This is a genomic window from Vallitalea longa, assembly GCF_027923465.1.
GTDB lineage: Bacteria > Bacillota > Clostridia > Lachnospirales > Vallitaleaceae > Vallitalea > Vallitalea longa.
In genome coordinates, this window is record NZ_BRLB01000009.1 from 115,343 (window position 1) to 173,013 (window position 57,671).

The following is a 57,671-nucleotide window of genomic DNA, read 5'->3' on the forward strand; positions in this document are numbered from 1 at the left end:
GAGGAAGGACAGACGACAATAGCAAAAGAAGGTAAACATATTCCAGGATTCATTAGTTTAGCTACTAATAGCGATATTATAGCTTCCAATGAAATGCTAGCGGTAGAAGGATTAAAAAATGCATTAAATGTAGTAATAAACAGGCCTGTATCTGATAGATATACACAGATTTCCAAAGAAATACAAATGAATGTTCACAAATTCTTATCAGGAGCTCAAGAATTAGATTATACAAAGACAAAGATAGAAAAGTTAATGGAAGATAACGAAGTAATATCAAAAAGATAAGCATAAGCTACCATATATATAATTATTAGTATATATGGTAGCTGTTATATTATATGATCTTGTTAGGTTGCCTAATGGTATATATGAATAAGAATGCTATAATAAATGAAATGGCAGTCAAGAAGAATAATACATTATAGCCTATTAGATCAACAAAAATTCCAAACAGCATTGGTCCACTAATAGCAGCTACGGATGATGAAAAATAATAGAATCCAGTAAATGTACCGACTTTGCTTTCACTAACACCTTCTACTATATAGGGATAAGAATTAATATTGATAAGAGACCAGAATATCCCTGCTACAGCTAATAGAATCATAACTAGGTACTTGTTGAATATTATAATTCCAAGAGGCCCTATTAATCCTAAAAAAATAAAAATAATGATATCAGTAATCAATCCTATGAGGATTGCTCTTTTTTTACCTATCTTCTTTCCTATAAAACCAGCAGGGATAGCAAATAATAAGAAAGCTCCAGCAAAAGCACTCAATATTATTCCCGATTCATGCTTGGGTAAACCTATGTAACGAAACATGTAATTACTAAATGTAGCTTCCATACCTTGGTATCCGATGAACCAAAAAAGTATAGCAAAAAGCAAATGAAAAGTTTTATGATCGTTATTGATGATAATGCCCCGTAGTGTTGCTATAATCTTAACTTTTTCTCTGGTTTCTGTTGATTTTTGAGATGTAACAGGTTCTTTAATGAAGCAAATGATTATTATGAGTGATATGAACATAATGATACCTGTAACAGAAAAAGGTAGTTTTATATCAATTTCATATAAACGAGAACCTCCATATAAAACAAAAACTGCTGCTAGGCCTCCCATAAAATTAATTACTGCATTAGCTTCACTTCTTTGGTGTGGAGGAACCATATCTGGCATAAGTGCAACAGTAGGACCTCTATAGATTGCCATTGAAAAATTAAGTATTGTAATAATAATCAAAAACAATATTAAGTTATTCGAACCTAAAGGTAATATAATGAACATAAGTGCAGAAATAGGAAGACCTATCATAATAAATGGTTTTCTTTTTCCAAATCTAGTATGTGTATTGTCACTTAATGCACTTATATAGGGTATTAAGAAAATTGCTAGGATGTTATCAAGTGTCATAATGCAATTAATTACGAATTGACTGTCAAAAAAATTCAAGAGAAATAGTGGAACATAATTATTATAAAGGGGCCAAACAAGACTAATAGCAAAAAATCCAAATCCTAGAATAAAAGTTTTTTTGTAATCTAATTTTCCAGTTGTTTCTTTAACCATATATTCATCCTCCAATACAGTATTAAATTTTTTATTATAGTTATATTATACAATATAATGATTAAAACTTGTAATAGATTATATAAAACAATATAAATATTGAGGGACTATTAACATAATCTAGTCTAGGACAAAAAAAAATGATATAATGATAATACTGTAAAAATATTTATGATTAAAGTCATGAAAGTTTAAGTATTTTCTTTTGCTTTTAATGATATAATAGTTAAGAGACTTTATTATTGAGTTATATTACTTTTTGGAGTTACATGAGGGTCATGTAATAATGAGAGGATGTATATATGGATATGGACATGGAACTGATTGTTGAGGAATTGACAAAAGAAATAAACAAAGAACATGTACTTAGAAATGAGAAAATGTCAAAACATACTACTTTTAAGGTTGGAGGTAGTGTTGATATATTTATTTCCCCAAGCAATACAAAAGAATTAACCCATGCAATAAAGATTTGTAAGACTTTTGAAATACCGTATTATGTTATTGGCAATGGAAGTAATATACTTGTAAAAGATAATGGATTCAGAGGAGTTATCATACAGATATACAAGAATTTTGATAATGTCACCGTTGATGATGAAACAATAACTGCTCATGCAGGTGTCCTATTGTCAAAATTGTCTAAAATCATTGCTGATGAGAGCTTGGAAGGATTCGAATTCGCTTCTGGTATTCCAGGTACATTAGGCGGTGCAGTATATATGAATGCTGGAGCATACGGTGGAGATATATCTAAAGTGATTGTTTCTGCAGATGTTATCGATGAACAAGGAAATATTGTTACATTATCAAAAGAACAATTAGAATTAGGTTATAGAACCAGCATTATTCAAAAAAATAATTACATAATATTAAGTGCTGTGTTAAAATGCAGAAAGGGAAACAAAGAAAAAATAAGAGAAGTGATAAACGATCTTAATAATAGACGTAAACAAAAACAACCTTTAGAATTTCCTAGTGCAGGAAGTACTTTTAAAAGACCTGAAGGTTATTTTGCAGGTAAGTTAATCATGGATAGCGGATTGAAAGGTTATCAGATAGGTAATGCTCAAGTTTCTGAAAAACACTGTGGTTTTATAATTAATAAAGGGAATGCTACAGCCGAAGATATTATAAATCTTATTGGTCATGTTAGAAAAGTAGTAAATGATAAATATAATGTAAGTTTAGAAACAGAAGTTAGAATTATCGGAGAATAAAATCTAGAAAGGATGAAGCTCATGAGATTTGTAATTGTTACTGGAATGTCTGGTGCAGGGAAAAGTGTATCATTGAAAATGTTAGAAGATATTGGTTTCTTTTGTGTTGATAATCTTCCACCAGTACTTATCAATAAATTTGCACAGATTTGTTTTAGTCCTGATTCAGGAATTGATAAGGTCGCTTTAGGCATTGATATTAGAGGTGGAAATTTATTCACTGAGCTTCTTAATGAAATTAAAATACTGGAAAATGAAGGTTATGAACTGGAAGTCCTTTTCTTAGATGCTAATGATGAAACTTTAGTAAAGAGATTCAAAGAAACAAGAAGGAAACATCCCCTTGTATCAGAGGGAAGAATACAATATGGTATTGATAAAGAAAGAAAAATACTTGAGCAGGCAAAAAAAAGAGCTAACTTTATTATAGATACAAGTAAATTATTGACAAGAGAACTAAAATCAGAATTAGTCAAAATATTTTTGGAAGGTAAAAAATATGAAAATCTAATTATCACAGTATTATCATTTGGATTCAAATATGGTATACCATCAGATGCTGATTTGGTTTTTGATGTCAGATTTATTCCTAATCCATTCTATATACCAGAACTAAAAGAAAAGTCGGGCAACGATATAGAAATCAAAGATTACGTATTGAAATGGGATGTATCCAATAAGTTCATTGATAAATTGGATGATATGATTAATTTCTTGATTCCTAATTATATTCAGGAAGGAAAAAATCAATTAGTTATTGCCATTGGTTGTACAGGTGGAAAACATAGATCTGTTACATTAGCTAATGAACTATATAATAGATTATTGAAACAAGATTACAGTACTAATCTTTATCACAGGGATATAGAAAAAGATTCAAAATTGAAAAATTAAATAATACAAGTAGCATTGAGGAGTGAATTATTTAATATGGACAATATTAATATTGTTGCTATGGGTGGAGGAACGGGATTGTCTACTATGCTAAGAGGTTTAAAGAAATACACAGAGAATCTTACAGCTGTAGTTACCGTTTCTGATAATGGCGGTAGTTCTGGAATACTGAGAAGAGAACTAGATATGTTACCACCAGGTGATATCAGAAATTGTATACTGGCATTAGCTGAAACCGAACCCATAATGGAAAAAGTGTTTCAATATAGATTTACAGAAGGTAGCTTGAGCGGTCAAAACTTTGGTAATTTATTTCTAGCAGCCCTTAATGGAATATTTGGTAGTTTTGAAAAGGCAATAGAAAAAACTAGTGAAGTTTTAGCGGTTAAAGGCAGAGTACTTCCTGTAACAACAGAAAATGTTGAATTGTGTGCACTTTTTGATGATTCATTAATTGTTGAAGGTGAGAGTCAAATCGTTCAAAGATGTAAGAATGACAGAAAAAGCATAAAAGATGTATGGCTTAATCCTAGAAATCCTAAGCCATACGAAAAAGTCATAGAAAGTATTTATGAAGCTGATATTTTAGTACTAGGTCCTGGAAGTTTGTTTACTAGTATAATACCTAATCTGTTGGTGGATGATATGGCGAAAGCAATTATAAAATCTAAGCCTACGGTTATTTATGTTAGTAATATAATGACTCAACCAGGTGAGACAGATAATTATAATTTAGTAGATCATATTAATGTTATTGAAAAATATCTAGGAAAAGGTATAATAGATTATATTATAGTAAATAACCAGAAGATACCTAGTAAAATTTTAAAACTCTACATAGAGGATGGGGCAGTTCCTGTTAAATATGAAAAAAATATACTAAGTAATAGAGGAATTAGAGTATTAGAAGCTCCATTATTGAAGATACTAAGTGGGACCACATTAATTAGACATAATTCTGATAAACTAGCAGAAGTTATAATAACTATACTAAAAAAACTAAACTATCCTACATCTTGCCATTTATAGCCTAATAAATAAGCAAATAATGGGTAAAATAATTAAAATGATAGGATGTGATCATGTGTCTTTTTCTTCAAAGGTCAAAGAAGAATTATCAAGGCATATTGGTAGTGCAAGACATTGCAGAATTGCTGAAATAGCAGCTATTATCAACATTTGCGGTAAAATTAAAGTAATAAGTAATAACGAAATAACAATAAAGGTGCAAACAGAAAATGCAGCTGTAGCAAGAAAGTACTTTACATTGTTGAAAAAAACATTTAATATTAATGTTGAAGTATTAATTAGAAAAAACACTCAACTAAAAAAGAGTAGAATATATGTTATGTATATTACTGATGCCAGTGTTGCTTTGAAATTACTTAAGGCTATAGGTATTGCAGAATTTGGAAAAGAAGGAAGACTTCACATTGTTCATAGGATTAACCCTTTGATAGTTCATAGTACTTGCTGTAAAAGAGCATATATCAGAGGCGCTTTTTTAGGAAGTGGTTCCTTAAGTGATCCGGAAAAAACATATCACCTTGAATTTGTCAGTATGCATAAAAATCAAAGCGAAGAATTAAGAACATTAATCAATTCATTTGGAATGGAATCCAAGACAATTATGAGAAAAAAATACTATATCACTTATTTAAAAGAGGGTTCTCAAATTGTGGATTTGTTAAACATAATGGAAGCACATGTAGCTCTTATGGATCTTGAAAATGTTAGAATTCTAAAAGAAATGCGTAATAATGTTAATAGAATCGTTAACTGTGAGACGGCAAATCTTAAGAAAACAGTATCTGCTGCTGTTAGACAAGTAGAAGATATTAAATATATAGATCATACTGTTGGTCTTAATTCTTTACCGGAGCCTTTAGAAGAAATCGCTAGGATAAGATTAGAATATACATCAGCTACTTTAAAGGAATTAGGTACATTACTAGACCCGCCAGTAGGTAAGTCTGGAGTTAATCATCGATTACGAAAAATAAGTAATATTGCTGAAAAATTAAGAGACAAAAGGGAGGATAACTATGATAGAGAAAAAAATAACAGTTAAAATCGCTTCAGGACTTGAAGCTAGACCAGTTGCTTTATTTGTACAAGTTGCAAGTCAATTTGAAAGTAATATTTATGTAGAGATGCAAGATAAAAAAGTCAATGCGAAAAGTATAATGGGTATGATGTCACTAGGTGTTCTAGAGGGTGAAGATATTACTATAACTGCAGAGGGAACTGACGAAGAAAAAGCCATAAATGAGCTTGAGAAATACTTAAGCGAAGATAAATAGTTTTATTAAAATTAGTATTTGATAAGAAAGATGCGGATTATATCTGCATCTTTTTCTTGTTATAAATAGGAAAGTTATACTTTCTATTGTACTTAAAATCTTTTATGAGGAATAGCTTTTTTTATTGTCTTATAGAGGTTTTGTTTAATAATTTATGAATTCCCAGAACTAACCATAATATACAAAATTAATATGTGAAATACTAATACCAATACGACAGAGTTGACATTTAAGTAGAAGTTAATTCAATTAACTTGATATACACGAAGGGATGTTATTTCATATGAGACGAAGTTTGATTATTATATTATGTTTAGTTTTTTTAGTATCATGTAAAAGCAATAATGATGAAGAGAATATTGCTGATGGTATCGACATCAGAATAGGTTGTACAACATATCCTTCATCATATGCCCAAGCAATTTTATTAAGCGAAATAGTAACGAGAGAAGGATATACCTCTAAAATCATTATGAATGATACCGATACAATGTGGGATAACCTGAGCAAAGGTAAAACGGATGTTCTGTTAAGTGGATGGATACCGACTATTGATACTAAAAGAAGAGCGAAATTAGAATCTGTTATAAAAGATTTAGGAACTAATTGTAGAAACCTATCTAATGGAATATATGTACCCGACTATACCCTAATAGGATTCTTATCAGAATTAAATAACTATGAAAAAGAATTCGAAAAGACCATCTATGTTTGTAAAGAAAGTGATGTTACTGCTAGTGAAACCAAATATATGTTAGAACGATATAATGTAGATTATAAAATTAAACAAGTCAACTATGAAGATCTAGATGAACTAATTAAGAATTCTATAGAAAAAAAAGAATGGATAGCAGTAGCTCTATGGACACCAAATGGGATGATTAATAGATTTAACCTAAGGCAATTGAGGGATACGAAGAATATATATACAAATAATATTGATACCCATACTATAGTTAGTAATGCATATGATAATGAAGAAATATTGAATATATTGGATAATTACTTTTTAAGGACAGGTGAACTCAACGAATTAATCAATAATCTAAATGCAAATAGCCAACAAAAAAAGACTGTTAACTTTTTCTTAGATAACAATCTTCAAATATTAAATAGAGCACTTGATGTTCAATAGTGAAATTAGATCAATCCCCCATCTAGTGTTATGATCTGCCCAGTCAGATAAGATGATTCTTTAGACGATAGATAATAACACAAATTAGCAACTTCAGAAGGCTTGCCAATTCTATTAGCTGGAATCTCTTCAATAATTGTGTCCAAGTCTTCTTTTGATAAACAAGAATTCATATGTGTATCTATCAAGCCACAAGCAATAGCATTAACTCTTATATGACTTGGGGCCAATTCTTTTGCTAAAGCTTTTGTAAAAGCATTAACTGCACCTTTTGAGGCAGAATAAGCAACTTCACAAGATGAACCTGTAATTCCCCACATGGAAGTTATGTTAACAATATTACCATGTTGATTTTTAATCATATAGGGTACAGATTCTTGACAAACATTATATAACGATTTCAGATTTGTATTTATAATTTTGTCCCATTCATCTTCAGTGGTATCTGTGAATAACTTGATGATTGATATGCCAGCATTGTTGATAACTATATCAATATTACCAAAAACAACTTTTATTTCTTCAAACATATTTTTAACACTGTTTTTGTCTGATACGTCAGCAAGTATAGGAAGACAAGATACACCATAGCTTTCTATAATATCTTTTGTCTCTAGTAGTTCATTAAAACTAGATGAACAATTTATAACAACATTGAACCCTTCTTTAGCATATTTCAAAGCGATAGATTTACCTATACCTCTTGAAGAGCCTGTCACGAGAACAGTTTTTTTATTCATATTAAGTTTCATTTCCTTTCTGAGACTTCTATATTAGTAGATATTCTTAATATCTCTTAACATAGCAATTTCTTCTTTGTATAAATTAGTAGTCTTATCTATCCATGGAGTTTCAAGAATAAGAGGTTTATTATCACATATTTCATTATGGACTATATCATAAAGTGCTTTGAAACCTATTTGGTCCATACCACGCTTGTTGCTGGCATCAGCACCTATATTAGCATGTCTATCTTTCCTTGAACCCCTGACATTAAGTGAACCGTTAATATGGAATACTTTTAATCTATCTAGTCCTATGATTTCATCAAACTCTTTCATAATATTATCAAAGTCATTAATAATATCATATCCACTGTCATGAGTGTGACATGTATCAAAACATATTCCTAGTTTTTCTTTTAGCTCAACTTTATCTATTATTTTTTGAAGCTCTTCGAATGTCTTACCTACTTCTGAACCTTTACCAGCCATAGTCTCCAAGCATACAAAAGGTTTAGTATCATTGGTTAAAACATTGTTCAGTCCTTCTGCAATACGATTAATTCCATAATCAACGTCTTTTACAGTATATGAACCAGGATGAACAACAATATAATTAGAACCCATAGCTTCTGTTCTGATTATTTCTTCACCAAGAAAAGATTGGGCTAACCCATAGATATCATCTTTAACAGAAGCTAGATTTATTATATAAGGAGCATGAACAACAATATCCTTGATATCATGCTCGTTCATATATTCTTTTCCTTCATCTATTTTCATATCTTCTAAAGGTTTTCTGCGTGTGTTTTGTGGTGCACCAGTATATATCATAAAAGTATTTGCATTATAAGAGTGTGCTGTTTTGGCAGCACCTATCAAACCTTTTGATATTGAAACATGAGAACCTATTAATATTGACATTAATATCGCCTACCTTAATTAATAAAAATTTTTTTTATGGTTAATATTTCAAGAAAAAAATATTTATTTAATATAAAATTTACAAATCATAACAAAATGTTAAAGAGAAAAATAGTAATTTCATTATAAAAAGTAATTATTTTCATATTTAGTGAAACATAATCAATATATTATTCGTCTAAAGAGGGAAAACTAAATTTATAAGTTTCTTACGTAAAAAAATATATATAGATAATATACATCAATAAAAGTAACATAGCAATATATAATATAAAATATCCTCCGTTAAGTTAGTATTTTTTATAGACTATTGATTTATACATTTTTTTGTTAGCATTGTTTGACAACAGTTAAAATGAAACGATTTAAACTAAAAAATTAGCATGAATCAGTAAATATATTTTAGTTTGAAATTTAAAACTAGATTAAAAATAAAAAAATGTTAACTTTTTGTAATGTTTTTATGGTATTATATTAGATGATTAATAGGAGGTAGAAAGATGAACAATAAAAAACGTACCAGTACATTGCTAATGTTAATAATAATAGTCGCAGTAATACTTATAGCAACATTAGTTATTGTACTAACGGCTAATAATAATGAATTAGCCCATGGACAAGATAATGAACTAGAAAATAACAACAATCAAGGTAATACTGACAAAGACAAAGATAAACAAGAGATTGAAAAACCAGAATCCGTTAATGCACTATTAATTGGGTTCGATAAATCCAATGGTTTGTCGGATGTAGTTATGGTTGCACATTTGGATACTGAAACTAATCAAGTAAAGCTTATCTCATTGCCTAGAGATTTATTGATTGATTTTAGGAAAAGTGGTTTTGATAAAATAAAACAAGAAAATAATATTAGAGCTAGTTATTGTAAGCTTACTGAAGTATATTCCAACGCTGGATGGGATGATGATGCTTTATTAGTCATTAAGGATGTAGTAGAAGAAATAACACAACTTAATATTGATTATACGGCTGCTGTAAATATTGATGGTTTCAAAGCCATAGTAGATGCAATTGGTGGAGTAGAATTCTATGTGCCTGAAAGAATGTATTATACAGATGAAGTTCAAGGCCTTTATATAAATCTTCAAGAAGGACTTCAATTATTAGATGGTGATAAAGCAGAACAATTAGTCAGAAATAGGAAATATAGTGGTAGTCCAGACTTAAAAAGGATAAAAGTACAGCAGGATTTCTTGATAGCAATGAGTAATAAAATATTGAAAATCAGAGATTTTGATAAAATAAGTGATTTGGCATCAACTGTTTATGGATTATTGAAAACAGATTTTGGTTTAGTAACAGCTAATGAGTATGTAAGTTATATATTTGATCTGAATCTAAGTGAGTTACTTACATCGGAAAATAGAATCACAGTACCATCTGATGGTACCAAAATGAATCATATATGGTATCAAACTTGGGACAGACAAGAAGTTTTGGATTCTATAGACGAGTTGCTAAATAAAAAGCCAGAAATACCAGATGAAACAACTGATGAAACAACAACAGAAGAAACAGGAAAAAGTACTGATACTGAAACAAAAATTGTTGATGATAATGAACAAGACAAAGTAGCAGAAACAACAAATAAGATTAATAACAAAAATGATGATGAAATAGAATTTGTGTATTAATATTAAATAAAAAATTTAACAGAAATGTAATATTTCCTAATATCATGTTAATTATTGTCAATTATACCTACTTTTGATATACTAGTTATAATTAAAAACATTAGCATGTTCTAAATTATGGTAATATGTAAAATCTTAGGTGAAATTAAGTTGTAACAAGGTTATCTATTAGTTAATGCTATATAGATACCCTTGTTTTAAATTAAAAATAGATTTTAATTTAACATGCTTTGAGAGTTTAGGAGGGTAAAATTGAATAATAATACGAAGGTTTCATTGTTAACCAAATTTCTAAAAGTTTTTTTGATTTCGGTAGTAATATTTTCTTTAATAGCAGGTATAGCTACTGGAGGTTACATATTGCTTAATAAAGACAAACATAAGTCACAAGACCCTACAAAAACACCATCTGCTTCAACAGGAGACGAATCAGGTTCAACGAAAGATACTGAAAAAGAAAAGAACCTTACAACTTTTGCAGTATTCGGAGTGGATAAAGATGGTTATAGGACTGACGTTACAATGGTCATGACTTTCAATCATATAACAAAACAAATCAATATTGTTTCTATTCCTAGAGATACATACGTGGAATTACCCACTAACATATATAATGAATTACATGCCAAAAGAAAAGATACACCTAAAAAATTAAAGATAAACGAAGTACCAGCTTATGCACCAAGGGATGAAAGAAACCAATACTCTATTAGAATGTTGGAATATATGTTTGACATAAAAGTTGATTATTATTTTAATATGAATCTAAAAATATTTAAGGATATAGTAGATATTATAGGACCCATTAAGTTTAATGTTCCTCGTGATATGGTTTATAGTGCTCCCGATCAGAATTTTAGTATAAATCTTAAAAAAGGTGAACAAGAATTATATGGAGCCCAAGCAGAACAGCTTATAAGATATCGTAAAGGTAATGCTCCTGGTGTAGGTTATGCTAATGGTGATATTGGTCGTATAGATGTACAACATGAATTCATGAAGGCATTTGTTAACCAATTACTTACTGAAGAAAACAAATATAAGATCATGACAATTGGAAGTACCGTAATTACTAAGACTTCAACTAATTTTGATGCATTACTAGAGTATTATCAATACATAAATGATATTAATGTGGATAATATAGAATTCCGTACTTTACCACAAGATCCAAATAAACCAAATGGTAATTTTTATTACTGTGATCAAGAAGCATCCAAGAAATTATTTGAAGAAATTTCACAAGTTAATGATACCAATGATAATGAAAATAATACAGATGGTAAAGATTCTAGTCCTGAACCTGAAGACTCCAAAATTATAAGTAGCATAGGTCTCAATATTGAAATATTAAATGGTTCTAAACAGGGTGGATTAGCAAAAAGAACTAAGGAAAGACTTGAAAAGGATGGATTTACTGTATCTAACATAGGTAACTATGATCCTGGAATTTTAGAAAAGACTAAAATTATTATTCCAAATGAGGGTATGGGAGAAGATTTAAGTCAATACTTCAAAGATCCAGCTATTGAATTAAGTGAAAAATCTTTACCAGAAGGTGTAGATATTAGAATTATAATTGGTACTAATGATAAAGATAATAATTAGGAAAAAATATTGGATTTAGTTAAGAGGAAGATTATTGACTAATATTTACTTTCCTTACTGACAAGATTAGGGGTTGATATAATGAGAAAGTTATTCAAGAAGTTATTTAGTGTATTTGTTTTAATAGCTTTAGTTATTAACAACAATGTTTTATTTGCAGGTTCCACAGATAATATATTATATGAAGATACTGAAAAAGAAACAATCTCAAGTGGTATTACATATGAAAAGATTACTAGACTTACAGAAGCAGGATGGGTTGACGTACATATTATTGAAGCAGATTTAACCAATCCATATGTAAAAATGGATGTAATGAGAAATACGGATGGTTTCGGGATAAAGGAATCACTTACTAACATTGCTACAGAAAATAGAGCAATAGCTGGTGTTAACGCTGATTTCTTCAATATGAGAAATAATCCTACAGATATTATAGGATTCGAATATGAAAAAGACGGTATTATTGTTGGAAAACATAATTTTAATGCTGGCGGTAATTCATATGGTTCTTTTTTCCTTGATGCCAATAATATGCCATTCACTGATTTTATGAAAATGAGATTACTCGTAACTAGTGAAGATGGTGAAAAAGAATTATATATTGCTGGGTTCAACCAAGTAACTGCTGGTGATGCTGCAGTATATTATGATAAATTTGCAATGCCAGATACAAAGGAAATTGATGAAAGAACACCAGGATTAAGTAAAATGGTAATAGAAGATAATGAAGTAACTTATTTATCTGCACCAGGAGAACTTGTAACAATGCCTGAAAGTGGTTTTGTGATTGCTATGCCTGAAGAAACAGCTTTTTATTGTTTTCAAAATTTTCCTGTTGGGACTAAGATAAAAGTAAATACTGATACTAATATTGATTTGACCAATATTAATTTAGCAATAAGTGGTGGAGGAAAGATTCTAACCAATGGTCAAATAAGTAATGAAGGATATGTAGTCGGTAGAAATCAAAGACATCCCAGAACTGCTATCGGATATAACCAAAGTAGAGATAAATTGTATATGGTAGTTGTTGATGGAAGAGGTTCCAGCATAGGGGCTAATCATGATGAATTAGGTAAGATATTATTGGACATAGGTCTCTATGATGCTATTCACCTAGATGGAGGAGGTTCCAGTACTTTAGTTGGAAGACATCTAGGAAATACATATGTAAATGTATTCAATAAACCATCAGGTGGAGTACAAAGAAAGATTGCAAATGCTATTGGAGTAACTTCTATAGCGCCAACAAGTGATTTACATGAAATAGTAGTTACAGCTGATAAAACTAGGGTATTTAAAGATATACCAATTTCATTTACTGTATTAGGACATGATAAATATTATAATCCTGTAGTAATCTATCCTGATGATATAAATTGGCAGGTAGAAGGAGTAGAAGGTGAATGGGATAATAATATATTCTATCCAAGTGAAGCAGGAGTAGCGACTATAACGGCAGAAGTGAATGATATAACTGCTGATATGACTGTAAAATGTTTTGATGAACCTATTTCCATGGAAATAAATAACGAATTCAGTTTCTTAGAACCAGGAGAAAAAACTAATCTTAGTATATTAGGAATTGATGAGGATGGTTACAGAGGAGAAATAAATTCAAAAAATGTTAAATGGGAAGCAGTAAACAAGAATATTGGAGAGTTCATCGATGGACAGTTTGTTGCAGGTAAGAATTTTGGACAAACAATAATTAAAGGAACTATAGGTAATACGACAGTTTACGGTTATGTTATAGTTAGTCTGGAACAAGAACTTGTTGATTCTTTTGAAAATGATACTAAAATACATGGAATAGTATCGTCTGATACAGTTACTGCCGACACAGAGGTTATAAATGAAGGTCAAGAAGGCAATAATTCTATTAAACTGGAATATTCCTTTCAACAATCAGAAGCTACACAAGTAGCGTATGTAGCATTTGACAATCCCTATGTTTTTGACCAAAAACTAAATAAATTAGGATTATGGGTTGAAGGTAACAATATGAATCATTGGTTAAGAGGTATGATTACAGATGCTGAAGGAAAACAACAATTAATCTCTTTTGCATCTTCAGTTGATTTTGAAGGGTGGAAATATGTAACTGCTAATGTACCACAAGATATGAAATATCCAGTTAAACTAGATAGAATATACATAGCAAGTTTACGTTGCCCACAAGAAGCAACTTTTAAATTGAAATTTGATGGATTAACAGCACATTATGCATTTGATACTTCGGATCTCACGTTACCAAATCAAGAGATATATGATCCATTAGGTAAAAAGACTATAGAAAATCCAGAGATGACAATGTCTGTTTTTGGTAGTACCTCATCTAAGAATAGACTACTTGATGGAATAGTACAACGTAATGTGTTAAGTCAAATGGAGAATACTTCAGATGTTAGTTTATTCGTAGGAAATACAGATATACAAGGTAATGAGCTTAACAATGATATTGTTGTTTGGGACAACAAATATAAAGTTACGGATTATGATAATGTTAGAATAATTAATCTTGCGACTTCAAAAAATAGTATGCGATTAACTGATCCTAATCAATGGAAAAGATTTGTTAATGATTTGAATGCTACAGAACAAAAACATATATTCATAACACTTGATAAAAATCCTTTGACATTTACTGATAAAAGAGAATCTGAATTATTAAGAGATATACTAAAAGATTTTCACGAAAAAACAGGCAAAAATATTTTTGTAATAAATGGAAGTGGATATAAATTTAATATCGAGTATGTAGAAGGTATAAGATATATGGATATCAATGGTTTATGGTACAAAGTACATGATGATAATAAAGTTGATTTGAATGATAAATTCTATATTATCAATTTTAATATTAGTGCTGATGATATTTCATATAATGTTACTAATGTCTACCCAAAATAATTATAAAAAGGTGGTTAATGAATGAGCAAAAAAGGATATCGTATTATGGTTTGTTGCTTGTTAGTTATGGTGACGGGTTTGTTATATACTTCGACAAACGCTTCAAGTGTAGATCCAGGCACAATAGATGATCCTCTAGTCACTAAGAGTTATGTAGATGATAGATTAGAAGAAATACTAGGTAAAGCAGGACAACAAGGTACCAGTTCAAAAAGCAATAATGACAAGACGGAAATAGATTATGAACAAATATATTTAGAATTGAACAAATACATTGATAGTAAACTTGAAGAAGTAAACGACTTGAAAGATTCATCAAAATATGAAGTTGTTGAGCTGGAGATAGGACAGGATTTGATTTGTTCTGACAGTACTGAAGTAATTCTAAGGTCTGGAACTGCAAAAATAATAGGGAATGATACAGGTGATGGAATATCTGATATTACTATAGGTATAGATTTGTCAGATGGAGTTTTAGTTCCTAAAAATCATCTATTAATAGTTCCAAGAGATGATGAAAGAGGATTAAAGGCTGAATCAAAGTGTTTTGTAATGGTTAGAGGTGAATCTGAGGTAGTAGATAATTTACCAGATAAAAATAAAGATGATACACAGAAGACGGATGATTAGTCTATTGTACATAAGTAGTTTTTAGTATTGATTTATGGTATAATATAAAAATCAATTTTAGAATAATATATATTTAGAAAGTAAAGCGAGGTTGCCATATGAAGGCAAATACATCAAAAAAAGTAATTTCCAAGGATATGATATTTTATCTTCCTGCTAAAATATTAGAAGGAATCGTAGGATTTGTAACAATAGGTGTTTATTCCAGATTGTTTACAACTGAAGTATATGGTGAATATGGAGGAATCAATCCTACTATCAACATTACCTTCTTGATTGTGTTAGGATGGTTAATGCACTCTTTATATAGATATATAAATACATATAAAGATAATAATAATACAGAAGAACTTTGTTCAACAGCATTTGTAAGTTATATAACAATTACAGGAATTTTCCTGATTGGAATAATAATATTTATTTTAAGTGGAAACAAGATTATAAGTACAACATTATTGTTAAGTGCTTTTCTGATGTTTGTTGCATATGGACTCAACCAAGTTTTACTTAATCTTTTGGTGGCATTAAAGAAAATTAAGCTTAATCTGATATTATCACTATGTGGTGTAGTCTTAAAGCTTGTTTTAACAATATTATTAGCCTTTAATTTTGATAGGTCAGTTGAGATATTATTTATTGCCAATGGAACAGTTGATTTAGTAAAAGCAATTATAGTTTTTGTTAATTTGAAAGGTTACAGGTATATAGATTTCAATAAAGCTTCTATGAATACATTAAAAGTCATGTTAAGATATGGTTTCCCGTTAATCGGATTGAGCTTAACCATGTTTGTACTTAACATTTCTGATAGATATGTCATAATTTATTTTTGTGGATCTGATGTAAATGGTATATATACTGCCAATTATTCATTAGCTTCAGCAGTGTATACAATGATGATGATGGGGATAATGAGAGCGGTTTACCCTAATCTATTGGATTCATGGGGAAAAAAGGACATAAACAGAACAAAAGATATACTATCCAGTGGAGTTAGATATTATTTGTTGATATGCGTACCTGCAACAGTAGGTTTAGTAGTACTTTCAGAGCCTATTTCAAGATTATGTCTTTCAGGTGAATATCAAATGGGATATTCAATTATAGCTTTGACTTCAATAGGAATGTTATTTTTTGGATTAAGTGAATACTGTAATAAGGCATGGGAACTTACAATTAATACAAAAACGATATTAAGAAATAGCCTAATAAGTGGAATAATTAATTTAGTGCTTAACATTATTTTGATTCCTGCATATGGATATAAAATTGCTGCTATAACGACTATGTTATCATTTATTATCTATTTCATTTTATGTTATACAGGAGCAAAAAAAATATTGATATGGAAGTTGAAACCAGTAGTATATATACGTATAATTGGAAGTGCATTAACTTTTGGTGTATTGCTGATTATTGCAGGGTATTTTATAGAAATCAATGCAGCGATTCTTGTTTTGGCAATTATCGTTTCAATAATAATATATGGTGTATTGTTAATATTGACAGGCGAATTGACAGAAGAAATAGTTATGCTACGTAAATTAATAAAGCATAAATAATAAGTATAGGAAGTAACTATTATGGGAGTTAAGAAAAAAATTAGTTTAGGATTATATTATTTTGTAGGGAAAAAATTACCTGAATCTGATAGCTTGATTAGTTTTGGAGCAAAAAGATTTAGGAGATTTTTGTGCAAAAATATATTTGACTATACATCCAAAACGTGTAATATAGAAAAAGGAGTATTTTTTGGTAGAGGTCAAGGGATATCTATTGGAGATAATTCAGGAATAGGATTACACGCAAGGGTGCAAGGACCCCTTGAAATAGGTGACAACGTTATGATGGGACCCGATGTAATAATATATACTAAGAATCATGAATCAAAAAGGACAGATATACCAATGATAAAACAAGGGACAACAAGTCCAGAGAAAGTTGTTATTGAAGATGATGTCTGGATTGGTGCTAGAGTCATAATACTACCTGGTATAACAATTGGTAGGGGTAGTATATTAGGAGCAGGTTCAGTAGTAACCAAAAATGTAGAACCCTACACTGTTGTAGGTGGAGTTCCAGCTAAGAAAATAAAATCAAGAATATAGAAAAAAGGGAATAGACTTAATGAAAAAAATATCCATGTTCATTTTGATTGTAGTGATTATTCTAGTTACTGGATGTAGTAATAAAAAGGTAGAATTAGAAGAACCTATCCCAGAAGATAAAATAATAAAAGATATAGAAAGAGATATATGGGTTGTACAGGATGATGATAAACTTGTTGTAGGATACAGATATAATGAAAAAGAAAACATATGGATTGAATTTGCGAAAAGAGGAATTAATGAGTTATTGCAGATTTCAAATGTTTTTACTACAGCAATTCAAGATAAAATGACTAAGAATGAATTTGACAATTTGGATAAGGTTCAACTTATAGACAGCTATACAGATTGGATAAGCCCATGTATGTTTAGGAAAGGTTCACAAAAAACAGAAGATGAGCCACAATTCACAGGTGGTTGGCATGGTGTAGATGATAAATACGAAACTGCCAGAATGCTTGATTATAATATTGAAGTTGATGGTAATGTAAATAGTAATATAGTTCAAGTAGCATCTGAAGTAGTATTGACAGTAACAAATAATCTTTATGCATATAATACCATTGATAGTAAAAAAGAAGAATTACAAGAAACTGTTATTTATAATATTAATAGTGATGGAATACAAGTTGAAGTTGAGCTGAAAGCATTAGATGATATTGTTATTGAGAAATACTATGGATTGCAAACTTTGAATTCACTATATAGAGGTAGCCTTATATATGACGGAGCTGAAGATACAGCATTTGATCCTTTTAAAGGGAGTGAATCACCACCAAAGTCAAATGATTGTAGTTATCAGGTTACACTTAGATCTGAAGATGGAGCACATGTACTGATAGCTTCTATCAATAAGGATGTCGGCTTAGGAAAAGGTGATTACTTGGGTGATTCTATTCCATATGCTTTTACATTAAGTTATGGTAAAACATATTTTGATTTAGTAAGAGGAAAAGAATTACATCTGAAAAAGGGTGAAACCGCAAAATGGAAAGGCAGATATATTTTTAAATATGAAGATATTAATAACTGAGATAATTACATAATTCCTAATTTAATTCTATACGCTCAATATGTAGATTATAATAGTAAATCGAATCCAACATTTGTGCTATAGAAATCAGCGGAAGGTAATTATGCAATTATCTTAACTAGAATTAATTGATATAATAATCTGGAAAGGTTGGTTAGTATGAAAGAAAAGATATGTGTACTAGGTTTAGGTTATATCGGACTTCCTACAGCAGCAATGTTTGCAAGTAATGGATTTGATATAATAGGTGTAGATGTTAATGAAAAAGTTGTTAAGGCTTTAAATAAAGGCGAAATAATTATAGAAGAACCTTATTTAGATACAATGGTAAGAGATGTTGTAACATCAGGGAAATTGAAAGCATCTGTTAAACCAGAAGTTTCTGATGTTTATATTATTGCTGTACCAACACCAATTAATGAAGATAAGACTGCTGATATGTCATATGTAATCAGTGCTACAAGGTCTATTGTACCATTAGTCAAAAAAGGTGATATCGTAGTGTTAGAATCTACTTCACCACCAAAAACTATAGATAATATTATTGTACCAATATTGAAAGAATCTTCACTTAATGTAGAAGAAGACTTATATATTGCTCATTCTCCAGAACGTGTTATTCCAGGTAAAATACTATTTGAACTTGTAGAAAACAATAGAATCGTTGGAGGAATAGACGAGGAGTCAGCACTTAAAGTCAAGAAATTATACCAGTCATTTGTAAAAGGTGAGATATTTACTACTAATGCCACTACTGCTGAGATGTGCAAATTGACAGAGAATACATTTAGAGATGTAAATATAGCACTTGCCAATGAATTGGCTAAGATATGTGAACAATTAGGAATTAATATTTGGGACGTTATCAAATTCTCTAACAAACACCCTAGAGTTAATCTACATCAACCAGGACCAGGAGTTGGAGGACACTGTATAGCAGTCGATCCATGGTTTATAGTTGAAAAATTCCCAGAAACTGCTAAGATGATTACACTTTCTAGAACTATTAATGATAGTATGCCTGAATATGTATTCAACAAAAGCAGAAAGATACTAGGTACATTGAAAAACAAAAAAGTTACAATACTTGGTATAACTTATAAACCAGATGTTGATGATATGAGAGAAAGCCCAATTATTGAATTAGTAGAATTATTTGAAGAAGTTAGTGGCATCACTATATCAATTTGCGATCCATTCGTTGAATCATTCAGATATCTAGAAAAAGATATCTATACTGCATGTAAAGATAGTGATTTAGTTATACTTGGAGTAAATCACAAGTTATTTAGTGATACTAATATGGAAAAGATATATAAGAATATGAGACAAGCTAATATACTTGATACGAGAAACTTTTTTGATGAAAAAGCGCTTGTCGATATAGGATTCGATTACAATTTATTAGGAAAAGGTAAATGAAAATGAAAAAAAGAGTTTTGATGGTAGCTAATCAATTTCCACCAATGGGCGGTTCAGGAGTTCAGAGAAGTGTTAAGTTTGCAAAATATCTTCCAGAATATGAATGGGAGCCTGTTGTGTTTACTAGAGAAAGTAGTAAAGGTTTGATTGATAAATCATTATTAAATGATATACCAAAAGATTTAGAAGTCATAAGAACTAAACCTTATGACCTAAATGAACTAAAAAAACCTTTTAATTTAGCTGGAAAATTCATATCCAGAAAGTTATTGATACCTGATGGTGATGTAATATGGTATAAAAAAAATAAAGATATCCTTCTGGATTATGTTAAGAAAAATAATATAGATATTATATACACCACATCTTACCCATACAGTGACCATTTATTAGGTTTATATGTTAAAAAACATATGCCTAATATTCCTTGGGTAGTTGATTTTCGAGATGAATGGTGTAACAATCCATATATTTTGGATATGGGATATTCTAAGAATCGTATGGAAAAAGAACGAAAAATGGAAAGAGAAGTTATTAGTAATTGTGATTATTTCATTACTAACACTCCTCTAATGTTAAAAAACTTCTTAAAAGACTATGATATGAAAGAAAAATCTTTTGTTATACCAAATGGTTATGATAAAGATGATTTTGATAATATTAATAAAGACTATGTAAAGAAAGATAAATTAATTATAACTTATTCTGGTTCAATGTATGGAAGAAGGAAACCAGATTATTTCTTACAAGCGGTGGAAGAATTGATTGATGAACAAAAAATCGATAAAAAAGATATATTAATTAGATTTATAGGGAATATTCCTAATAAGAAAATAAAAGAGATTAATGAAAATTATTCTCTAAGCGAAACAGTAAAATATTTACCTTATATGGAACATAAAAAAAGTATAGAAAAACTTGTAGAATCAGATATATTATTATTTATTATCGGTGAAGGAAAAGGAGCAGAGAATTTCTATTCAGGTAAGGTGTTTGAATATATGAATACCAATAGACCTATATTAGCTCTTGTACCTCCAAAAGGAGTTGCTGCTGATGTGATAAAAGATACCAATACAGGATATATATCTGATACAACTAACGTAAAACAAATAAAAGAGCTAATGCTGAAATTATATTTTGACTGGAAAAATGATGCTATTGAAATGAATCCTAATTGGGATAAAATAAAGACTTTTGAAAGAAGGCAGTTAACAAAACAGCTTGTTGAAATACTTAATAGAGCTAAATAATAATAATTAAAAGCTGTGGAAGTTATGATATACAGTAGGAAGGTTGAATATTATGAAAATATTACATCTTATTAGCGGTGGAGACCAAGGAGGAGCTAAGACTCATGTCATTACTCTATTAAGAGAATTAAGTAAGAATGCTGATATAACCCTTGTATGTCTTTTAGAGCAAGATTTTGCAATAGAAGCTCGAGACCAAGGCATTAATGTTATTGTAATGCAACAAAATAAAAGATATAAATTAGATATTGTTAAAAGTCTCATCAGTATGTTAGAAAAAGATAAATATGATATACTTCATTGTCATGGGGCAAGAGCTAATTTTATAGGAATGCTTATAAAAAAGAAATATTCTATACCTACTGTATCTACTATACATAGTGATTACAAATTCGATTTTGATAATAATTTGTATAAGAAATTAGTATATACGACATTAAATTATTTTAGCTTGAAACATATGGATTATTTCATAGCTATAACTAACCAGTTTAAACAGATGTTAGTAGGCAGAGGATTCAAACAGGACAAAATTTATGTTGCATACAATGGAATTAAAATTACTCCAAGGAATTATTCAATGTCCAGAGAAGAATTTCTAAGTAGATATAATATAAAGTATAGTCAAGATAAAATTTATGTTGGTATTGCTACAAGACTTCATCCAGTAAAAGGAATACCTGTTTTTTTAAAGGCTGCAGAAAAAGTACTTAAGACTAACAATAATATTCAATTTTTGATTGCTGGTAATGGAGATGCTAATTATACAAATAAATACAAAGAATATGTCAAGACTAATAAATTAGAAGATAATGTTGTATTTTTGAATTTTGTTAAAGATATAGATAATTTTTATAATGCTATTGATATTAATGTACTTACTTCTCATAGTGAAAGTTTTCCTTATGCATTATTGGAAGGTGGACTTAATAAAAAGGCAACAATCTGTTCCCGGGTAGGTGGAATACCAGAAATGATTATTAATGAACAATCAGGATTATTATTTGAAGATGGTAATTATGACAAGCTGGCTGAATATGTTGAAAGGCTTGCTGGTGATGTAGAATTGAGATTACAATATAGTAATAATCTATACAATAGAATAGAAAATAATTTTTCTGATAAAAATATGGCTAAAACACATATTGAGATATACAGAAGTATATTGACAGGGAATATTAAGAGAGGAAGGTAGATATGAGAATAGTTGATAAGAACGGTAAATTGTTTGGTAAGATTAACATCATGGATATTATTATTATACTTTTAGTTATATTGATAGGTGTTACTCTTTATAATAAGATTTATAATAAAGGTGACTCAGCAGTATCATCAACTAAACAAGATATATATATTGTTGCTGAAGCATATGGGCAAGCACCAGATGTTGTAGATTCTATAAAACAAGGAGATAAAATAGTAGCTCAGAATATATATCAATCTGGTGATATAGATTATGTTGATATCAGTGATGATAATTATGTTACTACTACAAATGAAGGTAAACTTATTGTACAAAAAAGAACTGACAAGAAAACTATTGAGGTAGGTATTAATTGTAAAGCTAATATTAATGGACCATATATTGATTGTGGTGGACAAGAGATAAAAGTTGGAAAATCATACTGGATAAAAACCAGTAAAGGTCAGATTAGAGGATTTATTAAAGAAATTAAATTAGAGCAATAATATAAGGGAGAGAAATTAATGAAAATTATAAATGAAAAAGGTAAACTATTTGGACTAGTTAATATTATTGATTTGATAACAATTCTTCTTATTATTGCATTAGTTTTAGGAGCTCTATATAAATTTAAAGGAAATAGTATTAATATGATTGGTTCCAATAAAACAAAAGAAATGGAGTATGTTGTTAGACTAAATCCAAATTATGAAGATTTCTTCAAACAAATAAATGTCGGAGATAAATTAGTTCAAGATAAACGAGTACTTGATGCATCAATTACCGATATAAAAATTCAAGATTTCTATGAAAGTATACCAGATGAAAATGGAGAGGTTTCTATCCAAAAACATCCATTGTTCAAAGAAGCTTTTATAACTATAAAAGCGACAGTTTCTGATAAAGATCCAATTTTTAAATTGGGTGAACAGGAGATAAGAGTTGGATGTAGTAATTTTGTTAGGACTAAGTTATTCGAGATGTCAGGTTTTATATATAAAGTTATTGAATAACCACTTGACTTAGATTAAGAGAGGAAAGAAAAGCTATGAATGTAATTGAAACTAGTTTTATTTATAGAATTATTAAATATATTGATAGAATACATGAATATAGTTTTTTCTATAAAACACGAAGAAAAAAAAGAATTCATAAATCTACTAAGTTGAAACTTTCTATGTATGAGTATTCAATAATATATAAATTATTATGTACAATAGGACGAGGGTTTAATTCTTTATTTAACTTAATTAATAAAGGCTGCAAAACTAGTATAATCATAAATGCAATAGGGAAAATGACCGAAGATATTAAACATAAGAAACTTCATGTATTTAATCAATTTATGATAAGTTTTATTATTGGATATATAATATCTAATATAGCATTTAATATGTTCGCTAGCTATAAGATAAAATATGTTTTGATATTTGCTGTACTAACATTTGTTGTTAATATTATGTTTCGCTTGATAAATAAGTACAGAGAGAATAGTTTATTAGTTAGTTTAATGAAGAAGATAGTAGATTGAAAATAATACAAGTTAGTTGGTGAACAAAGTGAAAAATAAAATAAGTATATTGATAGTAATAATTGGTTTAGCTATTGGTCTCATAGGTGCAAAATTCGGTATTAGTATTGCTATAGGAGCTACAATGGTTGTACTTCTAGGAGCAGCTATCATACTAGACTATCAAAAGACGGTAATTCTACTTGGATTATATGTTTTTATTGATTTCATAGTAAGGAATATTGCTGGTCTCGCAGTAGTTTCTAGTATATGGGATGAATTAATGTTCCTAGGATTTATATGCATATTCATTTATAAATTGATTCGTTATAGAAAATTAGGTTTTTATAAATCAACCCCTTTAGACTTTCCAATTGTTTTTTTTGTTCTGTTAGGTGTGTTTTTAGTTTTTATCAATTCACCTAATTTAGGAATAGCAATAGATGGATTAAGGGCGGTTGTCCAATATATGCTTTGGTATTTTTTGGCAGTTCAATTATTAGACTCCACAAAGGGTATATTAAAAGTATATTGGGTACTTACCATAACTGGAACACTTTTAGGTCTTCATGGAATTTATCAATATTTGACAGGAGCTGAAATGCTAGGAAACTGGGTAGATAGTGCTGAGAATATAACTACAAGAGCATATTCTATTGTAGGAAGCCCTAATATACTTGGTGCAGTTTTTGTACTTTTCATTCCTATGAGTATAGCATTGTTAACATCTGATCATAATAAATTAAGAAAATTTATTGCATTTTGCATGACAGTCATTATGGCTGGAGGATTATTTGCGACCATGTCAAGAGGTGCATGGATATCTGCTGCATTTGGTATATTCATTTTTATACTATATAAGAATAAAAAACTGATATTACCTCTTATATTATGTGCAGGTATAGCAGTCCTTATGCTTCCCTCATTATCAAGCAGACTAACCTATATGTTTACAGATGAATATAAGGCAAAATCTTCTCAAGGTGGAAGAATCTATAGATGGGAAGAAGGAGTTAATGCTTGGAGTGAAGGAAATAAAGCCATTGGTTTAGGGCTAGGTAGATTTGGAGGAGCTGTAGCAACTAATAATGATTTATCACCATTCTATATGGACAATTATTATTTGAAAACATTAGCAGAAATGGGTATAATCGGTCTATCTGCATTTATACTATTATTAATATGTGTCATAAAATGGTGTACTACAGCGGTTATCAAAGAACGGAATGGAAGAAAGAAAGATCTGATGATGGGACTACTTGCAGGAGCATTAGGGATATTAGCTCAAAATGCTGTAGAAAATATATTTGAAGTTCCAATGATGGTGACATATTTCTGGTTATGTATCGGACTTATAATGGCATTAAGTATGGATAAAGGCAGATACAGTATAAGAGATAAAAGAATGATATAAAATTTTCATTTTATTTCATGAAGAGAAATGGGTGTTTACATGATAAATATTGTAATCTCCGGATATATTGGTTACAGTAATTGCGGTGACGATGCAATACTATTAGCTATATGTGAAGGAATTAGAGAATTGAATATAGAAGCTAATATCACAGCTCTATCTAAAAATCCAACAATTACTATGAGAGATAATAATATAAAATCAGTATATAGATTTAATTGGAGAGAAGTAGCTAGAACTATAAAGAATGCTGACATTATAATAAGTGGTGGAGGAAGTTTGCTTCAAGATACTACAAGTACTAGATCATTACTATATTATTTAGGGATAATAAGATTAGCTAAATTCCATAATAAAAAAGTTATGTTGTATGCTAATGGAATAGGACCAATATACAAAAAAATTAATAGATTAATGACTAAATACATAGTTAATAAGGTGGACCTAATAACACTTAGAGATGATCTTTCCAAACGAGATCTGGATAGTATGAAAGTCACTAAGCCTAAAATCCATGTTACCGCAGACCCCGTATTTTCTATGAACATTAATAAAAAAAGGTATAAAGATTTACTGAAGGATAATAATATTCCACTAGATAAACCTTTAGTAGGTATATTATTTAGAGAATGGAAAAACATTAATTACGAAGAAATCATTGCTAATGTATGTGATGAACTAATTGCCAATAAAGATGTAAATATAGTTTTTATACCGATGGAGTACAAAGAAGATATTGATATCAGCAAACGTATCGCTAGTAGAATGAAGCAAAATTCATATGTGTTAGATGAAGATTTGGATTCATCATCCATTATAGGTGTTATAGGTGAAATGCATATGATACTTAGTATGAGACTACATGCTTTGCTATTCGCTGCACTGAGTAGTGTACCAATGGTTGGATTTGTATATGACCCAAAAGTCAGTTGCTATTTAGATTTATTGAAAATGCCGTCAGCTGGTAATGTTAAGGAGTTAAATAAAACTTATATTAATGATATTGTGAATGATGTTTATAATAACTACGATAAATATGTTAATCAATTAGACGAAATAAAAGTTGAGATGAGAAAAAAATCAGAGCTTAACAATAAATATTTGTTGGATTTAATAAATAGTAATATAGATTAAGAAAATAAAAATAAGACTATATTTTATGAAAGGATAAATATTAATATGAAAGTTGATATTTTAGGAGTAAAGATAGACGATTATACTATGGATGAAGCTGTTAAAAAAGTGAGTCAGTATATTAACAGTGATAAAAAATATAAGATTTATACTCCTAATCCTGAATTTGTTATTGCAGCAAATGAAGATGAAGAGTTTAAGGATGTCCTTAATAAAGGTGATCTGGTTATACCTGATGGTATAGGTATTGTTATGGCTTCTAAAATAATGAAAAAAAGTATAAAAGAGCGCGTAGCAGGATATGATCTTCTTCAAAAAGTCTTTAACGAAATTAAGGATACCGATAAAACTGTCTATTTATTTGGTGCTGCAAAAGGAGTGGCAGCTAATGCAGCAAGTAAAATGCAACAACTTCATAAAGGGTTAAATATTATCGGTTATCATGACGGATATTTTGATGAAGATGAAGAAAAATTGATAATGGAAACTATCAATTCTCTTAAGCCAGATTTATTACTTGTAGGTTTAGGTGCTCCAAAACAAGAAAAATGGATTAATGAAAATATCAATAATCTAAATGTAAAAGTCGCTATAGGAGTTGGCGGAAGTTTTGATGGGATGGCAGGTAACGTAAAAAGAGCTCCAATGATATATCAAAAATTAGGTTTAGAGTGGTTTTATAGACTCATAAAACAACCTACAAGGATTAAAAGAATGATAAAATTACCTATGTTCTTAATTAAAGTTATTGTACATAGAAAAAAATAATTTATTTTTACCTAATTTTTATACAGAAGGAGTAAAATTATGGAATTAACAAGTAAGCGAAAACCTATTATTGATTATTTTATCATAATTGTAGGAGTGACTTTATTAGCAATTGCGCTAAACATGTTTTTTATCCCTCTTGACCTCGTTACAGGGGGAGTTACCGGTTTGGCGATAATAGTCAAGAAGTTAACTGAGAATATTGTTCCTGGTGGAGTAGAACCATGGATAACTAATATTGTCATTAATATTCCATTGTTTTTAACAGCTGTAATCATAAAAGGTAAAAATTTCGGTGGAAGAAGTTTATTTGCAACTATGTTTCTATCGTTAGCCTTAATATATACAGCTTATTTACCTCCTGCTACCAATGATATGTTACTGGGAAGTGTATTTGGTGGAGTTGTTTCTGGTGCTGGTCTAGGGTTAGTTTTTTCAGCTTTTTCAACTACTGGAGGTACTGATTTGGCAGCCACCATACTACAACATTATATTAAGCACATTTCTGTAGCACAATTGATGTTGATGCTAGATGCATTAATAATCGTGGGTGGCTATTTCATATTTGGTATTGAGAAAGCTATGTATGCCTTGGTTGCAGTATTTATTACAGCAAAAATAGTTGATGCATTCCTAGAAGGTATTCACTTTTCCAAAGCTGCATTAATTATATCTGATCATAACGAAGAAATATCAACTGAAATCATGAAGCGACTAGATAGAGGAGCAACAGGATTACAAGGAAGTGGCAAATTTTCTAAGAAGAACAAAGAAATACTTTTATGTGTGGTATCTAAAAAAGAAATTGTCAAGTTAAAAGAAATTGTTAGAGAATTTGATAAATCTGCATTTGTAATAGTTGGTGATGTAAAAGAAGTACTTGGCGAAGGTTTTATAGAATATAAGTAGGTAAAAATAGGTTTTTAAAATTAATTTATGGATAGGAAAAATATATAAAAAAAAGTTATAGATTTATATATATTTACTTATTATAATATTTCTATATATAAGTTGACTAATAATTGAATTTTGTATAATGCAAAATTTTTATAGTCCTGTTAATATTCATCAATATTATATAAGGTGGATTTCGCAAGAGTTACATAATTTACTGCAACTTTTTGGGTAAATCATACTAGAAACTATATTGTATACAATGTAACACATTAAGAAATTAGGCATTATATATAGAATTGCAATTTATGAAATAAATAATATATATATAAGTATTAATAAAAACAAGCAATATACAAATTAAACAAAATAAAAACAGGTAATTTGTTTAATTAACCTATGGTATTGACACCTGAAATATAGTATATTATCATACGTAAGATACATACAGAGCCGGAAAATTACAAAAAAAACCTTAAGGGGGCTAATTTATTATGGCAAGCTTATCATTAAAAAATATTAAAAAAGTATATGGTCAAGGAGTAACAGCTGTACAAGATTTCAATCTTGAAATTGGTGACAAAGAATTCATCATCTTTGTTGGTCCATCAGGTTGTGGTAAATCTACAACACTTCGTATGATTGCTGGACTAGAAGAGATCACAGAAGGTGAATTATACATTGGTGAAAAATTAGTTAACGATGTTGAACCAAAAGACAGAGATATTGCAATGGTTTTCCAAAACTATGCGTTATATCCTCATATGACTGTATATGATAATATGGCGTTCGGATTAAAACTTAGAAAAACTCCAAAAGCAGAAATTCAAAAAAGAGTTACAGAAGCTGCTAGGATATTAGATATAGAACATTTATTAGATCGTAAACCAAAAGCTTTATCAGGTGGTCAAAGACAACGTGTTGCTATGGGTCGTGCTATTGTTCGTGAACCAAAAGTATTCTTAATGGATGAGCCTCTTTCAAACTTGGATGCGAAACTTAGAGTTCAAATGAGACTTGAAATTTCTAAACTACATCAAAGACTACAAACAACAATCATATACGTAACTCATGACCAAGTAGAGGCTATGACATTAGGTACTCGTATTGTTGTTATGAAAGATGGAATTATCCAACAAGTAGATACTCCAACTAACTTATATGAAAGACCAAAGAATTTATTTGTAGCTGGATTCATTGGATCACCACAAATGAACTTCATTGATTGTAAAGTAGCTAAAAATGGTACTGGTGTTGATTTATTATTTGAATCAAACAAAATCACTTTATCAGATGTTAAAGCTAAAAAATTAATTGATGGTGGATATATTGGAAAAGAAGTTGTTATGGGTATTCGTCCACAAGATATTCATGATAGCCAAATTTTCTTAGAGTCATCACCAAAGAGTATTGTTATGGCTGATGTTAATGTTACTGAAATGTTGGGTTCTGAAACATTCTTATATGTTGTTGTTGATGGTTATGATATGACAGCACGTGTAGATCCAAGATCAAAAGCTAAACCAGGTGACAAAATAGAGTTAGCTATTGATTTAAATAGAATTCATGTATTCTGTAAAGAAACAGAAAAAACTATTACTAACTAATCGAATTAATGTAGATATGTAATAGATAGATATTAGCTTAAAATTATGTCAATAATCAAAAGGGAATGTAATATATTACATTCCCTTTACTTATCTACTAAAAAAATATTACAATGTTATTTAGTAATTGTTACCCTCTAATTGAATAATACTGCTAATATCGTATCATGAAAAATGAAAAAAATATAAATATTTGTATAATCATTATTAAATATTAATAATATTTATGAACTTTTTGTAAATCATTAAGAGGAAATACACAAAATTACGTATTCCCTCTTTTATTTTTGTAGATTTTGCTATAAAATATATAATAAGGGAAATAGTAAAGCTTAAAATTGGAAATAATTCTAATAACAAATATTTTATTCACTTATATAATATACTTTTCAATACTAAATAATAAGGGAGAGAAATAAATGATATCAAACCAAATTATTCAAAACACCATTGAAGGACTTAAAACAATAACACGTATTGATATAAGTGTTATAGATCCAGATGGGAAAATATTAGCAACAACTGAAGAAGGAAGATTAGAGGAATACAATTTTGCAGTACCGGATTTTGTGAGATCTCAAGCAGACAGTCAATTAGTTTTAGGTTATCATTTTTTTAAAGTTTATGATGATCATAATGTAGAGTATGTAGTTTCAGCAAAAGGAGAAGCAGAGGATGTATATAAAATAGGGAAGATTGCGTCTTTCCAAATTCAAAATCTTTTAGTAGCTTACAAAGAAAGATTTGATAAAGATAATTTTATCAAGAATCTATTGCTTGATAATCTACTACTAGTAGATATATACAACAGGGCGAAGAAACTTCATATTGAAACAGATGTTAGAAGAGTGACTTACTTAGTAGAAACTAAATTCGAAAAGGATAACAATGCCCTAGAAATAGTTAGAAGTATATTCCCTCTAAAAACTAAAGATTTTATTACTGCTGTAGATGAGAAAAATATTATTATCGTAAAAGAATTAGAAGAAAACGATACGAATGAAGATATAAACAAGATTGCCAAAGTAATACTTGATACATTGAATACAGAAGCTATGAGTAGTGTCTATGTATCTATGGGTACAGTAGTAAATGATATAAAAGATGTATCACGTTCTTACAAAGAAGCTAAAATGGCATTAGAAGTGGGTAAAATATTCTATCAGGATAAGTATATTATTGGTTATAACAACTTGGGTATTGGAAGGATTATCTACCAATTACCTTTACCTCTTTGTCAGATGTTTATAAAAGAAATATTCCATGGTAAATCACCTGATGATTTTGATAAAGAAACTATTACTACAATTAACAAATTCTTTGAAAATAGTTTAAATGTATCAGAAACATCAAGACAACTATATATTCACAGGAATACACTAGTTTACAGATTAGATAAATTACAGAAAAATACTGGCTTGGATTTACGTATATTCGAAGATGCTATTACATTCAAAATAGCTTTAATGGTTGTTAAGTATATGAAATTCATTAGTGAATCAGAATATTAATTTATAGAAATACAGAAATATGAAGGGAATGTCTTGCTAATACAGTTTATCAATATATGATTAGACATATCATATCTAATTTATTAATGATTATATATCTAATCCTGTAATTGATCACTAATAAGATAAAGTGTATTTGGGGACATTGCCCTAAGTTTTTGTAGGATTGTTTACAAATGATAAAACAGTTTATTATAAGTAGTTAGGAGGATAATATTGATACGTCTTGAAAACATTACAAAGATATATCCCAATGGGGTATGCGCTTTGAATAATGTGTCATTGGGAATAGAAAAAGGAGAATTCGTTTTTATAGTTGGCAATAGTGGTTCTGGTAAAACGACATTAATAAAATTATTAATGAAAGAACTAGAGTCCACTGAAGGAAAATTATTTATAGATGATAAAGATATAACTAGATTAAAAAGACGTTATGTTTCTACACTTAGAAGAAACATAGGAGTTGTATTCCAAGATTTTAGACTACTTGATAAAATGACAGTATATGACAATGTTGCTTTTGCGTTAAAGGTTACAGAAGCATCAAGTAAAAAAATAAGAAGAAGTGTACCTATGGTATTATCTATGGTAGGTCTATCAAAAAAAGCGAAAATGTACCCCACAGAAATATCGGGAGGAGAAAAGCAAAGGACAGCATTAGCTAGAGCAATTGTAAATAATCCACCTATTTTGATAGCAGATGAACCAACTGGTAATCTAGATCCTAATAATTCATGGGAAATAATGAAATTACTTACAGAAATTAATATGAGGGGAACTACGGTAGTTGTTGTTACTCACGATAAAGAAATGGTTAATGCAATGAAGAAGAGAGTTATAACCCTTAATAATGGATGTATTGTAAGAGATGTGCAAAGGGGAGATTACGGGGATGAAGCTTAGAACAGTAGATTATTGTTTTAAACAAGGAGTTATTAATTTATTTAAAAATAGGTTAATGTCCATTGCTTCTATTGGTACAATCGCAGCTTGTTTGTTTATAGTAGGTATTTTTTATATTGTTGCAGCTAATGTTGGATACACACTTCAAGAAGCAGAAAGTAATCTAGGAATTGCTGTTTTTCTAAAAGAAGACATCACTGATGCTGAAATAAAAAATATTGAAGCTATGGTAAGTAAAAGAGAAGAAGTAAAATCAATTGAGTACATATCACCAGAACAAGCGTGGAATGACTTGAAGGATACTGTATATAAAGACAATAAAAATCTCCTTGTAGGATTTGATGGGGAGAATAATCCGCTTAAGGATTCAGATAACTTCCAGGTGAAAATCAATGATATAGAAAAGCAGGAAGCATTAGTACAATACATACAAACATTAAAAGGTGTTAGATTCGTTAAACAAGAAAAAGATATCACTGAAGTTATAAAAGGATTTAATAATTTCATAAATTATATGAGTATAGTTCTAATAATAATACTAATATTTATATCTGTTTTCTTAATATCCAACACTGTAAGGATAGCTATATCAGTTAGAAAAAATGAAATCAATATAATGAAATATCTGGGAGCGAAAGATTTTTTCATTAAATTTCCTTTTATCATAGAAGGAATGTTGATAGGAGCTGTTGGGGCAATAATTCCACTAGCTATAATATATTTCTTATATGATTATGTGATTAGTAAGATTAATGTCAAATTTATAGTTATTAATCAATTTTTATCGTTCATGGATGTAGGACAGATATATTCTATATTGATACCTTTATCCTTGGTGATTGGAATTGGAATAGGCATCGTAGGAAGCAGAATTACTATAAGAAAACATTTAAGAGTATAGTCTTATAAAAAATATTATTAATAATGGAGGAATATATGAAAAGAGTAATTAAAAACTGTGTTATCATATTACTTTTGTTTATGGTTCCAACAACAATTTTTGCTTCTTCCTATCAGCAACAATTGAAGGACCTGGAACAACAGCAAAAAGATAATAAAAGTGAGATCAATAAGTCAGAAGAGATTATTAAGAGTCTTGATAAGGAGATTCAAGAAATTGTACGTAGGGTTCAACAATTAGATATCCAGATAGATGAATATAATAATAAGATAGGAGAATTGCAACAACAACAAAATGATAAAGAAAAACAAATAGAAGTTATTAATCAAGAGTTGGAGGTTGCGAAACAAAAAGAAGAAAAATATTTCAATACTACAAAAGAACGTATTAAAGTCATGTACGAGCAGGGTGATTCAGCTTATGCGGAAGTGCTTCTAGGTTCAAAAGACTTAAGTGACTTTCTTACTAGAGTAGAATACGTTAATGCATTGGTTGAGTATGATACCAATATGATAGAAGAATTACAACTAATTAGAGATGATATAGAAGACAAAGAGATACAACTTGAAGAAGACAAAGAACAGATAGTAGCACTAAAAAAAGAAAATACTCTTCAACAGAAGTCACTTAAGGATATCCAGTCTACTAAAGAAAAAGAAATGTTAATATTGGGAGAGAATAAAAGTGTAGCACAATCTGAATTGAATGCTAAAGAGAAAGAACTTGCTAAAATAGAAAAATCTATTGACAGTATTAAAAGTAAATTAGTATATGCTGGTGGAAAAATGACATGGCCAACATCTAATCATTATATAACATGTCCTTTCGGCAATAGGATACATCCAGTTACTAAGAAGCCTTCATATCATACAGGGATAGATATAGGTGTTGGTATGGGTACATCTGTGAAGGCAGCTAGTAGCGGCGAAGTTACATATGCAGGTTACAGTAGTGTATGGGGAAAATACATTTATGTTGACCATGGAAGTGGATATGTTAGTATATACGCACATAACTCAAAACTCCTTGTCAAAAAAGGAGATAAAGTAAAAGGTGGACAAACTATTTCTAAATCAGGTAATACAGGATTATCAACAGGCCCTCACTTACATTTCGGTATAAGAAAAAATGGGAAGTGGATACCTCCACTAACTATGCTTAAATAAAATTCAATATAATTGCAAAAAACTGCTAATGCAGTTTTTTTGCTATTATGGAATAATACTAACTCAAATACAATACAATATTATTAGTATAATAAGGAGAATCAATATGACTGAAAAAAGAAAATTCATGCATGGATTAGTCATTGGTATGGCTATTATCCTTGTAATAGACGTAATATATTTTAGTGGAAAAAAATTAATTCAAAACTTTGAACATGAAAAAGGTTATCAAGTTATAAAATCGGGATACCATAGCCGAGAGGAAAAATTACATGATATTCTTTCTTACGTTGATGATAGATATTATTTTGAAAATGATTATGCAGAAGATGATTTATATGAAGGGGTTTATCAAGGATTTTTGGGTGAATTAAGAGATCCATATACTGTATATTATACAAAAAAAGAATATGAAGAGTTTCAAGTAGATACGTCAGCAACTTATGAAGGAATCGGTTCAATAGTAACGTATCAAAAAGATACACAACAATTAATGATACTATCACCATTTATTGGTTCACCAGCAGAGAAAGCAGGCTTACTTCCAGGAGACATTATAAGAAAAGTAGATAATGAAAGCATACAAGGCCTTAAAATGGAAGATGTAGTTGCTAATATGATTAGAGGGAAAAGAGGTACAAAAGTAACATTAAGCATTTATAGGGCATCAGATAATTCAAATATAGATATAGAAATAACGAGAGATGTTATTACTGTACCTACTGTATCACATGAAATGTTAGAAGATAATATAGGTTATATACGTGTTACTGGTTTTGAAGAAGTAACATATGACCAATTTAAAGAAGCTCTTGATGACCTCAACCTTAAAGGACAAGAAGGATTGATTATCGATCTTAGAAATAATCCTGGAGGACTTTTGAATATAGTAATAGAAATGGCTGATGAGTTATTACCAGAAGGCTTGATTGTCTATACAGAAGATAAAGAAGGATATAGAGAACAAGCATCTTCTGATGATCTTAGAAAATTTACTAAACCACTAGTTGTCTTAGTTAATGAGAATAGTGCTAGTGCATCTGAGATATTATCAGGTGCTATAAAAGATAGTGGTATAGGTACAATTGTTGGAACAACTACATTTGGTAAAGGATTAGTTCAAAGGGTATTCCCACTAGAAGATGGTTCAGCTATTAAAGTAACAATTGCCAAATATTATACACCTAATGGTAATTATATTCATGGTAAGGGAATAGAACCTGACGTGGAAATAGATATTCCAGAAGAATTGAAGAAGAAGTTGGTAATTGAAAGGGAACAAGATACACAATTTAATAAAGCAGTTGAAGTTATGAAAGAAAAAATAACAAAAGAAAAATAAACTACTAAAGAAATAAATAAGTGAATTTAATGGTATAAATAGGGGAGCATATATGAATCCATTGTTAGAAATAATCCATATTACTTTATTATCTATTTCAAGAGCTTTGTTCAATTTTTCATTCATATTAGTAATATGGATATTGTATATATTGATTAAAAAATATAAAAGTGTTAACATATATAATTTTGATAATTCCAAAACCGTTATAAATGCACTTGTGGAATCAATTCTTCAGGGAATAATTATTGGGATAATTGGTAGTCTGATAATAGCAGTTATCGGGCTTCCAATTAATTTAACTTATTATCTGATATTTTTATTACCTCTTGCTCTGATATTATCATTAATAAATATAAGATATTTATGTTTTTCATATGCAGCATCTGTTATGGGAGTTCTTTCATTAATATTCAGAGGGCAGATAATATTTGGAATAACACTTCCTAATATTAATATAAATATTAGTGGATTATTAGCTTTGGTAGGTATCTTACATCTAATGGAAGGCATATTGATTTTTTTTGTTGGAGCTGATGACCCTATTCCAATAATTGCTAAGAAAGACGGAAAGATTGTATTAGGTCATCTCATGCAGAAATATTGGCCTTTACCCATAGCAATGCTTGTTTTGTCAAAAGGGGGAATATCAGGTTCAGAAATTGTTCAGATGCCTGATTGGTGGCCGTTATTGAAAGATATACCAAAAGATGTCATTACATATTTTTATGGATTAGTACCTTTTGTTGGAGCTTTGGGTTATAGTAGTATTACATATTGTGAAGAACCAAAAAAAAGGAGTAAAAAGACAGCAGTAAGATTGATGATTTACAGTATACTGCTGATAATATTATCAATTTATTCAGTGGGTAGTCTATTCCTACAAATAGTGGGTACGATACTTATGGCAGGTATACATGAAGGTATGATTCTATATGAGCAATATATAGAAAGTAAAAAAGAACCTATTTATACCATACCTAAAAAAGGTGTAAGGATAATGGGCATTACTCCAGAAGGTGCTGCATCACAAATGGGTATGCAAATAGGAGATATAATAACTAAAATCAATGGTATCAATGTACTTAACACCCGTCAATTCAGAGCAATTTTGAAAAATAGCTTTACATTCCTATGGATAGAAGTGCTACATATAAATGGTGATATGGAAACTTATGAATTTAAAGCATATCCAGATGGTATTACCGATCTGAAAGTAAGGTTGATGCCAGAGAATCCAAGAATAATATATAGACATGAAAGTGTGCAGAAAATAGGATTGTTCCATATAATAAAAAATAAATTAAGAAAATGATATTATATGCTTTGCAAAATAAAAGATAGAATGACCTATTTTTATTTATGCAAAGCATTTTAATATAAAAACAAATTCTAAGTATATTCAACTAATGTTGGTTTCATCTGCCAGCTAACCTTTCTTCTTCTTTTAAAAACTCAACTGCGATTCCGCTCATTGGTTTTCCTAAATCTTCGGAAAGCTCTGCTAACATTTCAGGATTGTTAAAATTAGCTACAGCACCAACAATGGATTTAGCTCTTTTTTCAGGATTACCTGATTTGAATATTCCCGATCCAACAAAAACACCGTCACATCCTAATTGCATCATTAATGCAGCATCAGATGGCGTAGCTATTCCTCCTGCTGCAAAATTTATCACTGGAAGTCTTCCATTCTCATGTACATATTTCAATAGATTGTAAGGTGCTCCAATTTCTTTTGATGCATTCATGAGTTCACCTTTATTTAATGATACTATTTTTTTGATTTCTGATGTCATTGTACGCATATGCTTAACTGCTTCAATAACATCTCCAGTACCTGCCTCTCCTTTTGTTCTGATCATGGATGCTCCTTCGCCGATTCTTCTTAACGCTTCACCTAGATTTCTTGCTCCACAAACAAAAGGAATTTTGAATTTCTCTTTATCAATATGATAGATATTATCTGCTGGTGACAAAACTTCACTCTCATCAACATAATCAATATCTAGAGCCTCAAGAATCTGAGCTTCTACAAAATGACCTATTCTTACCTTCGCCATTACAGGTATCGAAACAGCTTTTTTTATGCCTCTAATCATTTTAGGATCTGACATTCTTGCAATTGAGCCATCACGTCTTATATCAGCTGGTACTCTTTCTAAAGCCATAACTGCACATGCTCCGGCTTTTTCAGCAATAACAGCTTGTTCGGGAGTTGTTACATCCATAATAACTCCACCTTTTAACATTTGATTTAGATTTATAACTGATTCATTATTTCTATTCATAATAAAATCCTCCTAATTAATTATATTTGCACACTTAATAAGCTAGCTGAAAAATACTAACTTAAGTTTTAATTTTAGAACTTGTTAAAAATCTTTCTAGAGCTCCATAAAAATATTGGTAGTAAATATCATTGCAACGATTACTATACTAACAATATATTATAAAACTGTATGTTTTAAAATGTACAGTTTGCCATTATTTAACATGGTCAGTTAATATGAGATGGATAATATTTGCACAAACATATGTTTGCATTTTTTTATTAATGTGATATAATAGTTAAGACTAAAAATAATGACTAGTAGATACATAGATGAAATGGATTTTATTAAATAGATAAAACTGTAATTATTTTTGTATTATTTCTAGGAACAATCATAAGAAGATTGAATTTATTATCTAAGCTATTTTGATAATATGTAACGTATATAAAGAAAAAGAGGTGATAATATGTCTAAATTCGAGATCCATTCTAAATTTCAACCTACAGGAGATCAGCCCAATGCAATAAAAAAATTGGCTGGTGGTTTCAAGAGAGGTAAGAAATTCGAGACTTTACTAGGAGTTACAGGTTCAGGAAAAACATTTACCATGGCACATATTATTAAGGAATTAAAAAAGCCTACATTAATTATGGCACACAATAAAACTTTAGCCGCTCAATTGTATAGTGAATTTAAAGAATTTTTTCCTAATAATGCTGTAGAGTATTTTGTTAGTTATTATGATTATTATCAACCAGAAGCATATGTCCCTCATACAGATACATTTATAGAAAAAGATTCATCAATCAATGAAGAAATAGATAAATTAAGGCACTCTGCTACAGCGTCTCTTGCAGAAAGAGATGATGTTATAATTGTGGCAAGTGTTTCATGTATATATGGTCTTGGAAGTCCTATAGATTACAAGAATATGGTTCTTTCATTAAGACCGGGAATGATAAAAGATAGAGATGAGATATTAAAAAAATTAGTTGATATTCAATATATGAGAAATGATATGAACTTTGTCAGAGGTACTTTTAGAGTGAGAGGCGATGTGATAGAAATATTTCCAGCAGCTTCAACTGATAGGGCAGTAAGAGTAGAATTATTCGGTGATGAAATAGATAGGATAACAGAGATAAATGTAATTACTGGAGAAATACTGGGGTATATGGAACATATAGCTATATTTCCTGCGTCACACTATGTAATTGAAACAGATAAAATAGAAAAGTCCATAAGGTCTATAGAAGAAGAGAAAATTCAAGTAGTTAAATCTTTTAGGGAAAAGGATAAATTACTAGAAGCTCAGAGAATAGCCCAGAGAACTAATTACGATGTTGAAATGATTAGAGAAACTGGTTTTTGTTCAGGTATAGAGAATTATTCAAGGCACTTGACTGGATTACCACCAGGAGCACCACCACATACCTTAATTGATTATTTCCCTGACGATTTTTTATTGATTATAGATGAGTCGCATATGACTGTTCCACAGGTAAGAGGTATGTATGCAGGTGACCAATCCAGGAAATCCACATTGGTTGAATATGGTTTTAGATTACCTTCAGCTAAAGATAACAGACCATTGAATTTCAATGAATTTGAAAGAAAATTAAATCAGGTACTATTTGTTTCTGCAACACCAGGACCATATGAAAACGACCATAAACAATTGATGGCTGAACAAATTATTAGACCGACAGGTCTATTGGATCCTAAAATTGAAGTGAAACCAGTAAAAGGACAGATAGATGACCTTATATCCAATGTCCAAAAAGAAGTGGAAAATAAAAATAAAATATTAATAACTACATTAACTAAAAGAATGGCGGAAGATCTAACGGATTACATGAAAGAATCTGGCATACGTGTTAGATATCTACATTCAGATATTGATACTTTAGAAAGAATTGAGATAGTACGAGATCTTAGAATGGATGTATTTGATGTTCTTGTAGGTATAAATCTACTTAGAGAAGGATTAGATATACCTGAAATAACTTTAGTGGCGATACTTGATGCAGACAAAGAGGGATTTTTGCGTTCAGAGACTGCTCTAATTCAAACAGTAGGACGTGCTGCAAGGAATGTAGAGGGAAGAGTTATTATGTATGCAGATATTATTACAGATAGTATGAATAGAGCAATTACAGAAACCAACAGAAGAAGAGATATACAGAAAAAGTATAATGAAGAGCATAATATTACTCCTACAACTATAAGCAAACCTGTTAGAGATATAATTAGTATCACTCAAGTAGCAGAATCAGAAGCGACATATGAATTAAATAAAGATCCGGAATCTATGAGTAGAGAAGAGTTGGAGAAAAAGATTTTGAAGTGTTCAAAAGAAATGAAACAAGCTGCTATGGACTTGCAATTTGAAAGAGCAGCTCAATTAAGAGATGAATTATATGAACTAAAAAAACAGTTAGATGCTTGATATGAGGTATTAATTGATGATGTAATAAATTACTAGAATTAAATAAGAGGTGGTCCTATGGGAAAAGATACGATTGTAATAAAAGGTGCAAGAGAACATAATCTGAAAAATATTGATTTAACCATTCCAAGAGATAAATTTGTTGTATTTACTGGACTCAGTGGTTCAGGTAAATCTTCTTTAGCATTTGATACGATATATGCTGAAGGACAGAGAAGATATGTGGAATCATTGTCTGCTTATGCCAGACAGTTTTTAGGGCAAATGGAAAAACCAGATGTTGATAGTATAGAAGGACTATCCCCTGCAATATCTATAGATCAAAAAACGACTAGTAGAAATCCACGTTCAACAGTAGGAACAGTAACAGAGATATATGATTATCTAAGGTTATTATATGCAAGAGTCGGTATACCACATTGTCCCAAATGTGGAAAAGAAATAAACAGACAGACTGTTGACCAAATGGTAGATATAATAATGAAATTAGAAGAAAGAACCAAAATAATGGTAATGGCTCCTGTAGTAAGAGGAAGGAAAGGGCAACATATCAAATTACTGGAACAGGCTAAAAAGAGCGGTTATGTCCGTGCCAAGATAGATGGAAATATGTATGAGCTATCTGAAGAAATAGTCTTAGATAAAAATAAAAAACATACTATTGAAATTGTAATTGATAGATTGATAATTAGAGAAGGTATAGAGAAAAGGCTAACAGACTCTATTGAAACTGTTATGAAATTGACTGGTGGATTATTAGTGATAGATGTTGTTGAAGGTAAATCTATGTCATTTAGTCAGAATTTTTCATGTCCTGACTGTAATATAAGTATAGATGAAATAGAGCCTAGGTTATTTTCATTTAATAATCCTTTCGGAGCTTGTCCAGAATGTCATGGTCTAGGATTCAAAATGAAATTCGATCCTGAACTGATTATCCCTAACACAAAGTTAAGTATAATTGAAGGAGCTATAGTTATTCCAGGTTGGGCTTCGGCTTCTAATGAAGATAGTCATGTAAGAAGAATGTTCGAGGCATTAGGTAAAAAATATAAATTCAATATAACAACACCTTATGAAAAATATCCACAGGAAATCAAAGATATAATTATGTATGGAACTAAAGGTGAAAAATTTATTGTCAAGTATAAATCAGATAAAGGCATGGGACAATATGAAACAGTATTTGAAGGTCTTGTTACGAGCTTACAGCGTAGATACAGAGAAACAACATCTGATTATATGAAACAGGAATATGAATCTTTTATGACGAATACACCATGTAATGCATGTGATGGAGCAAGATTAAATCCTATTGCTTTAGCTGTTACACTGGGAGGTAAAAACATATCACAGGTTACAGAGATGTCAATAAGAGATATTAAAGCTTTTTTTGATAATATTCAGTTAACCAAAAGACAGCTTATTATCGGTGAACAAATATTAAAAGAAGTAAATGCAAGAATAGGTTTTTTAGTAAATGTAGGTTTAGACTATTTATCTTTATCTCGTTCGGCTGGTACTTTGTCAGGTGGGGAAGCTCAGAGAATAAGATTGGCTACACAGATTGGTTCTGGATTAGTTGGAGTCGTGTACATACTAGATGAACCTAGTATAGGACTTCATCAAAGAGATAATGAAAAATTGCTTAAGACACTAAAAAGATTAAAAAATCTTGGAAATACCTTAATAGTAGTTGAGCATGATGAAGAGACTATGTTTGAAGCTGATTATATTGTTGATATTGGGCCAAGAGCTGGAGAACATGGTGGAGAGGTTGTTGCAGAAGGTACTGCTAAACAAATCATGAAGGCGAAAAACTCTATAACAGGTGCATATCTTAGTGGAAGAAAGAAAGTAGAGATACCGGATACAAGAAGAGAAACTAATGGAAAATGGATTAATATAAAAGGTGCTGCTCAAAATAATCTTAAGGATATAGATATAGATATACCACTTGGAATTTTTACATGTGTGACAGGAGTATCAGGTTCTGGAAAAAGTTCTTTTGTAAATGAAATATTATATAAAAGACTTGCTAGAGATCTTAACAGATCAAAAATAAAACCAGGCAGACACATGAATATGTTAGGGCTAGAATATTTAGATAAAGTCATAGCCATAGATCAATCACCTATCGGTAGGACACCAAGATCAAACCCTGCTACATACACAGGAGTATTTGATCATATTAGAGATATATTTGCCAGTACAGCAGAAGCTAAAATGAGAGGATATCAAAAAGGTAGATTCTCATTTAATGTGAAAGGTGGACGTTGTGAAGCATGTAGAGGTGATGGTATCATAAAAATAGAAATGCACTTTTTACCAGATGTCTATGTACCATGTGAAGTGTGTCATGGCAAAAGATATAATAGAGAAACATTAGAGGTTAAATATAAAGGTAAAAACATATCAGAAGTATTGAACATGACAGTTGAAGAAGCATTGAAATTCTTTGAAAACATTCCTAGAATTCAGAAAAAACTTCAGACATTATATGATGTGGGTCTATCGTATGTAAAATTGGGACAGCCATCTACAACACTTTCAGGGGGAGAAGCTCAGAGAGTGAAATTAGCTACGGAATTAAGTAAAAGAAGTACAGGAAAAACAATGTATATATTAGATGAACCAACGACAGGATTACATTTTGAAGATGTCAATAAACTAATTACCATATTACAACGTCTAGTAGATGCAGGTAATTCAGTAATTGTAATCGAACATAACTTGGATGTAATTAAAACAGCAGATTATATTATTGATATGGGACCTGAAGGTGGAGATAAAGGTGGAATCGTTATAGCAAAAGGTACACCTGAAGAGGTTGCAGAAAATGAAAAGTCATATACAGGACAATTTTTAACTAAAGTATTTGAAAAGTAATTAATAATATCACTTATAATATATAAGTATATCACTATATATTATAAGTGCTTTTTTAATCTTATAGGGAATCACTACTTTTTAAGCATATGAAATAGGAGCGTTTTCATATGTGCTAAGGAAAATTTCCTGACGGACAAATCCGTTTTGCAGAACAAGGCATAGTCTCTTTTGTTTAGAAATAAAAATTCACTCATAATAATTTTTCTTGAGATTTCCATAGCACATACTTTATTAAATGAAGTATGCATTAAAATACCTATATAATAAATTTATTTTCAAAATAAATATTTCACAATATATTAATAAAAAAAAGAAAAAAAAATAATTCCTTAAGATAAAAAATAATACATCAGCTAATAGAAAAATTATACAATTATTGGTATTAATTTACTTATTATATTATGTTTTTTTGTTGAAAAACTTGATTTTCATGGTATAATAAAAGTGTTATAGAAAACAAATAAAAGAGATATAGTTTCTTTACTTTTAATACTATTTTTGTTATAATAACTCCGATATGTGTATGTTATAATTGATAAAATATTAACAAAATTATAATTATTATATGGAGCGGTTTTATGAAATTATACTATGATTTCCATATTCATACAGCTCTTTCACCTTGTGGTGATGATAGCATGACACCTAATAATATCGTAAATATGGCATTAATTAATGAGCTAGATGCTATTGCCATAACGGACCATAATACTGCTGAGAATCTTGAGGCAGTTATGAAAGTAGCGAGAGGTAAAGATATTATTGTTATTCCAGGTATTGAAATTGAGACAAAAGAAGAAATACACGTTATTGGTTTATTTCCAAACTTACAAAGTGTATACAATGTTCAAAACATTATATATAGTAAGTTGCCTTATATTAAAAATAAACCTAATGTAGTTGGTAATCAATATGTCCTGAATGAGAATGATGATATAATGAAGGAATTAGATAGATTCCTATTGATATCAACATTATTATCATTAAATGAAGTAATAAAATTAATTAAGGACAATAATGGTATAGCAGTTCCCGCTCATATTGATAGGCCTAGCTATAGTATTTTATCTAACTTAGGATTCATCCCAGACGACTTGAATACTTCTATACTTGAAATTTCTAGATTTTCTAACTTAGATGTTTATAAGAAACAGTACAAAGACTATCAGATTATACAATCTTCAGACGCCCACGAGTTGGGGTATATTGGCATTACTAAAAATTATTTAGAAGTTAAAGAAAAAAATATTGAATCAATATTTAACATATTTAATTAATAAAGATGATCAGTAATTGTAGATTAAAAAATTGTTAAAAATATTTATTTTACTTAATAAAAAAATAAGTTAATAAATATACATTTATCAATTTTTTTAACTCATAAAATAGTTTGATTTATATCATTAAATCAATGAATATTGAAATTAGCAGGTATTTAAATGTTATTAATTAAACACATTATCGCATATTTAAACATGGAAAAATTATATAACTTTATTTATTAAGTTTTATTACTCGTATACTTTATTAAATAAAGCTGATTGATTGAAACATTTAATTATATTAACTTATATTTAGATAATCGGATGTAAAATATGTAGAAAAAAAAAGATTAATATAATATAACACCAGAAAATGGTAAAAATGTAGATTTTCGTGTTAAATATATAACTTTGGTTTATAATTAATAAATTACTATAATTTGTTAATCATTTACATTATATAATAAGGAGGTAAGCAAATGGCAGCTAACACAGCATTAACAGATGAAAAGTTCCAGGAATTGGAGCAGTATATTGATGCAATGCCAACTACAAAAGGTGAACTAATACGTGTATTACACAAGGCACAAGGAATTTTTGGATACTTACCAAAAGAAGTTCAAAAATTTGTAGGGAAAAAATTAAAAATTTCAACAGCAAAAGTTTATGGAGTAGTTACTTTCTATTCTTACTTTACAATGACACCAAAAGGTGAACATAACATTTCAGTATGTATGGGTACAGCTTGTTATGTTAGAGGTGCTGAAGATGTTCTTAATGAAATCAAAAAAGAAATAAAAATTGATGTTGGAGAAACAACAGAAGATGGCAAATTTTCCCTTCAATCACTCCGTTGTGTAGGGGCTTGCGGACTTGCTCCAGTTGTTATGGTTGGCGATAAAGTCTATGGTCGTGTAACTCCAGATATGATCAAAGATATTCTTGCAGAATACAAATAAGTGTAATCCTATATAAGTTGAATGAAATTGATTGAATATTAAGTAAATTCAACTTGTTAGCCAAATAAATATATTGAACAAAAGTATAGTTATGAGATTATATATAATTCTTAATAGGTATAAACACTTGATTTTATTTTGAAGATTCTAGTTCAATGTATATAAAGGAGGAAAAATAATGGCAAAAATCAAATCATTTGAAGAGCTAAAAAAAATCAAAGAAAAAGTTCAGTCAAATGTAGAATTAAGAGAAAAAGGCGAAAATATTGATAAATTAGTACAAGTTAAAGTTGCTATGGCAACATGTGGTATAGCTTCAGGTGCTAGAGAAGTTATGAACTTCATAATTGATGATTTGGCAAAACAAGGAATCAAGAATGTAGTTGTAACTCAAACTGGTTGTATGGGATATTGTTATGCTGAACCAACAATAGAAGTTACTATGCCTAATAGTGAACCAGTGGTATATGGTAATGTAACAATAGATAGAGCAAAAGAGGTTATTGAAAAACATATTAAAAATGGCGAGTTAATTGATGGAATAATCCCTGTAACTCATAAAACTATTGAATAAAAAAAGTTAGGAGGCTCAAAAGATGTCTAACTATAAAATGCATATATTAGTTTGCGGAGGTACAGGATGTAAATCTGCGAATTCTGATAAAATAGTTGATAATCTAAACGAACAGTTAAAAATCAACAATATGGACCAAGAGGTTAAGGTACTGAAAACAGGTTGTTTCGGTTTCTGTGAAAAAGGTCCAGTTGTAAAAATTGAACCAGATAATACATTTTATGTTCAAGTACAACCAGAAGATGCTGAAGAAATTGTAAAAGAGCATATTGTAAAAGGTAGAAAAGTAGAAAGATTATTATACGAAGATCCTGAAACAGAAGAAAAAGTTAGTAATTCCAAGCATATGGATTTCTATAAAAAACAAATGCGTATTGCACTTAGAAACTGTGGTTTCATAGATCCAAGTAATATTGAAGAATACATTGCACGTGATGGATATCATGCATTAGGAAAAGTATTAACTGAAATGACTCCAAAAGAAGTTATTAATGTAGTTAAGGAATCTGGACTTAGAGGCCGTGGAGGCGGAGGATTCCCAACAGGATTAAAGTGGGAATTTGCTAGTAGATATGAAGCAGATCAAAAATATGTAGTATGTAATGCCGATGAGGGAGACCCAGGTGCATTTATGGACCGTTCTATCCTTGAAGGAGACCCACATAGTATTGTAGAAGCTATGTCAATCTGTGGTTATTCTATTGGAGCTACAAAAGGTAAAGTATATATTCGTGCAGAGTACCCACTAGCAATCAAACGTCTTCAGAAAGCTATTGATGATGCAAGAGAAGCAGGATTGTTAGGTACTGATATCATGGGTACTGGTTTTGAATTTGATATAGAACTTACATATGGTGCAGGAGCATTCGTATGTGGGGAAGAGACAGCACTTATCCATTCTATGGAAGGTCTACGTGGAGAACCAACTACTAAGCCACCATTCCCAGCGGAATCAGGATATTGGGGCAAGCCTACTAATGTTAATAACGTAGAAACATTTGCTAATATTCCAGTTATTATATTAAAAGGTGCAAATTGGTTCAATAAAATAGGTACAGAAAAATCAAAAGGAACAAAAGTATTTGCCTTAGCAGGTAAAATCAATAATGTTGGACTTATCGAAGTTCCTATGGGAACAACACTTAGAGAAGTTATCTATGATATCGGTGGAGGAATCAAGAACGGAAAGAAATTCAAAGCTGTTCAAACAGGTGGTCCTTCAGGTGGTTGCTTAACAGAAAAAGACTTAGATACACCTATAGATTTTGATAACTTAATTGCAAAAGGATCTATGATGGGTTCTGGTGGTATGATTGTTATGGACGAAGATAACTGTATGCCAGCAGTAGCTAAATTCTATCTAGAATTCACAGAAGAAGAATCTTGTGGTAAATGTACACCTTGTCGTATTGGAACTAAACGTCTAGCTGAACTATTAGAATTAATTACTACAGGAAAAGGTACAATGGAGCACTTAGACGAGCTTAAGAGATTAAGTCGTGTAATTAAAGATACAGCTCTTTGTGGCTTAGGTCAAACAGCACCTAACCCAGTATTATCTACATTGGATATATTCTGGGATGAATATGTAGCTCACGTTAAAGATAAAACATGTCCAGCAGGTAACTGTAAGAAATTATTGAAATATTATATTCAAGAAGATAAATGTATTGGTTGTACTGCATGCTCAAGAGTCTGTCCAGCTAATGCTATTTCAGGTACTGTTAAACATCCACATACTATCGACCAAGAAAAATGTATCAAATGTGGTGCTTGTATGGATAAATGTAAATTCGGAGCAATTATTAAGAAATAATAAAAGTGAATACTTTATATAATCTAGAAAAGGAGTGTAACCTAATGTCAGAGGTAAAAATTACTATTGATGGTAAAGAAGTACATGTGCCAAAAGGTAGTACTATATTAGATGCTGCTAAAAAGTTAGGCATTGATATTCCAACATTATGTCATTTAGATTTGCATGATACAAAAATGGTTAATAAAACAGCTTCATGTCGTATCTGTGTTGTAGAAGTTGAGGGAAGAAGAAATCTAGCTCCTTCATGTGCTACACCAGCAGTTGATGGTATGGTTGTTAGAACAAATACAATCAGAGTTCTAGAAGCAAGAAAAACAGTATTAGAGTTATTATTATCAGACCATCCAAAAGATTGTTTGACTTGTGCTAAATCAGGTCAATGCGAATTACAAGACCTAGCAGAAAAATTTGGAGTTAGAGAAATAAGAGTAACAGGTGACTCTCAATCAACATATAAACTAGACCATTCTCCAGCTATAATAAGAGATATGGATAAATGTATTATGTGTAGAAGATGTGAAACAATGTGTAATGAAGTTCAAACTGTTGGTGCATTATCCGGAATTAACAGAGGATTTGATGCAGTTGTATCTCCAGCATTCGAATCACCATTGTCAGAAACTGTATGTACTCATTGTGGACAATGTGTTGCAGTCTGTCCAGTAGGTGCATTAACAGAAAACGACCATACTTGGAAAGTTGTAGAAGCATTAGCTGATCCAGATAAATTTGTAGTAGTTCAAACAGCTCCAGCTGTAAGAGTTGCTATTGGTGAAGAATTCGGTCAAGAACCAGGTACAATTGTTACAGGTCAAATGGTAACTGCATTAAAATCTTTAGGATTCAATCGTGTATTTGATACAGATTTTGCAGCTGACTTAACAATTATGGAAGAAGGAACAGAATTATTAGGAAGACTCAATAGATTCTTGGCAGGAGATAAAGACGTACCATTACCAATATTAACATCATGTTGTCCTGCTTGGGTTAACTTTATTGAAAGTCAATTCCCAGAATTGATTGATATTCCATCATCAGCTAAATCACCTCAACAAATGTTTGGTGCAGTAGCAAAATCATTCTTAGCAGAAAAGATGAATATACCTAGAGAGAAAATGGTTGTAGTATCAGTTATGCCTTGTTTAGCTAAGAAATTTGAAGCAGCTAGAGATGAATTTAAAGTTGATGGAAATCCAGATGTAGATATTTCTATTTCAACAAGAGAATTAGCTCATTTAATTAAGAGAGCTAACCTTAACTTAATGGAATTAGAAGAATCAGAATTCGACAATCCATTAGGAGAATCAACAGGTGCTGCTGTTATCTTCGGTTCTACAGGTGGAGTAATTGAAGCTGCTACAAGAACAGCTTACGAAATTCACACTGGTAAATCATTAGAAAAAGTTGATTTTGAAGAATTAAGAGGATTTGACGGTGTCAGAGTTGCATCAGTTCAAATGGATGACTTTACATTGAATATTGGTATTGCTCATGGTTTAGGTAATGCTAGAAAATTATTAGAAGAAATTGAAAGCGGTAATCCTAGAAACTTACATGCTATTGAAATTATGGCATGTCCAGGTGGATGTATCGGTGGTGGAGGTCAACCTTATCATCACGGTAACTCGGATATTCTTAAGAAACGTATGGCTGCTATCTATGAAGTTGATAGTAATAAAGCTATAAGAAAATCACATGAAAATCCATCAATTACTGCTTTATACGAACAATATCTAGGAGAACCAATGAGTGAGTTATCTCATAAATTACTTCACACTCATTATTTTGTAAAAGATAGAGTTTAATACTGATTATAAAAAATGGTTTCTGATTGTGCAGGAGCCATTTTTTGTTACATATTTTTCCTTATGCTTATAATATCTAATATTAAGTTTTCATGTATATAAAATAATTTTATGAAGTTATAATGAATTGTCAGATAATTGCTTGTTTACATAAAATATTACTGTTGATAAGTATCCACATTTTTCAGCTAAAAATTGATACTAAATTTGGTTATTCACAGAGTTATGCACATTATCCACAGAAATTATGGCTTTTATAAAATAAAATGAGATAATTATCCACATGAAAAAGCATAAATCTATTTTATTTAGCAGAAAATTACGAATTACAATAAATAAAAATTAATATACTAAAAAAGGATTTATTAATTGAATATCGAATATAATAATATAGACTATAATATTTAAAAGTCTATGACATATTGGAAGGAGTTGGTAGTATGCGCTACATCATAAGTGGAAAAAACATAGAAATTACCAAAGCATTAAGGGAAGCAACTATCGATAAGTTGAGTAAGATGGATAAATATTTTACTCCGGATAATGAAGCTCAGATAACAATGAGTGTTCAAAAACTAAGACATATCATAGAGGTGACGATTCCAATAAAAGGTAGTATTATCAGAGCAGAAGAGTCAGCCGAAAATATGTATACTGCTATAGATAAAGTAGTTGATGTATTAGAAAGACAACTTCTAAAACATAAAAACAAATTGATCTCAAGGCATCATGGAACAACATTCAAGAAAGATTTTGTAAATGAGACTATAGAAGAAGAAGTAGATGATAAGAAGATTGAGATAGTAAGGACCAAAAGATTTGCAATGAAGCCAATGGATGTTGAGGAAGCTTGCTTACAAATGGATTTATTGGGACATGACTTTTTTGTATTCATGAACGGTGATACAGATGAAGTCAATGTGGTATATAAAAGAAAAAATGGTGCGTATGGTTTAATTGAACCAACACTTTAATAAAAAAATGGAACCCTAGGGTTCCATTTTTAATGTCAATATTTAGAAATATGATATAAAAATTAATTTAATGTGAACAGTAATAGGTAGAAGTTGAATTATCTATAGATTAGTGGTAAAATATTGAGAGTCTATAAGTTACATTGAAATAAATCAAATATATATTATTAGGAGGTCCAACTATGGGTAAGTTATGTAGGAAATATATAACCATTTCTGGTATTTTATTGATATATGCTATTTGTCTACCATCAGCATTTGTTTCACATGCTAATATTATTCAAGTACAAAACAATTTCACTTTACCCATACGTACCACTGGACAATGGAAGTTGGAGCAAGTTTTAGGTCAGAGCGTAATTAAGCAATTAGAGAACAAGATGGATAAGCAAATCAATAATAAAGAAAAATTAATCCATCTATATGAATTAATACAAAATTATTTAAGTAATAAAGTTGAAAATCATAGATTTATATGTATGAATCATGATAATACATATAATCCTATTAGAATAGATAATGATTATAAATTTGATCTTGATACAGGAGAGATTTATAATAATACCAATCAGATAGTGACAACAGTTTATGTGTATGATAATGTTTCTTTAGAAAAATATTTTAAAGATAACTATAAATTGTGTAGGAATGGTAATTATATTAAATATAAGGTAAAATTAAACAAAATGAATGATAAGGATAACCCGATTTTAAATATATGATTATAATATAAATTAAATTCGGAAGGTGAAGATAGATGAAAATTTTAGAAAAGATATTTGGAAATCATAGCGATAAAGAAATCAAAAGAATAATGCCCCTTGTAAGTCAAATAGAAGCTCTTGAACCAGAAATGGAAAAACTGACAGACGACCAGTTGACTAACAAAACTAATGAATTCAAAGAAAGATTAAAAAATGGAGAAACTTTAGACGATATATTAGTAGAAGCATATGCAGTTGTTAGAGAAGCACAAAAACGTACAGTAGATATAAGACCTTATAGAGTACAGCTTATAGGTGCTATCATACTTCACCAAGGAAGAATAGCAGAAATGAAAACTGGTGAAGGTAAAACTTATGTAGCTCCATTTGCAGCATATCTTAATGCTCTAGAAGGAAAAGGAGTCCATGTAGTAACAGTAAACGATTATTTGGCAAAACGTGACGCCGAAAACATTGGAAGAATACATGAATTTCTAGGTCTATCAGTAGGGGTTATAGTCAATGGAATAGATAATACTGAAAGAAGAGAAGCTTATAACTGTGATATCACATATGGGACTAATAATGAATTTGGTTTTGATTACCTAAGAGATAATATGGTTATCTATAAAAAAGAAATGGTACAGAGAGAGCTTAATTACGTTGTAATCGACGAGGTTGACTCTGTGTTGATTGATGAAGCCAGAACACCATTGATAATATCTGGAAGTAGTAGTAAATCTACTCATCTTTATCAACAGGCTGATATCATAGCTAGAAGATTGAAAAAAGGACGAGTAATTGGAGAAATATCCAAAATGAGTGCTCTCCTTAATGAAGAAATACAAGAAGAAGGGGACTTCGTAGTAGATGAAAAAACAAAATCAGTATCATTGACTGCTGATGGGATTAAAAAAGTTGAACAGTTTTTCCAGATTGAAAACTTGGCTGATCCTGAAAATATGGAAATACAACACCATGTTATATTAGCATTAAAAGCACATAATACTATGTTTTTAGATAAAGACTATGTAATAAAAGAAGAAGAAATCGTAATAGTAGATGAATTTACTGGTCGTTTAATGCCAGGAAGAAGATATTCTAACGGATTACATCAAGCGATAGAAGCAAAAGAAGGTGTAAGAGTAAGAAGAGAAAGTAAAACACTTGCTACTATAACTTTCCAAAACTACTTCAATAAATATGATAAAAAATCTGGTATGACAGGTACAGCTTTAACTGAAGAAGAAGAATTCAGAGAAATATATGGTATGGATGTAATTGCTATACCAACAAATGAACCTGTTATAAGGAAAGATCAACCAGACCAAGTGTATAAGTCACATCAAGAAAAAGTAAATGCAGTAATTAACGATATTGCTGAATGTTATGACAGAGGACAGCCTGTTTTGGTAGGTACTATAACAATAGAATCATCAGAAGAGTTGAGTAAGCTACTTAGAAAAAAAGGTGTTCAACATAAAGTACTTAATGCCAAGTATCATGAAAGAGAAGCAGAAATTGTTGCCAATGCTGGACAAAAAAAATCTGTTACCATAGCTACAAATATGGCTGGTCGTGGTACAGATATTAAATTAGGTGAAGGTGTTGTTGAAGTTGGTGGACTTAAGATAATAGGTACAGAGCGACATGAATCAAGACGTATCGATAATCAGTTAAGAGGTCGTTCAGGACGTCAAGGTGACCCAGGTGAATCTAAATTCTATATATCATTGGATGATGATTTAATGCGTTTATTTGGTTCTGAAAGAATGCAAGCTACAGTAACTAGGTTGCGTCTTCCAGAAGGTGAACCTATAGCAGCAGGTATTTTATCTAATGCTATAGAGAAAGCACAGAAAAAAGTTGAGGGTAATAACTTCTCAATAAGAAAACACTTATTGGATTATGACCAAGTTATGAATGAGCAAAGAGAAATCATATACGGTGAAAGGAAAAAAGTTCTAGAAGGCGACAATATGAGAGACTACGTCATGAAGATGATTGAAGAAGTTATCGGAAGATTTGTTGATTCTCATGCTGGAGAAGATCAAGAATTTGATGAATGGGATTTACCAGGATTAATGGAATCTCTAAATGAGATTATACCAATTAAATCCATTAGTACAACACAAGAAGAGAGAGAAGCATTAACAAAAGAAAAATTCAAAAAATTATTATATGATAAAGCAATTAAACTCTATGAAGAAAAAGAGCAAGAGTTCGATGATGAAGAATTAATGCGTGAAGCAGAACGTGTCATATTACTAAAATCCGTTGACCAAAAATGGATGGACCATATTGACAATATGGACCAAATGCGACAAGGTATCGGACTACGTGCATATGGACAAAGAGATCCACTTGTAGAATATAAATTCATTGGATTTGATATGTTTGAAGAAATGTCAAATAACATACAGGAAACAACTCTAAGAGCTCTATACCGTATAAGACCTGCAAGAAAAATAGAAAGAGAAAGAGTTGCAAAAGTAACTTCAACCAATAGAGGAGAAGAAAAAGTAGTCAAACAACCAGTTAGAAGAAAAGAAAGAAAAATTGGAAGAAACGAGCCATGCCCATGTGGAAGTGGAAAAAAATACAAATATTGTTGTGGACAAAATAAATAAATATAATTATATGTGGGGAAAGTTCCAGCTAAGTATAGGGTATATTGTAACTTTTCCCATATATAAATAATTTTTAAGGTCTATTGGTGATTTTTTTAATCAATAACTAATCTCCATTATCCTTAAAATATAAAAATAACAATTATTAATAGAGGTGATAGAATGCTGGAATTAGAACAAAGCAAATTAGAATTACAAGCATATAAAGAAAAATTAGATGAAATGAGTGTTTCACTTTGACTTAGTTAACGTGAAAAACAAAATAGAAGAGCTAGACATGAAAACTGCTTCAGAAGAATTCTGGGCTGATGCAGAAAATTCAGGCAAGGTGTTAAAAGAAATAAAACAACTAAAGGATAAAGTACAAAACTATGATAGTCTTGTTCAAGAATATGAAGATATAGAAACATTGATTGAAATGGGTATGGAAGAAGAAGATAGTGATATTGTTCAAGAAATAACATCTTCTCTTAAAAAATTCATAAATGACTATGAACAGTTAAAAACAAAAACTCTTTTATCAGGAGAATACGATAGCAATAATGCTATAATATCTTTACATGCAGGTGCTGGTGGAACAGAAGCATGTGACTGGGTAAGTATGCTACTAAGGATGTATACAAGATGGGCTGATGATAAAGGGTATAAAATAGAAACACTTGATTATCTAGATGGTGAAGAAGCAGGAGTTAAATCTGTGACTATTCAAGTTAATGGTGAGAACGCATATGGTTACCTGAAATCAGAAAAAGGAGTTCATCGTTTAGTTAGAATATCTCCATTTGATTCATCTGGCAGAAGACATACTTCCTTTGCGTCACTTGATGTATTACCTGAATTAGATGATGATATTGATATGGAAATAAATGATGATGAATTGAAAATAGATACTTATCGTGCAAGTGGAGCTGGAGGACAGCATATCAACAAAACAGATTCAGCAGTTAGAATAACTCATATACCTACAGGTGTAGTAGTTCAATGTCAAAACGAACGTTCACAACATAAAAACAAAGATAGAGCTTTAAAAATGTTAAAAGCTAAACTATATGAAATACGACGACAAGAACAAATGAAAAAAATGGAAGGTATAAGAGGGGAAGTAAAGGAAATAGGTTGGGGTAGCCAAATACGTTCATATGTAATGCATCCATACAGTATGGTAAAAGATCATAGAACTAACGAAGAAACAGGAAATGTGCAAAGTGTCATGGATGGAAAAATAGACTTATTCATTAATGCCTATTTACAATGGTTAGCCGCTAAATAAAAAGTAAGTAAACTTAGATATCCAAATATGATGTCATAAAAATTACAAAAGGAGTGAAAGATATGTCTACAATGCAACAAGTTATATTTAAACTTGATAAAGAAGAATACGGGTTAGATATAATGAAGGTTATAACAATTGAAAAATATCAAGAAGTTGTAAAAACACCCAATACTCCAGAGTATATAACAGGTATCATTAATCTTAGGGGTAACGTATTACCAGTTTACAGCTTAAGAAAAAAATTCAATCTCACAGAAAGAGAAGTCGACGAAAATACTAAAATTATTGTAACAGTTACCAATAACATGAAAATCGGTTTTATAGTTGACTCCGTCCAAGAGATATTGAATATTGAAGATGACAATATTGAAGAAGCTCCCAAAATTGTCACAGGAATTAATAGAAAATATATAAAAAGCATTGCAAAAATGGATAAAAGAATGGTAATATTACTAGATATTGACTTGATAATGTCGGAAGAAGAACATTTAGAACTTGATAAAGTAACAAAGGAGCAAGAATAATTATACATAAGTTGTGCATTCAAAATAAAATAGTATAAAAATATAGAATGGATTATAATCTTGTGTTTAACAAAAACACAAGATTTTTTTATTAAAGAAAAAATCTTGTGTAATAATTTCTAATAAGTAGCTCTATTCAATACTCTTACTATTTCATCTAGTCCCCATTTTTAAACTACTCTACTTAATGCAAATAATAAAATTTTAACATATTTTATACATATCTCTTGAATTTTTATTAACTTCATGTTATAATCTCCCTTATAAAAACAAATGTATTTAATACGAAAACAGAAGGTGATGGAATGCCTGATACAGCCAGATATTATATAATAAAGAAAAAAGCTTTACCCGAAGTCTTTCTTAAAGTTGTTCAAGCAAAGAAACTTCTAGAAAAAGAAAAAGCCATAACGATACAAGAAGCAGTAGACTCTGTTGGGATAAGCCGTAGCTCGTTCTATAAATACAAAGACACTATATTCCCATTCTATGATAATTCGAGAGGAAGAGCTATTACTGTCTCTTTAGGTCTTGATGATGAACCAGGACTATTATCATGCATACTAAATATGATTGCCGAATATAAGGCAAATATACTGACGATACATCAAACAATACCAATTAACGGTGTTGCCAATATAACATTAAGTATGGAAATACTTCCGACATCTGGTGATATACAAGAAATGATTACGTCATTAGAAAGTCACGAAGGAATACATCAAGTAAAAATATTAGCTAGGGAGTGAAATAAATGGTAAACGTTGCAATATTAGGATATGGAACAGTTGGTTCAGGAGTAGTAGAAGTCCTAACAACAAATAAAGAAAGCATTAATAAAAGAGCAGGAAAAAAAATCAAGTTAAAATATGTATTAGATTTACGAGATTTTCCAGGAACACCAATTGAAGACATACTGACAAAAGATTACGAAGATATACTAAATGATGACAGTGTAAAGGTCATAGCAGAAGTTATGGGTGGTATTGAACCAGCATATACTTTTGTTAAAAAAGCACTTTTAAAAGGAAAAAGTGTTGTTACTTCTAACAAAGAATTAGTAGCTCGTCATGGAGCAGAATTACTACAGATAGCAAGAGACAAGAATATTAATTTTTTATTTGAAGCAAGTGTTGGTGGTGGAATACCTATTATAAGACCTCTTAATCAATCACTAACTGCTGATGAAATATACGAAATAACTGGAATACTAAACGGTACAACTAATTTTATACTTAGTAAAATGGCGGATGAAGGACTTGATTTTAAGACTGTACTAAAAGAAGCGCAAGAAAAAGGTTATGCGGAAAGAAATCCAGAAGCTGATGTAGAAGGATTTGATGCATGTAGAAAAATCGCAATACTTTCATCACTTGCTTTCGGTATGCAAGTTGATTTTGAAGACATATATACAGAAGGTATAACAAAAATATCAGATGTTGATATGATATATGCTAAAAAACTAGGATGCGATATTAAACTATTGGCTACAAGTAAAAAATTAGATGAAAAAGTCTATGCCATGGTTTCACCAATGATGATAGGAAAAGATCATCCATTATCTAATGTCAATGGAGTGTTCAATGCAATATATGTAAAAGGAAATGTTATCGGTGACGTTATGTTCTATGGAAAAGGCGCAGGTAAACTTCCTACTGCAAGTGCTGTTGTGGCTGACATAGTTGATGCAGTAAAACATCTTGGCAGAAACATAGTATCATTATGGAGTACGAAAAAAATGGAATTGATGAGCGTTGATAATGTCCTATCAAGATGCTTTATTAGATTAGTACCTGAA

Annotated in this window: 48 protein-coding genes and 1 pseudogene (2 of these 49 running past the window's edge); 45 read left to right on the forward strand and 4 right to left on the reverse strand. The window is 30.2% G+C overall.

What is annotated here, in order from left to right; genetic code table 11:
- Positions 1–288, forward strand: partial view of an extracellular solute-binding protein gene (locus tag QMG30_RS14605; protein ID WP_281816585.1) — the end only. 933 nt of this gene lie to the left of the window's left edge; the window shows 288 of its 1,221 coding nt (coding positions 934–1,221); its start codon lies beyond the left edge, outside the window; the stop codon is at positions 286–288.
- Positions 289–337: 49 nt separating this feature from the next.
- Here the strand turns inward: QMG30_RS14605 and QMG30_RS14610 are convergent, their stop codons facing one another.
- A complete protein-coding gene (locus QMG30_RS14610) occupies positions 338–1,576 on the reverse strand; it encodes an MFS transporter (protein WP_281816587.1) in 1,239 nt (412 codons plus the stop codon).
- A gap of 302 nt (positions 1,577–1,878) precedes the next feature.
- Here QMG30_RS14610 and murB point away from each other — a divergent pair, with 302 nt between their 5' ends.
- From murB to QMG30_RS14640, 6 genes are all read left to right on the forward strand, one after another.
- Complete coding sequence (murB, locus tag QMG30_RS14615; protein ID WP_309298650.1) at positions 1,879–2,796, forward strand: UDP-N-acetylmuramate dehydrogenase; 918 nt, start codon at positions 1,879–1,881, stop codon at positions 2,794–2,796.
- 21 nt (positions 2,797–2,817) lie between these two features.
- On the forward strand, positions 2,818–3,690 hold the full coding sequence (gene rapZ, locus QMG30_RS14620) for an RNase adapter RapZ (RefSeq protein WP_281816589.1): 873 nt from the start codon (positions 2,818–2,820) through the stop codon (positions 3,688–3,690).
- A 36-nt stretch (positions 3,691–3,726) separates the two neighbouring features.
- Positions 3,727–4,719 carry a gluconeogenesis factor YvcK family protein gene (locus QMG30_RS14625; RefSeq protein WP_281816591.1) on the forward strand — a complete coding sequence of 331 codons (993 nt, stop codon included), beginning with the start codon at positions 3,727–3,729 and terminating at the stop codon, positions 4,717–4,719.
- A 55-nt stretch (positions 4,720–4,774) separates the two neighbouring features.
- Positions 4,775–5,761, forward strand: coding sequence for a DNA-binding protein WhiA (gene whiA / locus QMG30_RS14630; RefSeq protein ID WP_281816593.1), 987 nt, complete (start codon positions 4,775–4,777; stop codon positions 5,759–5,761).
- Positions 5,736–5,993 (forward strand): HPr family phosphocarrier protein, encoded by a 258-nt coding sequence (locus QMG30_RS14635; protein WP_281816596.1) that lies wholly within the window; start codon positions 5,736–5,738, stop codon positions 5,991–5,993. The genes whiA and QMG30_RS14635 overlap by 26 nt, the downstream gene beginning before the upstream one ends.
- Before the next feature lie 283 nt (positions 5,994–6,276).
- Positions 6,277–7,128: a glycine betaine ABC transporter substrate-binding protein gene (locus QMG30_RS14640; RefSeq protein WP_281816598.1), complete on the forward strand. Its 852-nt coding sequence runs from the start codon at positions 6,277–6,279 to the stop codon at positions 7,126–7,128.
- A 5-nt stretch (positions 7,129–7,133) separates the two neighbouring features.
- Here QMG30_RS14640 and ymfI read toward each other — a convergent pair whose 3' ends face one another.
- On the reverse strand, positions 7,134–7,868 hold the full coding sequence (gene ymfI, locus QMG30_RS14645) for an elongation factor P 5-aminopentanone reductase (protein WP_281816601.1): 735 nt from the start codon (positions 7,866–7,868) through the stop codon (positions 7,134–7,136).
- A gap of 33 nt (positions 7,869–7,901) precedes the next feature.
- Positions 7,902–8,774, reverse strand: coding sequence for a deoxyribonuclease IV (locus QMG30_RS14650; RefSeq protein ID WP_281816603.1), 873 nt, complete (start codon positions 8,772–8,774; stop codon positions 7,902–7,904).
- A 500-nt stretch (positions 8,775–9,274) separates the two neighbouring features.
- On the opposite strand from QMG30_RS14650, the gene QMG30_RS14655 reads away from it, so the two are divergent.
- The 24 genes and pseudogenes from QMG30_RS14655 to QMG30_RS14770 all read left to right on the forward strand — a co-directional run bounded on the left by QMG30_RS14655 (position 9,275) and on the right by QMG30_RS14770 (position 37,047).
- A complete protein-coding gene (locus QMG30_RS14655; protein ID WP_281816606.1) occupies positions 9,275–10,429 on the forward strand; it encodes an LCP family protein in 1,155 nt (384 codons plus the stop codon).
- 252 nt (positions 10,430–10,681) lie between these two features.
- Positions 10,682–12,037 carry an LCP family protein gene (locus tag QMG30_RS14660; protein WP_281816608.1) on the forward strand — a complete coding sequence of 452 codons (1,356 nt, stop codon included), beginning with the start codon at positions 10,682–10,684 and terminating at the stop codon, positions 12,035–12,037.
- Between the two features lie 81 nt (positions 12,038–12,118).
- Positions 12,119–14,953: a phosphodiester glycosidase family protein gene (locus QMG30_RS14665; protein WP_281816610.1), complete on the forward strand. Its 2,835-nt coding sequence runs from the start codon at positions 12,119–12,121 to the stop codon at positions 14,951–14,953.
- A 21-nt stretch (positions 14,954–14,974) separates the two neighbouring features.
- Entirely contained in the window at positions 14,975–15,583 is a 609-nt protein-coding gene (locus QMG30_RS14670; RefSeq protein WP_281816612.1) for a hypothetical protein, read from the forward strand.
- A 98-nt stretch (positions 15,584–15,681) separates the two neighbouring features.
- Positions 15,682–17,145, forward strand: coding sequence for a lipopolysaccharide biosynthesis protein (locus QMG30_RS14675; protein ID WP_281816614.1), 1,464 nt, complete (start codon positions 15,682–15,684; stop codon positions 17,143–17,145).
- A gap of 384 nt (positions 17,146–17,529) precedes the next feature.
- Positions 17,530–17,691: pseudogene (locus QMG30_RS25315) on the forward strand (DapH/DapD/GlmU-related protein); the annotation flags it as partial.
- A gap of 19 nt (positions 17,692–17,710) precedes the next feature.
- The gene (locus QMG30_RS14685) at positions 17,711–18,724 is read left to right on the forward strand and encodes a hypothetical protein (protein ID WP_281816618.1); all 1,014 of its coding nucleotides are present in this window, start codon (positions 17,711–17,713) and stop codon (positions 18,722–18,724) included.
- 159 nt (positions 18,725–18,883) lie between these two features.
- Positions 18,884–20,146 carry a nucleotide sugar dehydrogenase gene (locus tag QMG30_RS14690; protein WP_281816619.1) on the forward strand — a complete coding sequence of 421 codons (1,263 nt, stop codon included), beginning with the start codon at positions 18,884–18,886 and terminating at the stop codon, positions 20,144–20,146.
- Entirely contained in the window at positions 20,143–21,399 is a 1,257-nt protein-coding gene (locus QMG30_RS14695) for a glycosyltransferase (RefSeq protein ID WP_281816620.1), read from the forward strand. Before QMG30_RS14690 ends, QMG30_RS14695 begins: the two co-directional genes overlap by 4 nt.
- Before the next feature lie 52 nt (positions 21,400–21,451).
- Positions 21,452–22,594: a glycosyltransferase family 4 protein gene (locus QMG30_RS14700; RefSeq protein WP_281816621.1), complete on the forward strand. Its 1,143-nt coding sequence runs from the start codon at positions 21,452–21,454 to the stop codon at positions 22,592–22,594.
- A gap of 2 nt (positions 22,595–22,596) precedes the next feature.
- Entirely contained in the window at positions 22,597–23,088 is a 492-nt protein-coding gene (locus QMG30_RS14705) for a DUF4330 family protein (protein ID WP_281816623.1), read from the forward strand.
- Positions 23,089–23,106: 18 nt separating this feature from the next.
- Positions 23,107–23,595, forward strand: coding sequence for a DUF4330 domain-containing protein (locus tag QMG30_RS14710; protein WP_281816626.1), 489 nt, complete (start codon positions 23,107–23,109; stop codon positions 23,593–23,595).
- 35 nt (positions 23,596–23,630) lie between these two features.
- Positions 23,631–24,113, forward strand: a complete 483-nt coding sequence (locus tag QMG30_RS14715) for a hypothetical protein (protein WP_281816628.1) — start codon at positions 23,631–23,633, stop codon at positions 24,111–24,113.
- Positions 24,114–24,141: 28 nt separating this feature from the next.
- Complete coding sequence (locus tag QMG30_RS14720) at positions 24,142–25,506, forward strand: O-antigen ligase family protein (protein ID WP_281816629.1); 1,365 nt, start codon at positions 24,142–24,144, stop codon at positions 25,504–25,506.
- Between the two features lie 39 nt (positions 25,507–25,545).
- On the forward strand, positions 25,546–26,640 hold the full coding sequence (csaB, locus tag QMG30_RS14725; protein ID WP_281816631.1) for a polysaccharide pyruvyl transferase CsaB: 1,095 nt from the start codon (positions 25,546–25,548) through the stop codon (positions 26,638–26,640).
- Positions 26,641–26,685: 45 nt separating this feature from the next.
- Positions 26,686–27,408: a WecB/TagA/CpsF family glycosyltransferase gene (locus QMG30_RS14730; protein WP_281816634.1), complete on the forward strand. Its 723-nt coding sequence runs from the start codon at positions 26,686–26,688 to the stop codon at positions 27,406–27,408.
- A 39-nt stretch (positions 27,409–27,447) separates the two neighbouring features.
- Complete coding sequence (locus QMG30_RS14735) at positions 27,448–28,317, forward strand: YitT family protein (protein WP_281816635.1); 870 nt, start codon at positions 27,448–27,450, stop codon at positions 28,315–28,317.
- A 479-nt stretch (positions 28,318–28,796) separates the two neighbouring features.
- Positions 28,797–29,909 carry an ABC transporter ATP-binding protein gene (locus tag QMG30_RS14740; RefSeq protein ID WP_281816637.1) on the forward strand — a complete coding sequence of 371 codons (1,113 nt, stop codon included), beginning with the start codon at positions 28,797–28,799 and terminating at the stop codon, positions 29,907–29,909.
- 419 nt (positions 29,910–30,328) lie between these two features.
- On the forward strand, positions 30,329–31,420 hold the full coding sequence (locus tag QMG30_RS14745; RefSeq protein WP_281816639.1) for a PucR family transcriptional regulator: 1,092 nt from the start codon (positions 30,329–30,331) through the stop codon (positions 31,418–31,420).
- 216 nt (positions 31,421–31,636) lie between these two features.
- Positions 31,637–32,323, forward strand: coding sequence for a cell division ATP-binding protein FtsE (gene ftsE / locus QMG30_RS14750; protein ID WP_281816641.1), 687 nt, complete (start codon positions 31,637–31,639; stop codon positions 32,321–32,323).
- A complete protein-coding gene (gene ftsX, locus QMG30_RS14755) occupies positions 32,313–33,224 on the forward strand; it encodes a permease-like cell division protein FtsX (protein ID WP_281816643.1) in 912 nt (303 codons plus the stop codon). Before ftsE ends, ftsX begins: the two co-directional genes overlap by 11 nt.
- Positions 33,225–33,259: 35 nt before the next feature.
- Positions 33,260–34,390 carry a murein hydrolase activator EnvC family protein gene (locus tag QMG30_RS14760; RefSeq protein WP_281816645.1) on the forward strand — a complete coding sequence of 377 codons (1,131 nt, stop codon included), beginning with the start codon at positions 33,260–33,262 and terminating at the stop codon, positions 34,388–34,390.
- A 106-nt stretch (positions 34,391–34,496) separates the two neighbouring features.
- Entirely contained in the window at positions 34,497–35,732 is a 1,236-nt protein-coding gene (locus tag QMG30_RS14765) for a S41 family peptidase (protein ID WP_281816647.1), read from the forward strand.
- 52 nt (positions 35,733–35,784) lie between these two features.
- Complete coding sequence (locus QMG30_RS14770) at positions 35,785–37,047, forward strand: PDZ domain-containing protein (RefSeq protein ID WP_281816648.1); 1,263 nt, start codon at positions 35,785–35,787, stop codon at positions 37,045–37,047.
- A 103-nt stretch (positions 37,048–37,150) separates the two neighbouring features.
- Here the strand turns inward: QMG30_RS14770 and pdxS are convergent, their stop codons facing one another.
- A complete protein-coding gene (gene pdxS / locus QMG30_RS14775) occupies positions 37,151–38,023 on the reverse strand; it encodes a pyridoxal 5'-phosphate synthase lyase subunit PdxS (RefSeq protein ID WP_281816650.1) in 873 nt (290 codons plus the stop codon).
- Between the two features lie 451 nt (positions 38,024–38,474).
- On the opposite strand from pdxS, the gene uvrB reads away from it, so the two are divergent.
- The 14 genes from uvrB to QMG30_RS14845 all read left to right on the forward strand — a co-directional run.
- A complete protein-coding gene (gene uvrB / locus QMG30_RS14780; protein WP_281816651.1) occupies positions 38,475–40,457 on the forward strand; it encodes an excinuclease ABC subunit UvrB in 1,983 nt (660 codons plus the stop codon).
- A 57-nt stretch (positions 40,458–40,514) separates the two neighbouring features.
- Positions 40,515–43,346, forward strand: a complete 2,832-nt coding sequence (uvrA, locus tag QMG30_RS14785) for an excinuclease ABC subunit UvrA (RefSeq protein WP_281816652.1) — start codon at positions 40,515–40,517, stop codon at positions 43,344–43,346.
- Positions 43,347–43,927: 581 nt separating this feature from the next.
- Positions 43,928–44,626, forward strand: coding sequence for a PHP domain-containing protein (locus QMG30_RS14790; protein ID WP_281816654.1), 699 nt, complete (start codon positions 43,928–43,930; stop codon positions 44,624–44,626).
- Positions 44,627–45,090: 464 nt separating this feature from the next.
- Positions 45,091–45,570, forward strand: coding sequence for an NADH-quinone oxidoreductase subunit NuoE (nuoE, locus tag QMG30_RS14795; protein ID WP_281816656.1), 480 nt, complete (start codon positions 45,091–45,093; stop codon positions 45,568–45,570).
- 178 nt (positions 45,571–45,748) lie between these two features.
- On the forward strand, positions 45,749–46,144 hold the full coding sequence (locus QMG30_RS14800) for a (2Fe-2S) ferredoxin domain-containing protein (RefSeq protein ID WP_281816657.1): 396 nt from the start codon (positions 45,749–45,751) through the stop codon (positions 46,142–46,144).
- A gap of 22 nt (positions 46,145–46,166) precedes the next feature.
- Positions 46,167–47,960, forward strand: coding sequence for an NADH-quinone oxidoreductase subunit NuoF (locus tag QMG30_RS14805; protein ID WP_281816659.1), 1,794 nt, complete (start codon positions 46,167–46,169; stop codon positions 47,958–47,960).
- A 44-nt stretch (positions 47,961–48,004) separates the two neighbouring features.
- On the forward strand, positions 48,005–49,768 hold the full coding sequence (locus tag QMG30_RS14810) for an NADH-dependent [FeFe] hydrogenase, group A6 (protein WP_281816662.1): 1,764 nt from the start codon (positions 48,005–48,007) through the stop codon (positions 49,766–49,768).
- 440 nt (positions 49,769–50,208) lie between these two features.
- Positions 50,209–50,742 (forward strand): ribosome hibernation-promoting factor, HPF/YfiA family, encoded by a 534-nt coding sequence (gene hpf / locus QMG30_RS14815; protein ID WP_281816664.1) that lies wholly within the window; start codon positions 50,209–50,211, stop codon positions 50,740–50,742.
- A 182-nt stretch (positions 50,743–50,924) separates the two neighbouring features.
- Positions 50,925–51,464 carry a hypothetical protein gene (locus QMG30_RS14820; RefSeq protein WP_281816665.1) on the forward strand — a complete coding sequence of 180 codons (540 nt, stop codon included), beginning with the start codon at positions 50,925–50,927 and terminating at the stop codon, positions 51,462–51,464.
- A 35-nt stretch (positions 51,465–51,499) separates the two neighbouring features.
- Positions 51,500–54,076 carry a preprotein translocase subunit SecA gene (gene secA / locus QMG30_RS14825; RefSeq protein WP_281816667.1) on the forward strand — a complete coding sequence of 859 codons (2,577 nt, stop codon included), beginning with the start codon at positions 51,500–51,502 and terminating at the stop codon, positions 54,074–54,076.
- 162 nt (positions 54,077–54,238) lie between these two features.
- Positions 54,239–55,346, forward strand: a protein-coding gene (gene prfB / locus QMG30_RS14830; protein ID WP_281816670.1) for a peptide chain release factor 2 whose coding sequence is annotated in 2 segments (ribosomal slippage) — positions 54,239–54,313 and positions 54,315–55,346 — 1,107 coding nt in all. Because the reading frame shifts where the segments join, the coding sequence is not laid out codon by codon here.
- Positions 55,347–55,408: 62 nt separating this feature from the next.
- Positions 55,409–55,873 carry a chemotaxis protein CheW gene (locus QMG30_RS14835; RefSeq protein ID WP_281816671.1) on the forward strand — a complete coding sequence of 155 codons (465 nt, stop codon included), beginning with the start codon at positions 55,409–55,411 and terminating at the stop codon, positions 55,871–55,873.
- A 305-nt stretch (positions 55,874–56,178) separates the two neighbouring features.
- Positions 56,179–56,622, forward strand: a complete 444-nt coding sequence (locus tag QMG30_RS14840; protein ID WP_281816674.1) for an ACT domain-containing protein — start codon at positions 56,179–56,181, stop codon at positions 56,620–56,622.
- A 5-nt stretch (positions 56,623–56,627) separates the two neighbouring features.
- On the forward strand, positions 56,628–57,671 hold the 5' portion of the coding sequence (locus tag QMG30_RS14845) for a homoserine dehydrogenase (RefSeq protein WP_281816677.1). Its footprint extends 195 nt past the window's final position; 1,044 of the gene's 1,239 nt are visible here — the first part of the coding sequence; it begins with the start codon at positions 56,628–56,630; its stop codon lies off the right edge, out of view.

Excerpts from the sequence above, each read along its gene's own strand:
- uvrB (WP_281816651.1), top strand. The coding sequence starts at position 38,475 with ATGTCTAAATTCGAGATCCATTCTAAATTTCAACCTACAGGAGATCAG.
- QMG30_RS14820 (WP_281816665.1), top strand. The coding sequence starts at position 50,925 with ATGGGTAAGTTATGTAGGAAATATATAACCATTTCTGGTATTTTATTG.
- QMG30_RS14805 (WP_281816659.1), top strand. The coding sequence starts at position 46,167 with ATGTCTAACTATAAAATGCATATATTAGTTTGCGGAGGTACAGGATGT.
- QMG30_RS14745 (WP_281816639.1), top strand. The coding sequence starts at position 30,329 with ATGATATCAAACCAAATTATTCAAAACACCATTGAAGGACTTAAAACA.
- QMG30_RS14790 (WP_281816654.1), top strand. The coding sequence starts at position 43,928 with ATGAAATTATACTATGATTTCCATATTCATACAGCTCTTTCACCTTGT.
- QMG30_RS14740 (WP_281816637.1), top strand. The coding sequence starts at position 28,797 with ATGGCAAGCTTATCATTAAAAAATATTAAAAAAGTATATGGTCAAGGA.
- ftsX (WP_281816643.1), top strand. The coding sequence starts at position 32,313 with ATGAAGCTTAGAACAGTAGATTATTGTTTTAAACAAGGAGTTATTAAT.
- murB (WP_309298650.1), top strand. The coding sequence starts at position 1,879 with ATGGATATGGACATGGAACTGATTGTTGAGGAATTGACAAAAGAAATA.
- QMG30_RS14835 (WP_281816671.1), top strand. The coding sequence starts at position 55,409 with ATGTCTACAATGCAACAAGTTATATTTAAACTTGATAAAGAAGAATAC.
- QMG30_RS14810 (WP_281816662.1), top strand. The coding sequence starts at position 48,005 with ATGTCAGAGGTAAAAATTACTATTGATGGTAAAGAAGTACATGTGCCA.
- QMG30_RS14670 (WP_281816612.1), top strand. The coding sequence starts at position 14,975 with ATGAGCAAAAAAGGATATCGTATTATGGTTTGTTGCTTGTTAGTTATG.
- uvrA (WP_281816652.1), top strand. The coding sequence starts at position 40,515 with ATGGGAAAAGATACGATTGTAATAAAAGGTGCAAGAGAACATAATCTG.
- QMG30_RS14685 (WP_281816618.1), top strand. The coding sequence starts at position 17,711 with ATGAAAAAAATATCCATGTTCATTTTGATTGTAGTGATTATTCTAGTT.
- QMG30_RS14760 (WP_281816645.1), top strand. The coding sequence starts at position 33,260 with ATGAAAAGAGTAATTAAAAACTGTGTTATCATATTACTTTTGTTTATG.
- QMG30_RS14655 (WP_281816606.1), top strand. The coding sequence starts at position 9,275 with ATGAACAATAAAAAACGTACCAGTACATTGCTAATGTTAATAATAATA.
- QMG30_RS14665 (WP_281816610.1), top strand. The coding sequence starts at position 12,119 with ATGAGAAAGTTATTCAAGAAGTTATTTAGTGTATTTGTTTTAATAGCT.
- secA (WP_281816667.1), top strand. The coding sequence starts at position 51,500 with ATGAAAATTTTAGAAAAGATATTTGGAAATCATAGCGATAAAGAAATC.
- ymfI (WP_281816601.1), bottom strand. The coding sequence starts at position 7,868 with ATGAATAAAAAAACTGTTCTCGTGACAGGCTCTTCAAGAGGTATAGGT.
- QMG30_RS14625 (WP_281816591.1), top strand. The coding sequence starts at position 3,727 with ATGGACAATATTAATATTGTTGCTATGGGTGGAGGAACGGGATTGTCT.
- QMG30_RS14690 (WP_281816619.1), top strand. The coding sequence starts at position 18,884 with ATGAAAGAAAAGATATGTGTACTAGGTTTAGGTTATATCGGACTTCCT.
- hpf (WP_281816664.1), top strand. The coding sequence starts at position 50,209 with ATGCGCTACATCATAAGTGGAAAAAACATAGAAATTACCAAAGCATTA.
- QMG30_RS14840 (WP_281816674.1), top strand. The coding sequence starts at position 56,179 with ATGCCTGATACAGCCAGATATTATATAATAAAGAAAAAAGCTTTACCC.
- QMG30_RS14765 (WP_281816647.1), top strand. The coding sequence starts at position 34,497 with ATGACTGAAAAAAGAAAATTCATGCATGGATTAGTCATTGGTATGGCT.
- QMG30_RS14695 (WP_281816620.1), top strand. The coding sequence starts at position 20,143 with ATGAAAATGAAAAAAAGAGTTTTGATGGTAGCTAATCAATTTCCACCA.
- QMG30_RS14770 (WP_281816648.1), top strand. The coding sequence starts at position 35,785 with ATGAATCCATTGTTAGAAATAATCCATATTACTTTATTATCTATTTCA.
- rapZ (WP_281816589.1), top strand. The coding sequence starts at position 2,818 with ATGAGATTTGTAATTGTTACTGGAATGTCTGGTGCAGGGAAAAGTGTA.
- QMG30_RS14705 (WP_281816623.1), top strand. The coding sequence starts at position 22,597 with ATGAGAATAGTTGATAAGAACGGTAAATTGTTTGGTAAGATTAACATC.
- pdxS (WP_281816650.1), bottom strand. The coding sequence starts at position 38,023 with ATGAATAGAAATAATGAATCAGTTATAAATCTAAATCAAATGTTAAAA.
- csaB (WP_281816631.1), top strand. The coding sequence starts at position 25,546 with ATGATAAATATTGTAATCTCCGGATATATTGGTTACAGTAATTGCGGT.
- QMG30_RS14650 (WP_281816603.1), bottom strand. The coding sequence starts at position 8,774 with ATGTCAATATTAATAGGTTCTCATGTTTCAATATCAAAAGGTTTGATA.
- QMG30_RS14610 (WP_281816587.1), bottom strand. The coding sequence starts at position 1,576 with ATGGTTAAAGAAACAACTGGAAAATTAGATTACAAAAAAACTTTTATT.
- nuoE (WP_281816656.1), top strand. The coding sequence starts at position 45,091 with ATGGCAGCTAACACAGCATTAACAGATGAAAAGTTCCAGGAATTGGAG.
- QMG30_RS14735 (WP_281816635.1), top strand. The coding sequence starts at position 27,448 with ATGGAATTAACAAGTAAGCGAAAACCTATTATTGATTATTTTATCATA.
- QMG30_RS14800 (WP_281816657.1), top strand. The coding sequence starts at position 45,749 with ATGGCAAAAATCAAATCATTTGAAGAGCTAAAAAAAATCAAAGAAAAA.
- QMG30_RS14730 (WP_281816634.1), top strand. The coding sequence starts at position 26,686 with ATGAAAGTTGATATTTTAGGAGTAAAGATAGACGATTATACTATGGAT.
- QMG30_RS14640 (WP_281816598.1), top strand. The coding sequence starts at position 6,277 with ATGAGACGAAGTTTGATTATTATATTATGTTTAGTTTTTTTAGTATCA.
- QMG30_RS14700 (WP_281816621.1), top strand. The coding sequence starts at position 21,452 with ATGAAAATATTACATCTTATTAGCGGTGGAGACCAAGGAGGAGCTAAG.
- QMG30_RS14675 (WP_281816614.1), top strand. The coding sequence starts at position 15,682 with ATGAAGGCAAATACATCAAAAAAAGTAATTTCCAAGGATATGATATTT.
- QMG30_RS14715 (WP_281816628.1), top strand. The coding sequence starts at position 23,631 with ATGAATGTAATTGAAACTAGTTTTATTTATAGAATTATTAAATATATT.
- QMG30_RS14635 (WP_281816596.1), top strand. The coding sequence starts at position 5,736 with ATGATAGAGAAAAAAATAACAGTTAAAATCGCTTCAGGACTTGAAGCT.
- QMG30_RS14710 (WP_281816626.1), top strand. The coding sequence starts at position 23,107 with ATGAAAATTATAAATGAAAAAGGTAAACTATTTGGACTAGTTAATATT.